This is a genomic window from Paenibacillus sp. TAF43_2 (assembly GCF_052113545.1).
Taxonomy (GTDB): Bacteria; Bacillota; Bacilli; order Paenibacillales; family Paenibacillaceae; genus Pristimantibacillus.
Map to the genome: position 1 here is coordinate 1 of NZ_JBFRDK010000016.1, position 57,671 is coordinate 57,671.

48 protein-coding genes (1 of these 48 running past the window's edge) are annotated in these 57,671 nt (G+C 44.7%); 13 read left to right on the plus strand and 35 right to left on the minus strand.

The features are described from left to right. The 3 genes from AB4Z17_RS05605 to AB4Z17_RS05615 all read right to left on the minus strand — a co-directional run. On the minus strand, window positions 1-285 hold a 285-nt coding region (locus tag AB4Z17_RS05605; RefSeq protein WP_441958648.1), incomplete at its 3' end, for a GDP-mannose 4,6-dehydratase. A gap of 25 nt (window positions 286-310) precedes the next feature. After that, window positions 311-1,387 (minus strand): mannose-1-phosphate guanylyltransferase, encoded by a 1,077-nt coding sequence (locus tag AB4Z17_RS05610; protein ID WP_441908420.1) that lies wholly within the window; start codon window positions 1,385-1,387, stop codon window positions 311-313. A 1-nt stretch (window position 1,388) separates the two neighbouring features. Beyond that, window positions 1,389-2,669 (minus strand): glycosyltransferase, encoded by a 1,281-nt coding sequence (locus tag AB4Z17_RS05615; RefSeq protein WP_441958650.1) that lies wholly within the window; start codon window positions 2,667-2,669, stop codon window positions 1,389-1,391. 372 nt (window positions 2,670-3,041) lie between these two features. Here AB4Z17_RS05615 and AB4Z17_RS05620 point away from each other — a divergent pair, with 372 nt between their 5' ends. The 3 genes from AB4Z17_RS05620 (at window position 3,042) to AB4Z17_RS05630 (ending at window position 6,976) form a co-directional block, all read left to right on the plus strand. After that, window positions 3,042-5,303 carry an O-antigen ligase family protein gene (locus AB4Z17_RS05620; RefSeq protein WP_441958652.1) on the plus strand — a complete coding sequence of 754 codons (2,262 nt, stop codon included), beginning with the start codon at window positions 3,042-3,044 and terminating at the stop codon, window positions 5,301-5,303. A 207-nt stretch (window positions 5,304-5,510) separates the two neighbouring features. Continuing rightward, complete coding sequence (locus AB4Z17_RS05625; protein ID WP_441908423.1) at window positions 5,511-6,524, plus strand: peptidoglycan DD-metalloendopeptidase family protein; 1,014 nt, start codon at window positions 5,511-5,513, stop codon at window positions 6,522-6,524. Window positions 6,525-6,529: 5 nt separating this feature from the next. Further along, window positions 6,530-6,976 carry a bactofilin family protein gene (locus AB4Z17_RS05630; protein ID WP_441908424.1) on the plus strand — a complete coding sequence of 149 codons (447 nt, stop codon included), beginning with the start codon at window positions 6,530-6,532 and terminating at the stop codon, window positions 6,974-6,976. An 83-nt stretch (window positions 6,977-7,059) separates the two neighbouring features. Here the strand turns inward: AB4Z17_RS05630 and AB4Z17_RS05635 are convergent, their stop codons facing one another. The 5 genes from AB4Z17_RS05635 to gltB form a co-directional block, all read right to left on the minus strand. Next, complete coding sequence (locus AB4Z17_RS05635) at window positions 7,060-7,854, minus strand: ABC transporter permease (protein ID WP_441958654.1); 795 nt, start codon at window positions 7,852-7,854, stop codon at window positions 7,060-7,062. Beyond that, window positions 7,847-8,767: an ABC transporter ATP-binding protein gene (locus tag AB4Z17_RS05640; protein WP_441958656.1), complete on the minus strand. Its 921-nt coding sequence runs from the start codon at window positions 8,765-8,767 to the stop codon at window positions 7,847-7,849. The genes AB4Z17_RS05635 and AB4Z17_RS05640 overlap by 8 nt, the downstream gene beginning before the upstream one ends. A gap of 517 nt (window positions 8,768-9,284) precedes the next feature. Next, window positions 9,285-10,667, minus strand: coding sequence for a sugar phosphate nucleotidyltransferase (locus AB4Z17_RS05645; RefSeq protein ID WP_441958658.1), 1,383 nt, complete (start codon window positions 10,665-10,667; stop codon window positions 9,285-9,287). A gap of 50 nt (window positions 10,668-10,717) precedes the next feature. After that, a complete protein-coding gene (locus AB4Z17_RS05650) occupies window positions 10,718-11,158 on the minus strand; it encodes a PilZ domain-containing protein (protein WP_441908428.1) in 441 nt (146 codons plus the stop codon). 385 nt (window positions 11,159-11,543) lie between these two features. Next, window positions 11,544-16,148, minus strand: a complete 4,605-nt coding sequence (gltB, locus tag AB4Z17_RS05655; RefSeq protein WP_441958660.1) for a glutamate synthase large subunit — start codon at window positions 16,146-16,148, stop codon at window positions 11,544-11,546. Between the two features lie 419 nt (window positions 16,149-16,567). Here gltB and AB4Z17_RS05660 point away from each other — a divergent pair, with 419 nt between their 5' ends. After that, a complete protein-coding gene (locus AB4Z17_RS05660) occupies window positions 16,568-17,917 on the plus strand; it encodes a stalk domain-containing protein (RefSeq protein ID WP_441958662.1) in 1,350 nt (449 codons plus the stop codon). A gap of 7 nt (window positions 17,918-17,924) precedes the next feature. Here AB4Z17_RS05660 and kapB read toward each other — a convergent pair whose 3' ends face one another. After that, complete coding sequence (gene kapB / locus AB4Z17_RS05665) at window positions 17,925-18,320, minus strand: sporulation phosphorelay system protein KapB (protein ID WP_441908431.1); 396 nt, start codon at window positions 18,318-18,320, stop codon at window positions 17,925-17,927. A gap of 204 nt (window positions 18,321-18,524) precedes the next feature. Between kapB and AB4Z17_RS05670 the strand changes: the two genes are divergently transcribed. The 3 genes from AB4Z17_RS05670 (at window position 18,525) to AB4Z17_RS05680 (ending at window position 22,182) form a co-directional block, all read left to right on the plus strand. Then, the gene (locus AB4Z17_RS05670) at window positions 18,525-19,640 is read left to right on the plus strand and encodes an MGDG synthase family glycosyltransferase (protein WP_076268925.1); all 1,116 of its coding nucleotides are present in this window, start codon (window positions 18,525-18,527) and stop codon (window positions 19,638-19,640) included. Window positions 19,641-19,723: 83 nt separating this feature from the next. Continuing rightward, window positions 19,724-21,139, plus strand: a complete 1,416-nt coding sequence (locus tag AB4Z17_RS05675; protein WP_441908432.1) for an NAD-dependent malic enzyme — start codon at window positions 19,724-19,726, stop codon at window positions 21,137-21,139. Between the two features lie 398 nt (window positions 21,140-21,537). Then, window positions 21,538-22,182 carry a YqaA family protein gene (locus tag AB4Z17_RS05680; protein ID WP_441908433.1) on the plus strand — a complete coding sequence of 215 codons (645 nt, stop codon included), beginning with the start codon at window positions 21,538-21,540 and terminating at the stop codon, window positions 22,180-22,182. A 61-nt stretch (window positions 22,183-22,243) separates the two neighbouring features. Here AB4Z17_RS05680 and AB4Z17_RS05685 read toward each other — a convergent pair whose 3' ends face one another. The 3 genes from AB4Z17_RS05685 to AB4Z17_RS05695 form a co-directional block, all read right to left on the minus strand. Further along, window positions 22,244-23,260, minus strand: coding sequence for a C40 family peptidase (locus tag AB4Z17_RS05685; protein ID WP_441958664.1), 1,017 nt, complete (start codon window positions 23,258-23,260; stop codon window positions 22,244-22,246). Between the two features lie 349 nt (window positions 23,261-23,609). After that, the gene (locus AB4Z17_RS05690; RefSeq protein WP_441958695.1) at window positions 23,610-24,515 is read right to left on the minus strand and encodes a cation diffusion facilitator family transporter; all 906 of its coding nucleotides are present in this window, start codon (window positions 24,513-24,515) and stop codon (window positions 23,610-23,612) included. A 239-nt stretch (window positions 24,516-24,754) separates the two neighbouring features. Then, on the minus strand, window positions 24,755-25,753 hold the full coding sequence (locus tag AB4Z17_RS05695) for an ABC transporter substrate-binding protein (protein ID WP_441958666.1): 999 nt from the start codon (window positions 25,751-25,753) through the stop codon (window positions 24,755-24,757). A 197-nt stretch (window positions 25,754-25,950) separates the two neighbouring features. Here AB4Z17_RS05695 and AB4Z17_RS05700 point away from each other — a divergent pair, with 197 nt between their 5' ends. Genes AB4Z17_RS05700 through AB4Z17_RS05710 form a run of 3 tightly spaced genes read left to right on the plus strand, consistent with a single transcriptional unit; the run spans window position 25,951 to window position 28,873 of the window. Further along, the gene (locus AB4Z17_RS05700) at window positions 25,951-26,958 is read left to right on the plus strand and encodes a FecCD family ABC transporter permease (RefSeq protein WP_441908436.1); all 1,008 of its coding nucleotides are present in this window, start codon (window positions 25,951-25,953) and stop codon (window positions 26,956-26,958) included. A gap of 1 nt (window position 26,959) precedes the next feature. Continuing rightward, window positions 26,960-28,006 carry a FecCD family ABC transporter permease gene (locus tag AB4Z17_RS05705; protein ID WP_441908437.1) on the plus strand — a complete coding sequence of 349 codons (1,047 nt, stop codon included), beginning with the start codon at window positions 26,960-26,962 and terminating at the stop codon, window positions 28,004-28,006. A 51-nt stretch (window positions 28,007-28,057) separates the two neighbouring features. Then, a complete protein-coding gene (locus tag AB4Z17_RS05710; RefSeq protein WP_441908438.1) occupies window positions 28,058-28,873 on the plus strand; it encodes an ABC transporter ATP-binding protein in 816 nt (271 codons plus the stop codon). Window positions 28,874-28,949: 76 nt separating this feature from the next. On the opposite strand, the gene AB4Z17_RS05715 is transcribed toward AB4Z17_RS05710, so the two are convergent. From AB4Z17_RS05715 to AB4Z17_RS05750, 8 genes are all read right to left on the minus strand, one after another. Continuing rightward, window positions 28,950-30,605 carry a glycoside hydrolase family 13 protein gene (locus tag AB4Z17_RS05715; protein WP_441958697.1) on the minus strand — a complete coding sequence of 552 codons (1,656 nt, stop codon included), beginning with the start codon at window positions 30,603-30,605 and terminating at the stop codon, window positions 28,950-28,952. Between the two features lie 90 nt (window positions 30,606-30,695). Then, window positions 30,696-31,787: a carbohydrate ABC transporter permease gene (locus AB4Z17_RS05720; protein WP_441908439.1), complete on the minus strand. Its 1,092-nt coding sequence runs from the start codon at window positions 31,785-31,787 to the stop codon at window positions 30,696-30,698. 1 nt (window position 31,788) lies between these two features. Next, entirely contained in the window at window positions 31,789-32,871 is a 1,083-nt protein-coding gene (locus AB4Z17_RS05725; RefSeq protein ID WP_441958668.1) for a carbohydrate ABC transporter permease, read from the minus strand. Between the two features lie 203 nt (window positions 32,872-33,074). Continuing rightward, complete coding sequence (locus tag AB4Z17_RS05730; RefSeq protein ID WP_441908441.1) at window positions 33,075-34,466, minus strand: ABC transporter substrate-binding protein; 1,392 nt, start codon at window positions 34,464-34,466, stop codon at window positions 33,075-33,077. A gap of 295 nt (window positions 34,467-34,761) precedes the next feature. After that, window positions 34,762-35,772 (minus strand): LacI family DNA-binding transcriptional regulator, encoded by a 1,011-nt coding sequence (locus AB4Z17_RS05735; protein ID WP_441958670.1) that lies wholly within the window; start codon window positions 35,770-35,772, stop codon window positions 34,762-34,764. 411 nt (window positions 35,773-36,183) lie between these two features. Then, window positions 36,184-37,803 (minus strand): ABC-F family ATP-binding cassette domain-containing protein, encoded by a 1,620-nt coding sequence (locus AB4Z17_RS05740; RefSeq protein ID WP_441908443.1) that lies wholly within the window; start codon window positions 37,801-37,803, stop codon window positions 36,184-36,186. Between the two features lie 250 nt (window positions 37,804-38,053). Beyond that, window positions 38,054-39,121, minus strand: a complete 1,068-nt coding sequence (locus AB4Z17_RS05745; protein WP_441908444.1) for a Gfo/Idh/MocA family protein — start codon at window positions 39,119-39,121, stop codon at window positions 38,054-38,056. A 169-nt stretch (window positions 39,122-39,290) separates the two neighbouring features. Next, entirely contained in the window at window positions 39,291-40,346 is a 1,056-nt protein-coding gene (locus tag AB4Z17_RS05750; RefSeq protein WP_441958699.1) for an MBL fold metallo-hydrolase, read from the minus strand. Window positions 40,347-40,685: 339 nt separating this feature from the next. On the opposite strand from AB4Z17_RS05750, the gene AB4Z17_RS05755 reads away from it, so the two are divergent. Then, complete coding sequence (locus tag AB4Z17_RS05755; RefSeq protein ID WP_441958672.1) at window positions 40,686-41,840, plus strand: virulence factor; 1,155 nt, start codon at window positions 40,686-40,688, stop codon at window positions 41,838-41,840. Window positions 41,841-41,930: 90 nt separating this feature from the next. Here AB4Z17_RS05755 and AB4Z17_RS05760 read toward each other — a convergent pair whose 3' ends face one another. The 5 genes from AB4Z17_RS05760 to AB4Z17_RS05780 all read right to left on the minus strand — a co-directional run bounded on the left by AB4Z17_RS05760 (window position 41,931) and on the right by AB4Z17_RS05780 (window position 47,070). Beyond that, window positions 41,931-43,115, minus strand: a complete 1,185-nt coding sequence (locus AB4Z17_RS05760; protein ID WP_441958674.1) for a transglutaminase domain-containing protein — start codon at window positions 43,113-43,115, stop codon at window positions 41,931-41,933. Window positions 43,116-43,295: 180 nt separating this feature from the next. Continuing rightward, complete coding sequence (locus AB4Z17_RS05765) at window positions 43,296-44,273, minus strand: alpha/beta hydrolase (protein ID WP_441958676.1); 978 nt, start codon at window positions 44,271-44,273, stop codon at window positions 43,296-43,298. A gap of 17 nt (window positions 44,274-44,290) precedes the next feature. Continuing rightward, window positions 44,291-44,923, minus strand: a complete 633-nt coding sequence (locus tag AB4Z17_RS05770; RefSeq protein ID WP_441908448.1) for a bifunctional 4-hydroxy-2-oxoglutarate aldolase/2-dehydro-3-deoxy-phosphogluconate aldolase — start codon at window positions 44,921-44,923, stop codon at window positions 44,291-44,293. 27 nt (window positions 44,924-44,950) lie between these two features. Beyond that, window positions 44,951-46,192: an A/G-specific adenine glycosylase gene (gene mutY / locus AB4Z17_RS05775; protein ID WP_441958678.1), complete on the minus strand. Its 1,242-nt coding sequence runs from the start codon at window positions 46,190-46,192 to the stop codon at window positions 44,951-44,953. Further along, window positions 46,192-47,070, minus strand: coding sequence for an AraC family transcriptional regulator (locus AB4Z17_RS05780; RefSeq protein ID WP_441908450.1), 879 nt, complete (start codon window positions 47,068-47,070; stop codon window positions 46,192-46,194). Before AB4Z17_RS05780 ends, mutY begins: the two co-directional genes overlap by 1 nt. 169 nt (window positions 47,071-47,239) lie before the next feature. Between AB4Z17_RS05780 and AB4Z17_RS05785 the strand changes: the two genes are divergently transcribed. Then, on the plus strand, window positions 47,240-47,587 hold the full coding sequence (locus AB4Z17_RS05785; protein WP_441908451.1) for a c-type cytochrome: 348 nt from the start codon (window positions 47,240-47,242) through the stop codon (window positions 47,585-47,587). Between the two features lie 77 nt (window positions 47,588-47,664). On the opposite strand, the gene AB4Z17_RS05790 is transcribed toward AB4Z17_RS05785, so the two are convergent. The 5 genes from AB4Z17_RS05790 to AB4Z17_RS05810 all read right to left on the minus strand — a co-directional run bounded on the left by AB4Z17_RS05790 (window position 47,665) and on the right by AB4Z17_RS05810 (window position 53,387). Continuing rightward, window positions 47,665-47,892, minus strand: a complete 228-nt coding sequence (locus AB4Z17_RS05790; protein WP_441958680.1) for a hypothetical protein — start codon at window positions 47,890-47,892, stop codon at window positions 47,665-47,667. A 61-nt stretch (window positions 47,893-47,953) separates the two neighbouring features. Beyond that, window positions 47,954-48,352 (minus strand): holo-ACP synthase, encoded by a 399-nt coding sequence (acpS, locus tag AB4Z17_RS05795; protein WP_441908452.1) that lies wholly within the window; start codon window positions 48,350-48,352, stop codon window positions 47,954-47,956. Between the two features lie 95 nt (window positions 48,353-48,447). Then, complete coding sequence (locus tag AB4Z17_RS05800) at window positions 48,448-50,520, minus strand: CopD family protein (RefSeq protein ID WP_441958682.1); 2,073 nt, start codon at window positions 50,518-50,520, stop codon at window positions 48,448-48,450. Between the two features lie 9 nt (window positions 50,521-50,529). Further along, a complete protein-coding gene (locus AB4Z17_RS05805; RefSeq protein ID WP_441958684.1) occupies window positions 50,530-51,591 on the minus strand; it encodes a DUF4198 domain-containing protein in 1,062 nt (353 codons plus the stop codon). A gap of 164 nt (window positions 51,592-51,755) precedes the next feature. Then, window positions 51,756-53,387: a hypothetical protein gene (locus AB4Z17_RS05810; protein ID WP_441958686.1), complete on the minus strand. Its 1,632-nt coding sequence runs from the start codon at window positions 53,385-53,387 to the stop codon at window positions 51,756-51,758. A gap of 218 nt (window positions 53,388-53,605) precedes the next feature. Between AB4Z17_RS05810 and AB4Z17_RS05815 the strand changes: the two genes are divergently transcribed. Next, window positions 53,606-54,514 carry an amidoligase family protein gene (locus AB4Z17_RS05815; RefSeq protein ID WP_441958688.1) on the plus strand — a complete coding sequence of 303 codons (909 nt, stop codon included), beginning with the start codon at window positions 53,606-53,608 and terminating at the stop codon, window positions 54,512-54,514. Between the two features lie 40 nt (window positions 54,515-54,554). Here the strand turns inward: AB4Z17_RS05815 and AB4Z17_RS05820 are convergent, their stop codons facing one another. The 5 genes from AB4Z17_RS05820 to AB4Z17_RS05840 all read right to left on the minus strand — a co-directional run. Beyond that, window positions 54,555-54,935 (minus strand): DUF2809 domain-containing protein, encoded by a 381-nt coding sequence (locus AB4Z17_RS05820; protein ID WP_441908457.1) that lies wholly within the window; start codon window positions 54,933-54,935, stop codon window positions 54,555-54,557. A gap of 7 nt (window positions 54,936-54,942) precedes the next feature. Then, window positions 54,943-55,782: a hypothetical protein gene (locus AB4Z17_RS05825; RefSeq protein ID WP_441958689.1), complete on the minus strand. Its 840-nt coding sequence runs from the start codon at window positions 55,780-55,782 to the stop codon at window positions 54,943-54,945. Window positions 55,783-55,957: 175 nt separating this feature from the next. Next, on the minus strand, window positions 55,958-56,767 hold the full coding sequence (gene nadE, locus AB4Z17_RS05830; protein ID WP_441908459.1) for an ammonia-dependent NAD(+) synthetase: 810 nt from the start codon (window positions 56,765-56,767) through the stop codon (window positions 55,958-55,960). Window positions 56,768-56,781: 14 nt separating this feature from the next. Further along, window positions 56,782-57,216 carry a BrxA/BrxB family bacilliredoxin gene (locus AB4Z17_RS05835; RefSeq protein WP_441958691.1) on the minus strand — a complete coding sequence of 145 codons (435 nt, stop codon included), beginning with the start codon at window positions 57,214-57,216 and terminating at the stop codon, window positions 56,782-56,784. Between the two features lie 102 nt (window positions 57,217-57,318). Next, on the minus strand, window positions 57,319-57,671 hold the 3' portion of the coding sequence (locus AB4Z17_RS05840) for a DUF3905 domain-containing protein (protein ID WP_441876213.1). Its footprint extends 25 nt past the window's final position; the window shows 353 of its 378 coding nt (coding positions 26-378); its start codon lies beyond the right edge, outside the window — the gene reads right to left on this strand; its stop codon occupies window positions 57,319-57,321.

The following is a 57,671-nucleotide window of genomic DNA, read 5'->3' on the forward strand; positions in this document are numbered from 1 at the left end:
TGTTAAAACAGGTTGATCCCAAGACGTGCCAACAAACGATTGTGCTGCTAGGTTATATACCTCATCCGGATTAGAAATTCGAACGGCATTTATAAGTGAACCTTGATCAAGCAAATCCCCATCTATAAACTCAATTTCATTTTTTATATGTTCAATATTCTCTAGAATTGGAACACTCGTTCTTCTACGTAGTCCATATACTTTGTATCCCTTTTCTAGTAATAGCTCTGCCAAATAAGATCCATCTTGTCCAGTAATACCTGTAATTAGTGCATTTTTAGTCATTGTGATTCATTCTCCTTATATATGTTTATAGATATTGTTCCAGCTTTTGCATCCTTAATTCCTTAAGCAGCAGCTTTACTTCCTGCGCTTTATCTTTAGTACAAATTAAGGTTACATCTTCTGTATCAACAATAATTAAATCCTCGATTCCTAAGGTTGCTATTAACTTACCATTGCTTTCTATAATGCAACGTTTAGTATCTATATTTAATATATTTCCTTTAATCACATTTCCATCTTCATCCAAATCATCAATTCTTTCTAGCGCTGTCCAACTGCCAACATCATCCCAACCAAATAAGCATGGAATCACGAATATGTCGTCCGCCTTTTCCATAATGCCGTAATCTATCGATTGATCTGGCATTTTGACGAATTCCATTGCAATTATATCATTTTGATTTGTTTTTCCAAAAGCATACTTCATCGTTTCTAAAATATCGTGCATTTCAGGCATAAGCTCTTTTATGTATTTTCTAATCACTGTTGTTTTCCATACAAAAATACCGCTATTCCAATAGAAATTCCCAGCCTCTAAATATACTTGGGCTGTTTCTAAGTTAGGTTTTTCTACAAATTTATTAACTTTAAAAACACTAACTCCGTTTAATGGATTATCCATACCGGTGCTTTCTATGTAACCATAACCCGTTTCTGGATAGGTTGGTTCAATACCCAAAGTTACTAGGTTCCCATTTTCATTTGCAACTTCTACAGCCGTCTTGAGAATTTCGATAAATCCCTTATCATTCTGAATAATGTGATCAGAAGGCATAACAATCATCGTGCTATCAGGATAACGATCTTCAATAATCAAAGAAGCAAGCCCAATACAAGGAGCTGTATTTCTGCCTACTGGTTCAATAATGATATTTTCGTGAGGTAGATGAGGTATTTGTGCCTTCAATAGCTCTGCATAAAGCTCATTGGTAACAATAAAAATCTTGTCTATAGAAATTAGTAGTTCCAATCTCTCTATTGATTGTTGAATCATAGACTTATTGCCTGATATGTTTAAAAATTGCTTCGGCAGGTTAGTTCGACTCTTTGGCCAAAAACGCTCGCCTTTGCCCCCTGCCATAATTACACAAGTAATTGTCATATTAACCTCCATTATTCCATTTCATTATGTATTCCAAGCGTTTCGTCATGAGTTGTCCTACTTGCTCTGGCGAAAAATCTGTTTTTATCGTATGCTCGCCTTCTTTAGCAATCTCATCACGATAATCTGGTTCATTAACTAGTTTCTTCATATAATAACTCGCATGATCAACGTCTGGCTCTGCCCAATACTGATACGCTTCATATGGCCCAAAAGTGCTGCCAAGCTTTACTAGTTCATATTTCACTGGACATGAGTTACTATCATTCATAAARTCTGTATTAGATGACCAATTCGTTCCAATGACTGGTTTTCTCAGAAACATAGCTTCTGCTAAACCAAGACCAAAACCTTCACTTCGATGAAGGGATATGAAACTATCTGATACATTGATTAATGCATTTATATCATTTCTTGATAGTACCTCTTTTATTAAGTAAATATTTGTATAGTCATCGATTAATTTTTCTAATAACTTCATTTCATTAGATTCAGCATTACTAATGTTCACTTTAACAATTAGTCCCACATTAATATCATCCTTACCAAAAGCTCTTTTAAAAGCTTCGATTGACGCTTGTGGATTTTTACGTTCCTGATAGCTTTTTACATCATACATGGTTAAAAATAAAAATGTATCTTCAGGAAGATTATAATAACTTCTGTTTCTGTATTGTTCTATTTTCACTTCAATACTGTGGGGAATACGAATAACGGGAACTGGACTTTTAATTGAAATCGCTTCTGCAACAAATGTAGAAGGTGCCCAAACTTCATCTACTAGGCTAAAACTTTCTGTCCATTGATCAGGGAAATCAGGTAATTCCCAGTGCCAATAACCAATATTGTATTTATTATTGAATATTCGATTCCCATAGTGAGCATAAATTTCCATCATTTGCTCAGCATTAATATGAAATACGTTTATATCATATTTGGGATCTTCAATTTCCTTATGTACCCAAGATGTATCTGACATCCTGGCGCTATTAGTTCCTTTGAAATTTATAATTCCAAACTCCAAATTACCTGCTGTCAGTGATTTAGCCGCGATTCTGCATGATTCTCCAATTCCCATTTCTGCTCTAGCATATCCAATTAAATTAATTCCCTTTTTTCCAATGTGAATTTTTATAGATTTATTCTTTTGCTCAATTGGAAAAGCTGATTTTAATAATGCTTTCTTTACTTGCCTCATAATATGCGCAGGTACAATTATTCCAGCAACTTTTTTAGTTGGCACTGCCATTTTATATAATATTTTTGAAATTAACCTTTTCATAAAGACACCACCGCAAATTTCATTAACATCTTTGTAATCTCATAATGCATATTTGTATTCCCATCATATAGAACAGTGGTTCTTTCAAAAATGTTGCTTAATATGTAAGATTGCACAAAGAAAATGTCTATATACCCCTGCTATCTTACCAAAATTCCTCCCACATTAACACCTTATTCTACCTTTACACCGAATAAATTGTAGAATTTTTCCGATTTCATCTCTATTTCGACAAAACCTCATATTCTACAAATTTGTAAACTACATACAAATCGCATCTCCTAATATAGTAATCTACTCCCCCATTTGTTAAAATACAAATAAAGCTAAATGTTTCATATCTACATAACGATGGATGAGGAGTACATACGAATGAGTGCACGGAACAAATCAAAAAGGAATACGAACACTTTAAATGCTGATTTTGCGCTTTTGAGGTGGATTGGGGCGATTGGAATCGCTCTATTTCTAGTCATCTTCCCCTATGAGAGAGCATTGTTTAACGGTTACGAATTAAGCTTTGAAGGCCCTATTTATGGAGCACTCATCTTCGGTTATGTGATGCTTGCCTTTACTGCATTTTATGTGTATCGCAACTCACAGATGAACAGTTATCGCGGAATTTTGTCGATTGCCGTCATGCTGCTTCCATTCATTTATTGGTTGTCATCATTGCAGGCGGTTTCAACCTATTACGCGAAGTTTATGACTCTCGTATTTTTCCTACTTGCTGCTTTATTCATAGGCGCTCTGTATTTTGCAGAAAATAAGCTTACGCGCAAAACGATCGAATATGCGGTTATGCTCTCCTCCTATTTAATTGTACTATTTGGTTTACTCAACCTTTTTGGTCAAATCTATTATAAGGATGCGCTATGGCTTGCACATGACGGCTACCGGCTTTCATCGGTATTCCAATACTCAAACTCATACGCCGGCTTCCTAGTCGCTTTATTTCTAGTTAGTTTGTATTATGCCGTTCACTGCGTGCGTCCATCTGCAAGAATCATTCATGCTGCCATGCTTGTACCGATTTGGATTTCATTCATGCTCACCTATTCACGCGGTGCAATTGTTATTATTCCAGTTATGCTGCTTATTGTGCTGCCTTTCTTACGCTTAACGAAGCAAATTACATACATCGTGTTTATGGGCGTATCTGTAGTGGTTTCCATGGCTGTCCTTGGAAAACTAACAACGATTGCTGATAAAATAGCTGCACTAGTTCAACCAACTGAAACGAAAGCGCCAAGTACAATTTCCTTGTTCAGCTCACTGCCTATGCAGGGCTGGGGATTACTTGTGCTCGGCCTACTCATTGTTACTGGCCTTATTATGCTTTACCATGCCAAAGCTGCTAATTTCCTAGAAACAAAGCTTACCAAGCTTTCTTCGTACAAATGGTCATTTGCGGCTGTGCCTGTCATTACAATCGTGCTTACTGCTGTAGCAGCGGTCAGCCTTCTTGGCAGCAGTGCTATTCGCGGCTTGCTTCCTGACAAAATTGCTGCACGCTTTGAAAATATTAACCTCCAACAGCACAGCGTTTTGGAACGTTTAACCTTTTACAAAGACGGTCTTCGTGTAGCTGAGGATTACCCTCTGCTTGGAGGCGGCGGCGGCGCTTGGCAAGCCATGTTTGAGCAATATCAGAATAACCCTTATTGGAGCAGACAAGCACATAGCTTCTTTGTACAAGTTCTTGTGGAGAGCGGTTGGCTTGGTCTACTAGCAATCGTCGGACTGCTCGTGTTTGTATATTTTTTATACATCCGATCCTTTATTCGTTATCCCGAGCTTAGAGGCAGCCATTTTGTCTTTTTCATTTTTTCTTTGGCGCTGCTAGTCCACAGTGTGATCGATTTTGATATGAGCTATATTTATATTATCTCTCTCGTCTTTATTTCTCTCGGTTGTATGCTTGCTCCATATAGCCACAAGCTAATAATCGAACGCATGAATGGCAAGCTTAATAAATCTTGGACAAAAATCGCATATCCAGCGGTTATGGCGTTATTGTCTATATTCCTTCTCGTCATTGCCATTCGTGAAACTAACGCAACTGGCAACTATAATAAAGCTATCGACTTGGCAGTTGGGCAGCAAACTTCTTTAGAACAACTTCTGCCTATTCTTGATCGTGCAATTAAGTCTTCACCAACACAGCCTTATTATAAGCTAACGAAAGCTGACTGGCTGGAGCAGGCTTATAAGCAAACGAACACCGCTACATTCCTTGATCAGGCACTTAGTACAGTTAAGGAAGGCAGAAAATATGATCCTTATAATCGAAGCCTTCTAATGTCGGAATATCGTTTTCTGCAAGAAAAAGGACTTTTTGAAGAGTCGCTCGCAACGATTAATGAAGGTGTCAAAAAATTCCCTTGGGACATCAATCTATATGAAGCTGCGATAACCTCATACGCCAAAGCAAATCAAACTGCACTGACGGGCAAGGATGAAGCTAAAGCAAAAGAATATGCTCAGCAAGTTGTCGATCTCTCTAACGAAGTTAAAAGAAGAATCGGTCAGCTAGCTTCACTTCCAGCCGAGCAGCAGCAAGGACGTACATTTGCAATGACACCAGGTATAGAGGAAGCAGTAGCCCAAATCGAGCTTGCTTTGGCACAATAAAGTGTTGTGATGATCTCGTATTACAAAGACTGCCCGCTTGCACAATTCATGTGCGACGGGCAGTCTTTCTCGTTTCATACAAGTTTCACGCAAGTTTCTTGTATGTTTCACACAAGTTTTATGGCATGTTTTACTTCGTTTAAGAATAAATAGCAATAGAACGTTCTGATCGTTTATAGCCAATCTTAAGTAGGAAGGAGAAGTCTATTGAAACGAGTCCAGAAGCCAAAATGGTCTTTTGTCGTGCTGCGCGGCGCTGACAAAACCGTTAAACAGTTTCACGTTTCAAAGCGATCGGTCTTTGCCGCTCCAACGGCGGTAGTAATAGCGGTTACGGGCTGTATTGCGGGGCTTCAAATAAAGTCGGCCTATGAAATGAACCAATTGGAAGAACAGATGTCACAACAAGACGAACGATTTGCCCAAACCGTTTCCGATAAAAACGAAGCTATTGTCTCGCTGCAGCAAGAGATAATCGGATTGTCCGAGCAAGCAAATGAAATGAAAGAGAAAATCGATGATCTACAGCAGCTCGAATTAAAGCTGAAGCAATTTATCGCAAACTATGGCAGTAAACTTGAAACCTCTACCTATCTGACGCCGATAGACAAAAGTGAGACAACTGTAAAAATTCTTTCCAATACTTCCTCAACAGGAAAACGGAGCATTAACGATTCGAAGCAAAGCAAACAGTTTATTTTGCTCGCGCAGGAAACAGGACTTCATCTCGCCGATTTGCAGCGGATGGTAGAGACGATGGAGGATTCATTAACGTTGACGCTGCAGCTCGCACAAGCGACGCGAGTCTCCGTTGATGCTTATCCTTCCGGCTGGCCGACACGCTCCAAAATGCTGACCTCTGGATTTGGTTATCGAAGAGATCCTTTTACTGGACGAACGGCTTTCCACGCTGGACTAGACATCACTGGCAAGCTAGGAGATCCCATATTTAGCGCAGCAGACGGCACAGTATCGGACACAGGCTTCAATAATTCGCTGGGCAAATATATCGTCATTGATCATCTCGGAGGCCTGCAAAGCGCCTATATGCACTTAAAGGAAATCGAAGCAAAAGAAGGGGACACCGTCGTTCGAGGCGAAAAGATCGGTTTGCTCGGATCGAGCGGCAGAAGCACTGGTCCGCATTTGCATTTTCAAATCATGCAGAAAAACGAACCTGTTAACCCTTTGCCATTTTTGTCATTAATAAAGGAGGATTAATGTTTATGTTCAAGGACCATAAGCGGCTGGCAGCCACTGATACATTAATTGGCCAAGGCACGATAAGCGAGGGCCGGCTAATTTGTGAAGCAAGTCTTCGCATTGAAGGGGAGCACCGAGGCGATATCGAATGCAAAGCTGACGTCATCATTGGAGAATGCGGTCTTGCTCGCTCGAATATTACGGCGCGTGATATTACCATTGCAGGAAAAGTGTTCGGAGATATCGTCACCAAGGGGAGGCTGATCATTACTTCCTCCGGTACTTTAACGGGGGCAATTACAACCCAAACACTTATCATTCAAGATGGCGGCAAGCTGAATGGCAACTGCCACATGGAGCAAACAGCTGACAGCAAAAATCGTGTACCAGCAGAATCCGATCCACCACACATCATCGGTAAAGAAACGGTAATTAAAGAATCCAAAGAGAAATCTCGCCAAGCAGGATAATACAGCAAAAAAGCCGTTCTACACGTGCATGTCTTCCGAAGAAGCAGCATGTATAGAAACGGCTTTTTAAATTCATCTAAAGTCTAAGCTGCAACATCGCGTTTCTTAAAGGTATACCATGTAATGGCGATGAAAAGAGCATAATAAACACCGAGAACCACAAGCGAAAAGCCTAAGGTCATGCCCTCTCTCATCGGATTTCCATCCAAGTATTGCGTTAGATTCAAATGAATAAACAATAGATAATCGATCCATTTGTAATCGAGCATTGCAACTAAACCAATAAAGCTGTTAACGCCAAGAAGGAGGAACAAAGCCATACCAATTGCTAAACCGCTGCTGCGGAATACAGTAGAGAGCATGAACGCAAGCGTTACGGTAACAACAAGCGAAATTAACGTCAAGCCATAATACTTAAGCATATAGGAAACCGGATTCGTACCTTCTGCTCCAACGAAGGTTGGCTTTATATCCGGCGACGCATTAATGCCGAAGCAAATCCAGTTCACAAATATCGTCACAGCAAACAGTACAATAGCAAGCAAAAGAGCGAATATCATAATCGAAATATATTTTGACAACAATATTTTTGAGCGTGACCAAGGTCTGATTAGGAGAAGCTTGATGGTACCGCTCGTAAATTCCTCTGCAACGCCGCCAGCAGCGATTACTACGGTAAAGATCGTAACGAGCAGAAACAGAATGGAGGATTCCATAAAAGCAACATCCCACATCGAAGCATCTCTTCCGCCGAATATTACCCATAAAATAGAAATAGCCAGAACTAACAAAACCAATATACCGGTCATCACCCATGTGCGAGGACGACGGTAAATTTTCATGTTCTCATTTTGAATAAGCGGCAAAAAATTACCCAATTCGTTCCCCTCCTGTCACTTCTAAAAATTGGTCTTCAAGTGTCTTAACCTGTACGCGAATGCCATAAACCTTGATTCCAGCATGAACGAGAGAAGCATTAATGGAAGCTGTGTTTTCCTTATCCGTTTCAACCGCTATGGCATCTTTGCCTTCAAGCACCGCAGTAAAGCCAGATGTGAACAGCACATCCATCGCTGCCTGCTGACTGTCCACTTCAATTACAACACGGTTATGTACTTTAGCTGCATGCTCGCCCTTAATGGTTCGCACGTCTATGAGCTTGCCATTTTGAATGATCGCGACACGATCACACATAAGCTCCATTTCAGATAATAAGTGGCTCGATACAAATACAGCAATACCTTCTTCTTTGGAAAGCATGCGCAAATAGTCACGTAGCTCTCTTATCCCTGCCGGATCCAAGCCATTTGTAGGTTCATCCAAAATAAGCAGCTGAGGTTTATGCAATATAGCCTGTGCTACGCCAAGCCGCTGCCGCATGCCGAGCGAATAGGTTTTCACCTTATCCCGAATTCGCCCTTCAAGACCAACAAGCTTAACAACCTCATGAACACGATGCTCTGTGATGCCTGGAATCATTCGTGCATAATGAATTAAATTATCATAGCCGCTCAAGTATTTGTACATTTCAGGATTCTCAACAATCGCTCCAACATGGCGAATTGCCTTTTCGTATTCCTTTGTAATGCTATGTCCTCCAATAGTGATTTCACCATCTGTGAGCGACATTAAGCCAACCATCATTCGAATCGTAGTGGTTTTACCCGAGCCGTTGGGACCAAGGAAACCAAATACTTCCCCAAGCGGGATATCAAGCGTTAAGCGATCAATAATCGTTCTGCCGCCGATTTTTTTGGTTACATTTTTTAATTTAACAATAGGCTGATCCATATTTGTGCTCCTCCTTCAAAAATCCAAATCCTATTCATTATAAACGATTAAGGAAACAATTGGTAGTTTACAAAAAAATATACCTCCACTCTACAGTTAAACTGTAGGGCAGAGGCTCTCATTATCATTTGTGCGATAGGGCTGTATAACATGTTCGGCAACTTTCGCATCTGCACGAAGGAACATTTTATAGTCATAGTTACTGGTCTTACCCGGCGATCCTACTATAGCATCCAGCCTATCCTGCTCCACGCTGCATGTTAAGCAATAACCCATTGGATGTACCACTCGGAAAAATCCTGTTCGAAACAAAATATCTGCTTCAGGACTTAAAAGCATCTCCCCGCAACTAACACAATAAAAACGGTCCTTTGAACATATCATTCGATAGATCGCTCCCTCTCTCTTTCGTAATGATTGTATCAACCTCAACATTAAAAACGGCATTAAGCGTTAAATGGCAGAAGTTCTATCATAACGTCGATTGCAATCCATCCAAACATGCTTTAACAGCATATTATACACTATTTAATTGACTAGTGATTTCATCCCATGTCGTTCCAAGCCTTATAATGTCATCCTCATTAATCTGTTTGCCTGTCTGAACCTCAATTAGCTCAACGTCCGTAATTGCCCGCAGGCTGTGCCTTGTTCTCTCTGGAATCGATACGGTATCGCCTGGTTCAACATGACGGTACAGATCATCCAGAATCAGCACTCCCTCTCCGGAGATAATGGTCCACGCTTCTCTTCGCTTAAAATGCATTTGATAGCTTATATTTTGGCCAGCTGCAACAAAAACCCGCTTTGTAACACAATGAGTTCCTGATGACAAGACAACGGAATCAACAATTTTGGAATGCCCCCACCTGCGCTCCTCATACTTTGGACGCTCATTCATGAGCTTAAGCTTCGCATCGAGCTCAGTACTCGCATTTTTGCTAGTAACCAAAATGCCGTCGGGACTTGCCGCAACAATCACATTCGTAAGCCCAATAATGGAGATAGGAATGTCCAGCTCATTGATGAGCTGGGATTGCTCGCTGTCATCCGATATTTCGCCCATGCCTAGTCGTTCAAAGGCCAGCTCCTCGGATAATGTTTTCCATGTGCCAAGATCTTTCCATTCACCATCGTAGCAAATAACTGAACGAGAGGTTTCTTTTTGCGATACTTCAATTTCGAAACTTGATTTAGGAATTTTCGTATACTGTTTATATAGTTCATCATAATGGATAGGCAGCCTGCGATTCATGAGCAAAGTAATCATATAATCAAGCTTGAATGCGTAAATACCGCTATTCCATAACGCTCCGCCTTTTATTAATTGATTTGCTTCAGCCTCATACGGTTTCTCTTTGAATGAATGTACTCTACGTTCATAGCTGTCATCATCATTGCTGTGCCGATTGGCTTCTGGAACGATATATCCATATTGCTCTGACGGATAACTTGGCTTAGTCCCAACCATAAGCAGCTCAGATTTGCTTTCTCTGATCAGCTTTGGAAGTCCTCTTATACATGAGAAAAAATCACAGCTTACATAAGCATCAACTGGTATGACAATGACCGTTTCATTTAAAGATACGCCCGCGATTGAATACAAATAAGCAGCGGATAGCGCTATCGCTGGAAACGTGTCGCGCTGCTCAGGCTCAATGATAAGCGGTGCTTTTACACCTACCTGTCTTTGTAAAATCTCCACCTGCTCACGGCAAGTCGAAATGCGAGTATGCTCCTGCAAATCCGACTCTTCCAACTGGCGCCATATACGCTGCAGCATTGATTCCATGCCGCCGTTTGGACTCTCCAGTACAGTTAAATATTGTTTAGCTCGACTACTATTCGACAAAGGCCATAATCTCTTCCCAGATCCGCCTGATAACAAAATAATTTTCAAAGCATGTCCCCCTTCTACGTTGTTATTGAATTCTACTTCCTATCAGATCATTAACTACTGTAATACAGCCGTTTTGTATTTAATAATCTGCTGTATAAATAATGAATTTTTTTCTGCTGTGGTTGACTTTCTAATATTTCTTGGTTCATGACACCAATAATAAGAGAGCGAAGTGTATTCGAGCATTCAAATAACACGCCATGAGCGAATTGATTATCTTGTTTCAAATTCCAAACGATCCGACCGCGAATCATAATCTGTACATTCGAAATCGTCATTCGAAATTCAACAAGATAATTGGATTGAATCGGTAATTGCAAGCCGGATAAGAAGCATAAACCATTTTGGCTTAAATTAAGTAGAAGTACTGTAGTCGTAGATGGCGTCAACAATTGTCCATCTTTACTAATTAGCCGCAGCTCTGCCTTAACGCCCTCTGTGAAGCGTAGCCTAATGTGGTTGCGCGAGGCATCATTTGAATTCGTCGCCATGCTTAATTCCTCCATCATACCTAATAGCAATAACAATCCTTGTTACAGCTCAAATACTGGACTCCATTTCTATTAATGCCTATTCCTCTAGCAAGAAATCTATTTCAAGTACAGTGACGGCTGCGTCCTAAGCCGCCTCTCCGCTATCCATCTCTACTTTATCTCTTAACCTCTGACCAACTACATATAAATTACTAATAATGATAGATATATTAACATCATTATACCCGAGTCCGCGGATGGAATATGTCGGTTAATGGGCGCGGCTTTCTTCTAATTTGGTGGCATTTTGTCGAAAAACAAAAGGGACTGTCGTCTGAAGTATTGAAGCTACTTCAGGGACAGTCCCTTGACTCGTAAATACGATTTATAAAATAAGTCTGAATTACTTGCCGCCTGCGCGTGCAAGCTCTTTCTTGTTCGCTTCGAACGCTGCAAGAAGTGCTGCTTCGCCCACTAAGCCTGTATCTTCAACCTTGCGGATCTGTTCAAGCATACGCTTGTAGTCCTTAGGAATAACTTTAACGAATTTCGAAAGCGATGCTTCCCAATCATTCAATAGACGGGTACCAATCGCACTCTCTGTATACTTAACATGTGATTCAATCAAACCACGAAGTTCAGCAACATCTACAGAGTCTTCTAGGCGCTCCAGCAATACCATCTCCAGATTGCAATGATTGTAGAAATCGCCTTTCTCATCGTAGATATAAGCGACTCCGCCCGACATACCTGCCGCAAAGTTACGACCTGTGAGGCCAAGAATAACGACGCGTCCGCCTGTCATATACTCACAGCCATGATCGCCGACACCTTCTACAACTACATTTGCGCCGCTGTTCCGAACAGCGAAGCGTTCGCCAGCTGCACCGCGGATATAAGCTTGACCGCTAGTAGCACCATACAACGCTGTGTTACCGATGATAACATTGTCCTCAGCCACAAAAGTTGCCTTTGGTGACGGTGCTACAATGATTTTACCGCCGGATAGCCCTTTTCCTACATAGTCATTCGAATCGCCTTCGATTGACAACGTGATTCCTTTTGGCACGAATGCACCAAAGCTTTGGCCAGCCGTTCCGACAAAATGGTAAGAAATCGTATCTTCTGGCAAACCTGCAGCACCGTATTTACGGGTAACTTCGCTGCCAAGAATCGTACCAACAACACGGTTCGTGTTCAAAATAGGGAATGTGCCGCGCACGCGCTCGCCATTCTCAATCGCAGCCTTTGCAAGTGGAACGAGCTGCTGCATATCAAGCGACAATTCAAGACCATGGTTTTGCTCTTGAACATTGTAGCGAACTGCATCCTGTGGTAGATCAGCTTCGTACAGCAAGCCAGAGAGATCAATACCTTTTGCTTTGTAATGCTCAAGCAGCTGCTTCGTTTCCAAAATATCGACGCGTCCAACCATTTCTTGAATGGTACGGAAACCGAGCTCTGCCATAATCTCACGCAGCTCTTCAGCAATGAAGCGCAGGTAGTTAACAACATGGCTAGGATCGCCCATAAATTTTTTGCGAAGCTCAGGATTTTGAGTTGCAACGCCTACTGGACAAGTATCCAATTGGCACACACGCATCATGATGCAGCCTAGCACGATAAGCGGAGCCGTCGAGAAGCCATATTCTTCTGCTCCAAGCAGTACAGCAATCGCAACGTCACGGCCATTCATCATTTTGCCATCTGTCTCAAGAACGACACGGTCACGCAATTTGTTAAGCATTAGCGTTTGATGTGTTTCTGCAAGACCAAGCTCCCACGGCAAACCTGCGTGACGAATCGAGCCCATTGGAGAAGCTCCAGTTCCGCCATCATAACCGCTGACCATAATAACATCTGCGCGGCCTTTAGCAACGCCAGTCGCAATCGTACCAACGCCAACACCAGATACCAGCTTTACATTGATTCTTGCGCGTGGATTAGCATTTTTCAAGTCATGAACAAGCTCTGCCAAATCCTCAATAGAATAAATATCGTGATGCGGCGGCGGCGAAATCAGTCCTACGCCAGGCGTGGAACCACGAACCTCAGCTACCCAAGGATATACTTTAAGGCCAGGCAGTTGACCGCCCTCACCAGGCTTAGCGCCTTGAGCCATTTTGATTTGAATCTCATCTGCATTAACCAAGTAGTTGCTCGTTACGCCAAAACGTCCCGATGCTACTTGTTTAATTGCGCTGCGTCTAGAGTCGCCATTCGCATCTGGTATAAAGCGTGCTGGATCTTCTCCGCCTTCGCCCGTATTGGATTTGCCGCCTAGGCGGTTCATCGCAATAGCCAGACTCTCATGGGCTTCTTTACTGATTGAACCAAATGACATCGCACCTGTTTTGAAGCGTTTTACGATGGATTCAAGCGATTCAACTTCCTCAAGCGGAACGGCTTGACGGCCTTCCTTAAACTTGAGCAAAGAACGAAGCGTAAGATGTTTTTTGTCCTCTCCCTGTACAAGCGCAGAGAACTTTTTGTATAGCTTGTAGTCATTCGCACGAGAAGCCATTTGCAGCGTATGAATCGTTTGCGGCGTGAACAAATGGTCTTCGCCATCTTTACGCCACTGGTAATCGCCGCCGGAGTCAAGCTCTTTCTCTCCGCCTTCTTGCTCAGCGAAAGCGCGGTTATGGTGCTTCAACGTCTCTTCGGCAATAACATCTAGACCGATGCCGCCGATGCGGGACGGTGTCCATGTGAAGTACTCGTTGATCACATCTTCTTTCAAGCCGAGCGCTTCAAAAATTTGAGCGCCACGGTAAGATTGAATAGTCGAGATTCCCATTTTGGACAATATTTTAATAACGCCTTTAGTGGCTGCTTTAATATAATTTTTCACTGCTTTATCATGCGATACGCCGCGAAGCAAACCTTGCTTAATCATGTCGTCAAGCGATTCAAATGCAAGATAAGGGTTAACTGCGCTTACGCCGTAACCAAGCAGCAATGCATAGTGATGCACTTCACGAGGTTCGCCGGATTCCAGCAAAATAGCAACCTTTGTCCGTGTACCTTGGCGAATAAGATGATGATGCAGTGCCGCTACTGCCAGCAAAGCTGGAATTGCAGCATTTTCCTTGTCGACACCACGATCGGATAGAATAAGCAGATTATGTCCCTTCGCAATAACACGATCAGCCGCTTCACACATTTGTGTAAGCGCAGCGCGCAAGCCCGTCTCACCCTCATTTGCAGGGAAGAAGATCGGGAGTGTAATGGAACGGAAGCCAGGACGGCGCACATGGCGCAGCTTGGCGAATTGCTCATTAGACAAAATAGGCGTATCCAATTTGATGTGTCGGCAGCTCTCTGGCTCTGGATTAAGCAGATTGCGTTCTGGACCAATCGTTGTACCTGTCGCAGTAATAATCTCCTCACGAATCGCATCAATAGGCGGATTCGTAACTTGTGCAAACAACTGCTTGAAGTAATTGTACAAACGCTGCGGACGCTCTGACAACACCGCCAGCGGTGCATCATAACCCATTGAAGCGATAGGCTCCATGCCGCTGCCAGCCATCGGCTCAAGCACTTTGCGAATGTCCTCAAAAGTATATCCGAACGCTTGCTGTCTCATTTGAACAGTAGCATGGTTTGGTTCAGGCAGCTCAGGAGCTTCCGGCAAATCTTCCAAATCAACAAGATGCTCATTCAGCCATTCGCGATATGGATGCTCGGTCTCGATTTCCGCTTTCACTTCTTCATCAGAAATGATGCGGCCTTGCTCTGTATCTACAAGCAGCATGCGTCCTGGACGCAAGCGGTCTTTGTACAAAATATCCTCTGGCGGAATCTCAACGGTTCCAGCCYCGGAGCCGAGAATAATATGATCGTCCTTCGTTACGTAATAACGAGCTGGACGAAGACCATTGCGGTCAAGCACTGCACCGATTTTTACGCCGTCAGTAAAACCAAGCGCAGCTGGGCCATCCCATGGCTCCATCAATGTGCTGTGGTATTCATAAAATGCTTTGCGCTCGTCGCTCATGCTCTCATGATTGGACCAAGGCTCTGGCACCATCATCATTGCGGCATGTGCCATTGAACGGCCGGACAAGAATAAGAACTCCAGCGTGTTGTCGAACATTGCTGTATCCGATCCATCCGGGTTAATAACAGGTTTGATTTTCTCGATATCATCACCGAACAATTCAGAGGCAAACAAGGTTTGACGGGCATGCATCCAGTTCACATTGCCGCGAAGGGTATTAATTTCTCCGTTATGAATCATATAATGGAAAGGATGAGCGCGTTCCCAGCTTGGGAATGTATTCGTACTAAAACGAGAATGTACAAGCGCCATTGCCGAAACAACGGATTCATCGTTCAGCTCGGTATAGAACGAACGCACCTGCTCTGTCGTAAGCATTCCTTTATATACGATTTTTCTGGAGGATAGGCTAGAGAAGTAAAACATATTGCCGCCTTCTTTGCCGGCATAACGAATCGCAAGCTCAGCGCGCTTACGAATAACATATAATTTGCGTTCAAATGCCATATTGTCCTTCAGGCTGTCGTTCATGCCGATAAACAATTGACGAACATAAGGCTTAACAGCTAATGCGGATTCACCCAGTTTCTTATCATCCGTTGGAACCGTACGCCAACCGATAACCGATTGGTTCTCCTCTTGAACGATCGTTTCCACTTCACGCTCAATTGCACGGCGAGCTTCTTCATCCTGCGGCATAAAAATCATACCTACGGCATAGTGTCCTTCGGCGGGAAGTACAATTTCTTGCTTCTTTAGTTCAGCCGCAAAAAATGTATGAGGAATTTGAAGTAAAATACCTGCTCCATCTCCCGTATTCGGTTCGCTGCCTTGACCGCCGCGATGCTCCATATTCTCGAGCAGCATCAGCGCTTGGCGAATGACCTTGTGTGACTTGATTCCCTTGATGTTGGCCACAAAGCCCATGCCGCATGCGTCTTTCTCAAACTGCGGATCATAGAGCCCCTGCTTCGGCGGCAATCCCAAAATATGTTCTTTCATTGTGAGCAACCTTTCTATGAGAAGATTTTTGGGCAAGCGTGAACGTGTTGAAATTAAGCACCGATGAATACGCATTACGCTTCATTTTTGGCTTGTTTTATCATAGAATGGTAGTCAGCGAGGCACACCGGCCTGCTCCTTGACATTCCTAAGCTAAACAGAAACGTCTCTTATAGAGCGTTAACGTTTAATTGACCACACCCGGCCTTTACCGCGTCATAGCGATTATCCTGTTATTTTATCATTAGGCCCAAGCGGAATCAATTTAATATTTTCATAATAGTTTGCACTATTTTACTACTAATTCAATTATCGAACACTGTTTAGTTACCCGTTAGCTTCGATTCTCTGCGGAGTATCATCATAGCATACCCTGCAGTTTTTATTTCCTTTTATTTTAACAGAGGAGTGTGTACTTATTGTATAGCAAGTTTAGGAAAGCAGCGTTTCGCGCTGCATCGTCAGTATTGATAACTATCGTGCTTACAACCGGTATTTTCTCTCCACTAAGTATAAGCACTGCCGGGAATAACGCTCCTACTGCTCATGCTGCCTCTGTAGTTGACAAAAAGAAAGATGATCACACTTACCGCATCGTCGCGGTTGGTGATTCATTAACTGCCGGCTACGAATATGGCTTTACCGAACAATCCATTCCATATGGCTTCGTAGAGCATGTATACGAACAAGCTCTATTCCATGGACTTCGTGCAGAGTACATCAATTATGGGGTGCTAGGGCTCCGAACATCAGGATTAAAGCGATGGATTCAAGCTGTTGTGAGCGGTGCCAGCGTAAAAAGCTCTGATATTCAGAGCGGACTGCCCGATCCACGCGCAGAGCGAATATTTGCTGAAACATCGCTGCTCCGCTCTGCCTTAAGTGAAGCTGATCTAATCGTAATGACAATAGGCGGCAACGACTTGTATGCTGTTCTCGACAAGCTAAATAAGGGTGCCGATCATGCCGAGACGATAGCTGTGCTGGACAAGGCTTTGGACACTTACGAGACGGAGCTTGAGCCAGCTCTAAGATTGCTGCTTTCTCAGCAGCCAAATGCCCAAATCATTATCGCAGATCAATATCTGCCAATACCTCCTCCATTAAAGGTTGGATCGCTCATCTTTCCTCTTTACCCTGAGGCTGACCGGTTGTTTCTGAAGGATAGCATCAAGCAGCTCCGGGAACGTTTAAATCAGATAATCGAACGGCTTGTGAAAGTAGGATTTAATGTTAAAATCGCAAATGTCTCATCTTCCTTCATAGATAATGAGCTAAGCTTTACTTCAATTGCAAAAGGGGACATACATCCTAGCAGGGCGGGTTATGCTGCAATGGGGAAATCCTTTTCGAAGGCCATTTGGGGAGATTATCGTATCGTTAAGCCAAGAGCAAAGGATAGCGAGGCTGCTCTTGCTATTGTCGTTAATGGAAAAGAAATGATTAGCGCAAATAAACCAATGGTTGTTCAAAATCGCACCTTCGTACCTCTACGGAGCATTGCAGACGCATTTGGCGCTGCCACCAAATGGAACGCCGCTGCGCAGACGGCAACTATAAAAGTTGCCGATAGAGCGGTGGATATAACGGTAGGACAATCCTCTTTCCGTGAAAACGGTACAGTTAAAGCACTAAATGCACCGCCTGCTTTCATCCATACCGTTGGCAAAGCAAGCACGTTATATGTTCCGCTTGCCGCTTTATCAGAAGGATTGCAATTCCAAGTGATTTATCGCGATACTCTAAAAACCGTCTTCATTAATAAATAATATAAGGCTATTTATATTCCTTTAAGAGCTGCTGCATTTGCTCCAAGCCTTTAGCCGCCCAGCGCTGCAGTCGATCCAGTGAAGCAATTTCGGCTTCTGCGGCAGCTCTTAAAGAATCGTTATACTCTGGAATAAGGCCTGTATGCCGCTTTACGTCACGCAGCAAAACATTTGTTTTTTCTGTAAAGCTTAGTGCACGACGCTCATGAAACATCGGCACGTCTGGATTATAAGGATTATGCAGGTCACCTTGCTCAGGATGCTTTAACACAGCTAATACCTTGACGAGAGCACGAGGCCCGTTAATTTCAACAAGCTCGCCTAGATAATGACCGGACCGGATTTCAGCTCTAACGTTATCCCCTATTTTCAAACTATCGTCAACCTGGTTATTACGTTCCATATTGAACCATCCTCACTTTATTATGTTATATTTGCTTGTAAAATATATGTAAATATAGTTGTCTACTTATTTACATATAATAATAATGTGTACATCTTCATTCTAGGATAATTTATCCACCACATTATTCGCAACCCTAGCGGATAAAACTTGTGYTAGTCGCACTTGCATCGTAATATGGAATTAGAAAAGTAGGTGGAATGAATGCGTAAGAAAAGAGTGCTTCTGCTCTCTGAAGGCTTTGGCTCTGGTCATACCCAAGCTGCCTATGCGCTCGCTGTCGGACTCAAGCAATTAAGTCCGGGGATTCAGACCCGCGTCATCGAGTTAGGAAATTTCCTTAATCCGGTGCTTGGTCCGTGGATTATATCTGCATATCGCAAAACGGTAAGCAAACAACCAAAGATGGTCGGTCTTATGTACCGCAGCAACTATAAGAAGTCGCTTAACCGCTTTACACAGCTTGCGCTTCATCGTGTGTTTTATACCCAAACGTCACAGGTTATATCCCAGCTGAAGCCAGAACTAATCGTATGCACCCATCCTGTACCGAATGCTGTCGTTGCTCGGCTCAAACGTCTAGGACTAGACATACGGTTATATACGCTTATTACAGACTATGATGCACATGGGTCATGGGTAAACCAAGAAGTCAATAAATACCTCGTTTCAAGCGAGCTTGTGAAAGAGCGGCTCATGGAAAAAGGGGTTACAACAGACCGAATTGAAGTAACAGGAATCCCTGTTCACCCCAACTTCTGGCATACATACGAGAAAGAAGAGATTAGAGAGCAATTTGATTTAAAAAACATGCCGACCGTACTCATAATGGGCGGCGGTTGGGGAATTTTATACGAGGACAATGCCCTTGAATATATGACCAAATGGCGCGAAAGCACACAGCTCATTTACTGCGTTGGCTCAAACGAGAAGATGAAGGAAAAAATGCTTGCCGATCCCCTTTTTCAGCATCCGAACATTCGTATACTTGGCTTCACTCGCGAGGTGAACAAGCTGATGGATGTCTCCGATCTTCTAATTACGAAGCCTGGCGGCATGACCTGCACAGAAGGAATGAGCAAAGGAATTCCAATGCTGTTTTATGAGCCGATTCCTGGACAAGAAGAAGAGAACTGCGAATATTTCATCAATAACGGATTTGGTGAAATGCTCGATTCGAACGATACTGTCGATAAGTGGTTCAAGCTTATCCATGAGCCCTACGCTTCAGGCCAGTTTAGAGACAGCCTGCTTACCAAACGCAATCAACAATACGACCCCACGAGTTGTCCGAACGCCGTCCTGCGACTGATGCAGTGACGGTTTTCTTTTTAAAATAAGAATGAAGCATAAATTGTATGCCCTTATCCAAATAGTATAACTGATGAAGGGAGCTGTTTATTATGAGTTCGAAGATGACAGACGGAAAAACGATTATTTTGAGGTTGGAAATTGATACGAATCTTGCGCAGTTTGGCCGAGCAGCTACAGCAATCGAACAAGCCAAAGGCGATATTATCGCCATAGATGTCATACATACGGACAAAAACAAAAGCTTGCGCGATTTAACTGTGAAAATATCGGAGCACGGCGCAGCAGAACGGCTTACGACAGCGCTGAAATCTTTAGAAGGCATTCGGCTCGTTCATATATCCGACCGTACCTTCTTGCTTCATCTTGGAGGGAAAATTTCAATTCAGCCGAAAACGCCGATCCAAAACCGCGATGACTTGTCCCGTGTCTATACGCCGGATGTGGCTAGAGTATGCCAAGCGATCGCTGAAGAACCATCCAAAGCTTATACGCTTACCATAAAAAGAAATATGGTTGCCGTCGTTTCCGACGGGAGCGCGGTGCTTGGTCTCGGCAATATCGGTCCGTATGCAGCTATGCCAGTCATGGAAGGCAAAGCGATGCTGTTCAAGCAATTTGCCGATGTCGATGCGTTCCCGATCTGCCTCGATACGCAGGATACCGAAACCATCATTGCAACGATCAAAAACATTGCGCCTGCCTTTGGCGGCATCAACTTGGAGGATATTTCCTCCCCTCGCTGCTTTGAAATTGAACAAAGGTTAAAGCAGGAGCTTGATATCCCAGTCTTTCATGATGATCAGCATGGTACTGCGGTCGTATTATACGCAGGGCTGCTAAATGCGCTGAAGCTGACAAATCGCAGCCTCCAAGAGGCTCGCATCGTTATTTGCGGAATCGGGGCAGCAGGAACCGCTTGTACAAAAATGCTGATCGCCGGAGGAGCAAAACATATTATCGGTGTGGATCGGGCTGGGATATTGTCCGCTGACTGTGTTTATGACAACCCGATGTGGCAGTGGTATGCTAATCATACGAATCAAGAGCGAATCACAGGCGGTTTAGCTGAAGCGCTAAACGGCGCTGATGTTTTTATAGGCGTTTCGGCCGGCGGCATATTGACGCGAGAGCATATTACGACGATGGCAAAAGATCCAATCGTTTTCGCAATGGCGAATCCAGAGCCCGAAATACGCCCTGAACTAGCTGAGGATATCGTCGCTGTTTTTGCTACGGGGAGATCGGATTATCCTAATCAGATTAACAATGTCCTCTGCTTTCCGGGAATTTTCCGTGGAGCGCTCGATAGCCGCGCTGCTACGATTAATGAAGAAATGAAGCTTGCGGCAGCGGAAGCCATTGCCTCCGTTATAAGCGATGAAGAACTGAGCCCTATGTATATCGTTCCTAGCGTATTCAACACGAGAGTCGTTGAGGAAGTACGGCGACGCGTCATACAGGCTGCACAGCAAAGCGGTGTCTCTCGCCGTCAAATTCGGGAGTAGCTGCAGCTCTATTTTTTGTAGTAATCTTCGCTCGTTTACGGCTCCCGTAACGGGCTTTTTTTTATTTCTAACAACGTAAATGTCTCTAAATCATCAATAATCATAAGAATTGTAAATGCTTGGGGGAATATTCTGAAAAAGACGTTGAAACCTGTAAGCAGGTTATCACGTATTCGTTCTTAAGCACTTGGTCTAGAGGAACTAGAGAAGCGGAGATGAAACACATGACAAGTATCATCTTCTTAAGCGAAAAAATTATGCTATAATTAAAATATCAAGCGCTAAAGCGCTTTTTCAACAAGCTGCAGCATATGTTAGCATAAGTGGAATTTACACACGGTATATTTCGTAAAAGCAGGCTTTATGTGCAGGTTAGTTGATGGAAAGGGAGCCTGGTAATGTTTCAAGCCGTAGTCGATTTTTTAAAGGATTTCGGTCCACTCGGATTGTTTATTCATTCGTTTCTAGACGCAGTTATATTTCCCATTCCTGCTTTTTTTCTTCAAGTCTCATTAAGCATACTCAATCCATCTACAGCATTATGGCTGGCCACTGTGGGCTATATCGCCTGCCTCCTAGGTACACCTGTCGGGTATTATTTGGGAAAGATTATGGGCAAATCCGTTCTATATAAATTTCTAAAAAAAGAATGGATCGATGCCGCTACGGATAAGTTTCAGAAAAATGGCGAAGCAGCCATTCTTATCGGCTCTTTCACACCTATTCCATTCAAAGTATTTACAATATTGTCTGGTTGCTTAAATTTCCCTCTTTGGAGATTAATCGGTTACGCAGCAATTGGCCGGGGCTTAAAGTTCTATATTGTTGGATCATTATTTTATTTCTACGGACGCGCTGCGGAAAGCATGGTTAAGGATGTTTCCTTGTATATTTTTTTAGGAGCCGTGCCTATTCTCATTGTTTATCTTTTACTTCGCAAGAGACGTAACAAGAAGAAAGCGCTCAAGGACAAAGAAGCTGAAGCAGTCCAGAACGAACAAATTAAACATAACGATAATGCGAAAATTCAAATAGATTCATAAGCAATTTCATACAGATGTAAAAAAGCCAGTTAGGATTAAATCCTAACTGGCTTTTTTGAGGTTACAACGCGCTTCCACCAAACAGAATACGATACTCCCAATGGGTACCTTCAATACTGCTGACGGTAACGCCGCCCCCCTCTTTCGAATACGTATGCAATACTTTGCCGTCTCCCAAATAAATACCGTCATGAGTAATCGTAGCTTTAGATTTATCAATGCCATTATAGGCTGATGCCTTCGTTCCTTTATAGGACATAAAGAATACGATATCACCGCGTTTCAACTGCTTCCAGTTGGTCGTAATAGAACCTTTATCCTTTACGTACTGACCTTGCTGACGAGAGTCAGCAGGGAGCTTCAGAGAGACGCCATCAAGAAAGGCTTGTCTCACAAAATCGGAGCAATCAAAAGTTGTCGTCGTGTTGCGATCAGAGCTGTATTCATAAGGGGTGCCTAAATACTTCATCCCTGCAGCTATGATTTTCTCAACCTGCTTATCTTTTGATACATCAGGATTCGTAACTGTTCCGCCCCCGTTGCCGCCCGTGTTCCCCCCAGTATTCCCACCAGGAATAGTCCCAGTTACTTTCAAGTAGGAAGAATCTGTGCTTACATAGCCGCGAACACCGTTGCCATCCTTCACTTCATACCAATAGCTGTTTGTCTTTTCTACGATAGTTACCTGCTCGCCTTTCTTCAAATAACGAATGCGTTCACCCGATGTCGATGCCGCCTTTCGGAAAGAAACAGACGATAGAGCGACTGCATTGCCGTCTTGTGCAGGAACCGAGGTTTGAAGCTCAATATACTGCGATGAGGTTGATATGTAACCTTGCTTACCTGAAGAATCTGCTACTTTATACCAATATGAATTAACTTTCTCCATCACAGTAATTTGTTCGCCTTTCTTTAAACTGCGAATAATGGATGCTGATGTGGAAGGTGATGTGCGCATATTTACGCTCGATTGTACCTCTGCTGCTTGTGTTGTCTGAGCTGCCAGCGCTGCTGGAACTGAAAGTGAACTAAACAATAAAGCTGCCGTTAACGTTGCTGTTGCCATCCTTTTTTTCATGCTGTGTTGCAATCCTTACGCCTCCTTGGTGTGTAAACAGTTTAAGTTTCACGGTTCTGCTTCATTGTAAATTCGATTAGATTAGACAAGTATCGACCAAAAAGCCTATTTAACCCCTCTTTGTAATAGGTTTTAAGAACCATAAAATCGTCGTATGTACACAAAAAAAAGACATCCTAATTAAAAGGATGCCTTAGTACCTAGTTAGGCTTGAAATTCACTCCATCACTGCAACTAAATTGTATGATTTTCATGTAAAGAGTAGGTCTTTTGGCAGAATCAGCCTTTCATGCCATTTGAACCATAAATTTTGGTTTTGAACTCATTTGGCAACAATTACCGATTGGATTTAATGATTTTCCGGCTTGTTTGACCCTGTATTCTCGATTAGCTCATCGGGCTCAACGTGAACATGTATGCTCATTATGTTATGCTTCCTGCTCATTCGACGCTCGATTTCGTCACTTATTTGATGGCTTTCGATCAATGTAAGCTCGGGATCAACCTGAACGATTACATCGACAAGTACATGACTGCCATGTACTCTAGCTTTAATATCCTTAATCGATTTAACACCTTTCGTTTTGGCAATTGTTGAACGTAGAGAGGACAGCTCATTCTCATCAAAGCCGTCCGTAAGCGTATGCGTAGAGCTATAAAAGATTTCCCAAGCCGTTTTACATATGATAATACCTACAGCTATTGCCGCTACAGGATCAAGCCATGGCAAGCCAAATTGTGATCCTATAATACCGATAGCTGCACCTATGCTCACAAGAGCATCTGACAAGTTATCCTTAGCCGCCGCTAATAAAGCCTGATTGTTAATTCGGAGGGCCAGCCTTCGATTATAAATATAAACCCCGCCCATACATGCCGCTGCAAAGAGCGCAATCCATGCTGTCATTAGATTAGGTATATGATGATTAGCAGCAAACAAGGATTTTACCGCACTGATTAATACTTGGATGCCCACCGTCGCCATAATGAACGAAGCGATAAGTGCTGCAATGGTCTCCGCTCGAAAATGTCCGTATGGATGATCCTTATCCGGCGGCTTCTGTGAAATTCGTAATCCAATCAGTACGGCTACTGACGCAACAATATCCGTAAGGTTATTATAGCCGTCTGCAACGAGTGCTCCAGATACGAACCAGTAGCCTGCTACGAGCTTGATGGCGGATAATCCCAAATAAGCGCCTATACTGACCCAAGCACCCTTCTCGCCCTGTTTAATCTCATCATACTGATTCAGCTTAAATACCCCCAAGCAATAAAAGTATGTATTTTAAAACCATCCAAATAACCTATCGGTATCATAACGGAACGCACCCGAGTGGGTCTAGAGAAACAGTGTTTACCGGCTGCGCACTTTTATGCACCCATGCAACAATCCAGTGTATCGATTCGAACGGTCATATCCTAATTAACTTACCCGTTATTATAAGAAAAAAACAGCCGGTATAAGAACCGGCTGCTTTAAAATTCGACTATTTAGTTAATTTCATAAATCTTATAAAGTTCATCAAGCATTAGATTAGCTGCAATGACGCCGCCGGCTGTATTCCAGATCGCATCGCTCACTCTAATCGCTTTATTATTTTTTACAACTTGAAGGCTTTGCCACAATGGATCCTTCAACATCTCTTCTTCCATCTTCGTTCCTTTGCCATCACCCGTTTCATAAGTGAAGTAGAACAACATGTCAGCATCTACTTCCGGCAAACGTTCTTTCGTAATTTCCTCAACGAATGTATCTTTATATTTTTGATTGTCTGGACGTGTAATTCCAAGCTTCGAGAATGCAATCCCTGTAAAAGTATCCTCTAAGTAAATACGCGTTTTGCCTGCCATAAACCGAACGACTGACACCTTCTGGTTGAGCTTGTCGCCAGCTTTACTTTTAAAGTCTGCTGCACGGTTGTCATATTCGGCAATGATTTTTTCGCCATCAGCTTTTTTGCCGATCGTATCAGCATATAGCATGAAATTAGACTGCCAAGCACCACGAAGCGTTTCAGAAAACACAGTAGGTGCAATAGCCTTAAGTTGATCATAAACTTTCTCTTGGCGCAGTTTATTGCCAATAATAAGATCCGGTTTTAGGCTTGCAATCAGCTCGATGTTAGGCTGACTCTCTTCACCTACAACGGTAACACCTTCCATATCCGCTTTTATGTGGTCATACCATGGGTCGCCTGTCCAAGATTTCACTGCGCCTACCGGTTTAATGCCAAGTGCCAGCAACGCTTCTGTTCCTTCGTTAGATAATACGACGATACGAGTTGGATTACCTTCTATTTTTGTCTCGCCCATTGCATGCGTAATTACTCTCGTGTTTTCTGTCTTCGACGCGTTCGTTCCTTCTGTCGCCGATGATTTGCCTTCGTTATTTTTTGAACCGGATTGGCCGCATCCCGAAACAATAACGGCTAGTGCAAGCAATAGGGCGGATGCTGTCCAAGTAAATTTCTTCGTTAATACATAAGACATTTTTTTCTCCCCTTCATGTTGAAAATCATTCTCAGTTTTATTACAAACGAAACTATACCAGCCATATAAAACAAAGTCAATAACCGTTGATAATGATTTTCAACTTCATTGACACTATGTACATGATCCCCTAAAATGTTTTAGTAGTCCTAAATCATGAATACCCTTCACAATTGACATCAAGGAAAGAGGAAATTATGAGTACATTATTACATACACGAGCCCAGAAAATAATAGGGCTGATCGCCGGCTTGCTCCTCTTTGCTGCTGGTATCGTTTGCAGCATCGCTTTTGGAGTAACGAATATTAGCTGGCGCACGATTTTAGCTTCATTTACCGCATTTGATGGCTCTCAGGAGCAGCTCATCATTCAAACGGCAAGAGTGCCGCGCGCGTTTATCGCAGCCGCAGTCGGAGCGAGTCTAGCTGTAGCAGGCTCACTCATGCAGGGAATTACCCGCAATCAGCTTGCTTCTCCGAGCATATTCGGCGTGAATTCAGGAGCCGCTTTCTTCATCGTCATCGGCTCTGCCTTTTTCGGAGCTAGCGGCATGACGACTTTTGCAACTCTGGCGTTTGTAGGAGCAGCCTTTACAGTGACTCTCGTTTACTCGCTTGGCTCGATTGGCAACGATGGTCTGACACCGCTCAAGGTTACGCTTGCCGGCGCTGCTATGACTGCTTTTTTCTCTTCACTCACGCTGGGTGTATTGCTTACAAGCGGTCAGACGTTTGATCAGGTGCTTTATTGGTTTGTCGGCTCCGTCTCAGGACGCGACATGAACATCTTTACAGCCGCTGCTCCATATATGGGTATTGCCTTGATAGCGGCCATCGTGCTTGCAAGACATATGAACGTGCTGGCGCTTGGAGAAGATGTTGCTGTTGGATTAGGTCAAAAAACCGTCTATATCAAATTAGCAGCTGGAATCATTATTGTCCTTCTAGCAGGCGGCTCGGTCTCTATGGCTGGTCCTATAGCTTTCGTTGGCATTATTATTCCTCATCTAATGCGTTATTTAGTTGGCATTGACTATCGTTGGGTTATTCCATACTGCGCGGTGTTTGGCGGCATATTGTTGATTGCTGCTGATATCGGATCAAGATATATTTCATTTCCGAAGGAAGTTCCCGTGGGAATCATGACAGCGATTATTGGTGTTCCTTTCTTCGTGTTTATCGCTAGAAGAGGAGGCCAATCCTAATATGAATAAATGGATCACACTCAGGGGCCGCAAGCACTCCTTTCAACTTGACCGCCGAACGTTAATGGTGATCGTTATGTTGCTAATTGCCAATTTAGCAGCAGTCGTCATTTGTGTTGGGCTTGGCAGCAAAACCATTAATCCTATCGATGTCTTACTTACTTTTGTGGGAGAAGGTGATTCGTCAGATGTGATGATTATTTTTTCACTTCGTCTGCCACGCGTGTTGATTGCTGTAATGGTAGGCTCAGCACTCGCTGTTTCAGGGGCGCTGCTGCAAGGTATTGTGCGCAATCCTTTGACATCTCCCGACATTATCGGCATCACGGGCGGAGCCTCTCTTGGAACCGTTATATTCATTTTATATTTTTCGCATATTAGCATCCGGTTCATGCCGATCAGTGCTGTTATTGGAGCTTTTGCCGCTGCGTTCCTTATTTATTTATTTGCTTACCGAAAAGGAATCACGCCGCTCAGGCTCGTCCTAATTGGGATCGGAATGGCTACCGCATTAACTGCGGTTACCTACATGCTTATCCTTACGTCATCCTTCACGCCTACTGCGGTAGCCGTCAAAGCCTTTACTTTTATGACTGGCAGCATCTACGGTGTTTCATGGGACAGAGACTTTTGGACTTTGCTTCCTTGGCTTGTCGTTTTGTTTCCAATTGCGCTTATCTACGCTCGGCATCTTAATGTCCAGGAGCTTGGCGATGAGGTTGCTATAAGCGTAGGCAGCTCCGTCCAAATCAAAAGAACGATACTGCTCATCATCAGCGTTGCGCTCGCAGGTGTTGCGGTTGCTATAGGTGGTGCCATTAATTTCATCGGGCTTATGGCGCCTCATATTGCTCGGAAGCTTGTTGGCCCGTCTTATGGAGGTGTAATACCTGTGTCCGCTTTAATAGGGTCGCTTGTATTGCTGCTCTCTGACCTTATCGCAAGAACTGCATTCCTTCCGCTAGATATTCCAGCCGGTGTCTTTACTGCAGCGATAGGTGCACCGTTCTTTATCTATTTATTGTATCGCCATCGCAACCGATCATAACGCACTGTGCGTTTTTAATTAAACAATAATAAGCAAAGGGGAGAGATTATCGTGTCCTCCATTCAAGCGAAAAATCTTACGTTATCCTACGGACAAAAAGCGATTTTCAATAATCTTGATTTGCTGATCCCTCCCGGCAAGATCACAGTATTCATTGGCAGCAACGGCTGCGGCAAGTCAACGCTGCTCCGTTCCCTTGCCCGCCTTTTAAAGCCGCAAGAAGGCTCTATTCTTATTGATGGCCATGAGATTGCCAAACTCTCGAGCAAGGAAATCGCAAGGCGCCTAGCGATCTTGCCTCAAGGTCCAATCGCACCGGAAGGCTTAACCGTCCATCAGCTCGTCAAGCAAGGCCGTTATCCTTATCAAAGCTGGCTGCAGCAATGGTCGCATGAAGACGAGAAGATGGTCAAAAAAGCGCTTGAAGTGACGCATATGGACGAGCTGTCCTCGCGCTCACTGGACTCGCTATCCGGCGGTCAACGTCAACGTGCTTGGATTGCAATGACGCTAGCCCAAAACACGCCGACTATATTGCTAGATGAGCCGACAACCTATTTGGATATGGCCCATCAGATCGAAATTCTTGATTTGCTTTTTGATTTAAACGAGCAGGAGAATCGTACGATTGTGATGGTGCTGCATGACATTAACCTAGCTTGCCGTTATGCTGACCATATTGTAGCTGTGAAAGACGGCCAAATACATGCGCAGGGCAAACCGGAAGCCATTATGAACGAACAGCTAATACGCACCGTGTTTGATATGGAATGCCAAATCACAGCAGATCCCATATTCGGCACACCCCTTTGCATCCCTTACGGGAAAGGCCGCAAGCTGCCATTAAAGCAAGAAAGCGTTCTTTAAGCGCATAACAAAAAAAATGGTGGGGCAGGGTTTCTTCTGCTCCACCATTTCTTTATAATCGCACGCTCACGCTGAGTTAGGTGATTACTTCATAGATTCGCGCTTCAAATGGCCTCAGCTCAATGCTTCGCCCTTCGTCATCCCAAGTGCTTAATGTATTCTCATACGTACCAAGCACCAGCTTCAGCTTCAAAGCTTCCTCTCCAAAAAAAGAATCCGAAAATGTAAAGGTTCGGGCTTCTTCTCCGTGATTCAAAAGCACAACCCATTCGGTTCCCTCCAGCTCTCGAACATAAACATATAGATTCGGATCATCTTCACTTATATCTGTAAAGTCGCCATAAACCATGACTGGATTGCTCTTTCTAAGCGCAATGAGCTTCCGATAAAAAGCTAATACCGAATTTGGATCTTTTTCCGCTTGCTCTACATTAATCTCTTCATAATTTGGATTAACCTTTATCCATGGCTCGGCGCTGCCAAAACCTCCATTCAGCTCCGTATTCCATTGCATTGGCGTTCTTGAGTTATCACGGCTAAGCGCCTGCAATGAACGAAACACTGCGGCAGGATCTTTGCCTTTGCCGACTTCCTCCACATATCTGTTAATCATCGCAATATCTTTATAATCGCCGATCGTTTCATACCTTACGCCTGTCATACCGATTTCTTCGCCTTGATAAATGTATGGAATGCCTGGAAGCGTATGGACCATCGTAGCAAGCAGCTTAGCTGATTCCTCGCGGAATTCCTTGTCATTCCCATAACGAGATACTTGCCGCGTATGATCATGGTTATTTAGAAACTGCGAGCCAAACCCTCGGCCAGCCAAAGCCTCCGCCCACTGCTTCTGGATGCGCTTGTAACGAACCATATCCCATTCCGGCATTTCATCCGCAACTTCAAAATGGAACAGCGTATTCAGCTCCATACGCTCCTCTTCAACGAACAAAGGACCTGTCTCCGGTGTTGCGAACGCAATTTCGCCAACGGTCATCATATCGTAATGCCGGAAAACCTCACGGTTCATTTCCTGCAAATAATCATGAAGTCCCGGATTATGTGTTAAATACCTGATGTCATGTGGATCTTCTACATCGCTGAAGCTGTTTGGTTTAGCCAGCAATGCCAGAGCGTCGAGCCGCAGCCCGTCTACTCCTTTATCCAGCCAGAAACGCAGCATGTTGTAGATTTCCATTCTCATTTCTTTGTTTGCCCAGTTTAAATCCGGCTGCTCGATCGCAAAGGAATGCATATAATATTGCCCTGTCGTCTCATCGAGTTCCCAGCTGGAAGGGTTAAAATAAGAACGCCAATTCGTAGGCGGCTCGCCCTCTCTACCATCCTGCCAAATATACCAATCTCGCTTCGGATTGTTGATTGAAGAGCGAGATTCAATGAACCAAGGATGATGATTAGATGTATGATTAACGACGACGTCCATCATCAGCTTCATGCCCCTTGCATGCGTCTCCGCTACGAGCTGATCAAAGTCCTCCATCGTTCCTGCCTTTTTCATTACCGTATAATAGTCGGACACATCGTAACCATTGTCCTTGTCTGGGGATTCATTAAATGGATTAATCCAGACCATTGTCACACCTAACGATTGAATATAATCCAGCTTTTCAATAACACCTCGAAGATCACCAATACCATCACCGTTTGTATCTTTAAAGCTGCGCCAATAAACCTGATAAACAACGGATTCCTTCCACCAAGCCGGTTTTATCTGCATTCTAATCTCTCCTTCTCTCTATACAAAACAAATGGCGCGCGAGGGGACACCGTGTCCAGACGCTGCGCCATTCTTTTGCTGCTGTTACCCTTTGATGGAGCCGCCAAGCATCCCGCGTACAAAGTATTTTTGAAGTGCAAAAAATACGGTGAGCGGCATGAGCATCGAAACAAATGCTGCTGCCGTAAGCAAGTGCCAGTCATTGCCTCTGGAGCCAACCATGTTTGCAATATTCATTGACAATACTTGCACTTCAGGCTGGCTTCCGAGAAATATAAGGGATATCAAATAATCATTCCATACCCATAAAAATTGGAATATGCTGATCGATGCTAGTGCAGGGACGGATAGCGGCAGGATGAGCCTGCTGAAAATCGTAAAGTTGGTAGCCCCGTCCATAAATGCCGATTCGAACAAATCCTTGGGCAGCTGACTAATTGATGTGTACATGAAATATGTGATCAATGGCAAACCAAACGCCGTATGCGCAAGCCAAATTCCAAAGTATGTGCCGTTCAGTCCAAGCGACGTATAATCGCGCAAAATCGGAATGAGCGCTACCTGCAAAGGCACGACAAGCAAAGCGATAACAATGACAAACAATGTCTTTCTCCCTGGAAACTTAAGCCAAGCAAAAGCATAAGCTGCAAAGGATGCGATGAAAATCGGAATTACGGTAGCTGGTACTGTAACCGCAATCGTATTCCAAAAGGAACGCGACATACCGCTGCCCTTCTCTGTCTTGGTCGTACCATCTGGCATCGTGATGGAATAAGTTTTTCCACCCAGCACCGTCTCATAGTTCTGTGTTGTAAAATTTGAAATAATCGTCCACTGCTTATCCTGTACATTCAGAAGTCTAGCTCTCCGGTTTTCCCAAATCAATCGTTCACCGTTAAGCTCCACACCCGCACGCAGCTGATCATCGGTAAACGTAGCTCCATTCACCTTAATTGGCTCACGAAGATCGGTGTCCTTGGGCAGCTGAATTTGCTCTGTTGTGCTCCAATCCCGATGAGGCAGTATATTCCACCAGCCTGTAGATAATATATCTGCTGCAGGCCGGAAAGAGGAAACGAGCAGACCGAGCGTCGGGATGGTCCAAATGAGACATATGACAGCTAGCACTGTATTCACGAGCCACTTGGACTTACGGGATTTTTTGTTCCTGCTCATATTAGAACCCTCCTTCTCTACGGAACTGCCGCAGATTGATTATGATGACTGGAATGACAGCAACGAGAAGCACAATGGCTAAGGTTGAACCATAACCAGCATTTTGGTACATAAACAGCTGGCGATAGAACTGTGTTGCCACAACGTCCGTCTCATATTGTCCGCCTGTCATAATCATTACAACGTCGAAGATTTTGAGTGTAAACACAATAATCGTTGTTGTAACGGATAACAAAGTTCCCGCAATGTAAGGAATCATGATTTTGAAAAAAATACGAACCTCGCCTGCGCCATCCATCCGAGCGGCCTCCAGCATATCCTCTGGGATGCTCTTAATCGCAGCTGAGAAAATAACCATCGCAAAACCTGTTTGCATCCAAATGAGAATAACGATAAGGAACAGGTTATTCCACGGCTGAATCATACTGAGCCACGCCTGCGGTTCCCCGCCAAATTTCACGACGATCGCATTCAGCAGACCAATTTGCTCATTGCCTGGCTGATAGTAATAAATAAATTTCCAGATAACGCCTGCCGCTACGAACGAAATCGCCATCGGCATAAATATGAGACCCTTAGCCAGCTTCTCGAAGCTGCTTCGATCGGCAAGTATCGCAATAAGAAGACCTAAGCCAACACAAGCCAGTGTGCCAAAGAACACCCAAAGCAAGTTGTTGCGCAGCGCCATGATGAGAAGGCGGTCTGTAAATACAGCTACATAGTTGGCGAAACCGACAAAATTGACCGAGCCGGCATCAAAAAAGCTTAAGTATAGCGTCCGCAATGTCGGAAAGACAAGCAGCCAACCAAGCAGCAGCACCGCTGGGCCAACAAATACAAAAGGCAATATTCTCCGCTTCCATTGATCCGGATACTTCTCAACTACCCAGTTAAACGAATAGTAAATCGAATAAATACCAACTGCTCCCCATATGACTGCAAACACCGCATTGAGGATAGGCGGAAGGTTGGAGTCGCGAAAAAGTATAAATATGCCCCCGTGAATGACAATATTGATAACTGGCACGAGTATGGATAACAACAGTAGCCGCAGAGCATTGCCTTTCCTAGCCTGTAATTCCATATGAATCCTCCTCCAAGGTTTGTAAAACAAACCTTTCTTCGTAAGCATAAACTTAGGTTTGCGTAGCAAACCTATCTTCGTAAGCGTAAACTTAGGTTTGCGTAGCAAACCTTTCTTCGTAAAAGCCACCATTTACTGTACTGATTATAGAGGGGCTTTCACCTTGCGGCGAGAAGCCCCCGAATCACTCAAGCAGCAGTCAATTATTTTTTCCAGCCTGCTTGAATTTCTTTTAGTGCTGTATCCAAATCTACTGTCCCACTTACCCAGTCCGTCATGCCTTTCCAGAATGTACCTGCGCCAACTGCGCCTGGCATAAGGTCAGAACCATCAAAACGAATCGTTTCTGCTGTTTTCACGAATTCTGCCATTCTGCGTTCTTGATCGTTCGGGTACCATGATGGATCAGCATCATTCATAGGAGCTGTTACGCCGCCTGTTTGAATCCAAGCTTTGAGCGACTCGCCCGTTGTGAAGAATTCCATTACAGCGCGAACCTCTGGACGATCATTGAACATAGCATAAATATCTCCTGAGATTAGAGCTGGTTGACCATATTTCTCATCAATGGCTGGAAGTGGGAACCAATCGTAATCATCAGCTGTCAAGCCTTCTGGGAAGAAGCTTGTAATAAAGCCAGCTTGACGGTGAAGCCATGCTTTTGGCGGATTATCGAACAACGGCTTAACTGCATCACCAAACGATGTTGTAGCGATCGATTTTTTTCCACCGTATACATAGTCCTCGTTGAACCAGATTTCAGCCATTTTTTCTGCTGCATTTTTGACTACAGGATCTGTGAATGGAAGCTCACCCGATACCCATTTGTCATAATTTTCAGGCGTAGTTGTACGGAGCATAATATCCTCCATCCAGTCTGTAGCCGGCCAGCCAGTCGCTGTACCGCTCTCGATGCCGATGCTCCAAGCTGGATCGCCGTCTTTCGCGATTTGATCAGTCAGCGCCATAAGCTCTGTCCATGTTTTTGGAACGGTATAACCTGCTTCAGCAAAAGCTTTTTTGTTGTACCATACTAAGCTCTTTACGCTGCTGCGTGCCCAGACGCCAGACATTACGTCTCCGCTAGTACCTTTCATCGTAGCCATGTCGAGCCAGCTTTGGTTGTATTGTTTTTTCAAATACTCATCGCTAAGGAATGATTTTACGTCAATTACCTTACCAGAGTTCACAAAGCCCTTCAGCAAACCCGGTTGCGGGAAATCCGCAATATCAGGAGCGTTACCCCCGTTTACACGTACCGAAATGGTTGCTTCAAACTCTTTTGAGCCTTCATACGCGATGTCGATTCCAGTCTTATCTTCGAACGCTTTAATGCTTTCGTTAAATTTCACTTCATCCGCATCCGTAAACGGACCGAACATCGTAACCTTTTTACCTTTAAAATCGCCGTTTAATGCTTTAGCCAACGCGCTGTCGCCCGCCCCAGCTCCTGCATTCGTTCCGCCCTCTGCTGGCTTCTCTGTTGGCTGGTTCGTTGTATTATTATTTTTTCCTCCGCAAGCCGTAATCGTCATCACAAGCGCTAGCGTTAGAATAAAGACAGTCGATGCTTTTTTTGTTTTTCTCGTGTACATAGACCTCATCCTTTCATGTTTAAGTAATCAGTAATTAAATTACACTTACTCGGCCCTTTTGAAACGTTAAATTAACAGTCAGATAACAAGTTGTTGCCTCACCTCCTTTAAAGTGCCAATGTAGGTTGTTTTTATGCTCAATAGTTATCGAAAACAAAATCTTTTAAATAGATAACGCTTCCATTGATATGAAAAGCTTTTCAGAGATGAGTCAAAGCGAACGACAAAAGCCGAAATTTAAAGGCACAGCCGTTTCGCTATTCATATTTGCAAGCTAAGTATTGTCATATCCCGATTATGATAAATAGGACTTGGTTGACTCCCGCACAATTAAATGATGTGGAAGCTTCTCTCTGAGCACTTCAACTTTCCCAGTTGTAATCAGCTCATGCAGCTTCTCAACGGATCGATACCCAATATCATAGGTTGGCTGGTCTATCGTCGTTAGCTTAGGAATAAACATCTGAGCCATTCGGATATTGTCAAAACCTACGACGGACATTTGCTCAGGTACGGGTTTGCCATTGTCGCGCAAATATGAAATCGCACCCATCGCGAATTCATCCGAAGCTGCAAAAACAGCCGTTAAATCGGGACAACGAGTGAACAGTCGTTCAGCTGCATCATAAGCATGCTCAAATCGATGTATAGCAAATTCAATGCAATTCTCGTTCTCTGAGAGGTCATATTCCTGAAGCGCCTTCTTAAAGCCCGTATATCGCGGCTCACCGGAGATTGTGATTCCTAAAGGAAAACCAATCATACCTATGCGGCGATGCCCTGCTTCAATTAAATGTTTGACCGCATCATACGCACCCTGCTCATCATCAATATCAACAGACGGAATATCATACTCCGGAGCATTGGTAGAAGCTAGAACGAATGGCAGACGATAGCGCTGCATCTCCTCGTAATATTCTTCATGCAATGAATCACTCGTAAATATGATGCCATCTACCTGCTTCTCAAAAAAGCTTTGCACATAAGAGATCGTCCGCTGCTTGTCGCGGTCTGTATTACAGATCATCAGACTATGGTTGAGCATAACAGCCGCATCCTGCATTCCGCGTATTAAGCCGGCATAATACGGATTTTCTATATCCGGAATCATAACGCCAAGCGTGTCTGATTTTTTGTATATCAACCCTCTGGCAAATCCATTCGGCTGGTATTGAAGCGCCTCAATAGCTTCAAGCACCTTGATACGTTTCTCTTCCACTACGGTTTCCGGCGCATTCATGACCCGGGATACGGTGCTTATGGACACATTAGCGTATTTTGCTACATCGCGTATAGTCGATTTCATAATGGCACGCCTTTCTTGATGAGTAAGAATGATGTAACATGCGCTAGTTTGAATTTTATTATAATGAGTCATGTTTCACATTTATGAAAGTGCTTACTGAAAAGCTTTTCTGAAAACCTTTTCAAACGTAGTATAACTCCCTTTTACGCATAAATCAACCAAAAAATTTTCAAGTTTGTCCATCTTATTTTATGCCAATAGTTGCACAACTTTAGATAAGGCTGCTGCTCCCGAGCTTAACGGTATTTTCAACTAATGAAAATAATAACGTAGCCATTGAGGCTTCATATCTGTATATTGTGAGCAAATGAAATGACATTTAGAACTCTAGAATTTTATTTGGTTCTCCATATAGACAAAAAAAGCGTCAATCAGCGAGACTATCCTCACTGATTGACGCTCTATAGAAAATTAAACAGCGTACATACGTTCACGAAGCGCTTTAACCTCAGCACTTTCAAGGTATTCGTCATAAGTCATCATCCGGTCGATTACACCGTTCGGCGTAATTTCAACGATGCGGTTAGCGATCGTTTGTACGAACTGATGGTCATGCGAAGTGAACAAAATCGTACAATCCGTATCTGTCAGACCATTATTCAGAGCCGTAATGGATTCAAGATCCAAGTGATTCGTTGGCTCATCCAAAATAAATACGTTCGCGCCCTCAAGCATCATCTTGGAGAGCATGCAGCGAACTTTCTCGCCTCCAGACAACACGCTTGCTTTCTTCATTGCATCATCGCCCGAGAAGAGCATACGGCCAAGGAAGCCGCGAATAAAGGTTTCATCCGGGTCTTTCGAATATTGACGAAGCCATTCCACAAGGTTCAAATCAACGCCATCAAAATATGGCGAGTTGTCTTTCGGGAAATAAGCCTGCGATGTTGTTACACCCCACGAGTAGCTGCCAGCATCCGCTTCAACTTCACCAACAAGCATTTGGAAAAGCAAAGTCTTAGGCAAGCTGTTCGGTCCAACAAATGCAACTTTATCGCCTTTATTAAGAGCGATCGTCAGATTGTCGATCACTTTCTCGCCGTCGATCGTTTTGGTCAAGCCATCAACAAGCAAGAGCTGCTTGCCCGCTTCACGCTCACCTTTGAAGAGGATAAACGGATATTTACGGTTTGATGGACGAATATCATCAAGCGAAATTTTCTCAAGAAGCTTCTGTCTCGAAGTTGCTTGTTTCGCTTTCGATTTGTTCGCACTAAAGCGTTGAATAAACGCCTGCAATTCCTTGATCTTGTCTTCCTTCTTCTTGTTCTCACCGCGCATCAACTGCAATGCAAGTTGGCTGGATTCGTACCAGAAGTCATAGTTGCCGACATACATTTGGATTTTGCCAAAGTCGATATCCGCAATATGTGTACATACCGTATTCAGGAAGTGCCTGTCATGGCTGACTACGACAACAGTTCCTTGGTAATCGGCAAGGAAATCTTCCAACCAGCGAATGGACTCAATGTCCAAGTGGTTGGTAGGCTCATCGAGCAATAGAATGTTCGGTGTGCCAAACAATGCTTGAGCCAGCAATACGCGGACTTTCTCATTGCCGCTTAGCTCAGCCATTTTCTTATCATGCAGGTCAGGAGTAATGCCGAGTCCATTTAGCATCTCTGCTGCTTCAGACTCAGCTTCCCAGCCGTTCATGTCTGCGAAGTCAGCTTCAAGCTCACCTGCACGCATGCCGTCTTCATCAGTGAAGTCTGCTTTTGCATACAAAGCGTCCTTCTCCTTCATTACCTCATAAAGACGCTTGTGACCCATCATTACCGTCTCAAGTACAACGGACTCGTCGTATTCATAATGGTTCTGCTTTAGAACGGCTAGCCGTTCACCCGGCGTTATATGCACTTCTCCGTGCGATTGCTCAACTTCACCGGATAATATTTTCAAAAAGGTCGATTTGCCCGCGCCGTTAGCGCCGATCAAGCCATAACAGTTGCCTGGCGTGAACTTAATGCTAACATCTTCAAAAAGCGCCCGCTTCCCGTAACGGAGCGTTATGCCACTTGTACTAATCATTCGTTTAATCCCGTCCTTCACTACAAAATCACTTTATCTTGATCTATTATACCACAGTATGCAAGGAAACCGAACCTTCTTTTGCCTTTGCCTTAGCATTTGGATAGACAATCCAGCAACGAGGATTACTTTTAATTCATAGATCTCACGATAAAAAAACCTTCCTCCATGCGACTTTGATACAGTTGTCGCATTAGGGAAGGTTTTTAGCAATAAGCTATGAAGCAGTGATGTCTTTTTTTTTAAAAGATTAATCCCACTTCAGCTTAACTTCATTGCCCGTGCGGGAAGATTCATATATTGCGTCAAGAATACGGTTATTTGTGTAACCCGAAAGTGCAGACGTAATCGGCTGCCTGCCTTCGCGAATGCAATCGACAAAATGGCGGCTCATTAGAATCCGATCCTCTTCCCCCTCTAGCGGAGTGATGTCGCTTTCAACGACTTCATTGTTCTCATGCGTAACATACTTGCCGTTATTGCCAATAATCGCTACGCCACCTTCTGTTCCCATCAAATGAATAAATGGATCTTCCGGCAGGAAGGCTGAATGTGCAGCCCAGCTAACCTCAAGCGACAAGGTCGCTCCATTATCAAGTTTAATAAGCGCCGAGGCTAGATCCTCAACGTCATAGTACCCGTCCCAATTTGGCGTACCCCATGTACCTGTACCAAGACGGTTAGGACCAAATTCTGCATAAGTCGAGCCGTATACGGAAACAGGCTTCGGATTGCCCATGAGATAAAGCGAAAGATCTAGCATATGAACTCCGATGTCAATTAGCGGGCCGCCGCCTGCTTGGTCTTTGCGAGTGAACCATGAGCCCCAGCCGGGAATGCCCTTTTTGCGGAACCAGCCTGCCTTTGCGTTATAGATGTGGCCTACATCGCCGTTATCAATTCGCTGCTTAAGTGCGCGGCTCAGTCCAGTCCAGCGCATTTGATGCGACATCATTAGTATTTTACCTGATTTCTCAGCTTCCTCTACGATTAGCCGCGCTGCTTCGGAATCAATGGCCATCGGTTTCTCCAGCAGAACATGCTTGCCTTGCTTCAGTGCTTCAATAGCAAGCTCGGCATGAAATTGGTTAGGCACACCAATAACAACTGCATCGATCGATGAGTCTTCAAGCAGCGATTGCGGACTTGGATGAACCGTTTCAATACCGTACTCAGCAGCACGCTGCTCAGCAAGCGGAAGGTAAGCGTCCGTTACAGCAACAACATCGATGCCTTCGACTTTATTGAATGTCTGCATATGTATACTACCGATTGCACCTGCACCGATAACGCCTAGACGAATGTTTGCATGAATCATTCCTTGCTCCTCCTTATAGGTACCTTGCTTCGTAAGATGAGCTTAGATTTACGCATGCAAACCTAAGCTCCCTAAAATTATTCCACTATGCATACTTATACTTAGCAAGTATAACGGTTTCGTTTACCGTCGTCATTGCTCGAATTTGGCAAACCTTTGTCCTCGTTTGTTATTTCCCGGACATACGCCATGTCTCGCCATGCGGCAGAACTAGAATTCGCTCGTCAGAAATACATCGTTTTCTGCGTTCAGCCTCCAAGCGATCGAGCGCTTCACGAGGCGTATCATCCGCAAGCTTAAACGCACCATAGTGCATAGGAATAAACCACTTGGCATCCAAATCCTCGAAGGCTTGGAGCGCTTGCTCCGGCGTAATATGCTGCGGCGCCATGAACCATTCCGGCTCATAAGCTCCAATCGGCAATAGCGCTACATCAACCGGGAAGCGGCGGCCGATCTCCTTGAAGCCTTGAAAATAACCGCTGTCCCCAGCGAAATAAATAGTCGGAAAATCAGATATGACTGGCCGCTCAACGGAAGCTGCACCGCTAAAAAACGGACAACTCCGAGCAGCTGCCGGCTCGGACGCGCTTGCGATTTGCGCTCGCGACTCTGCAGCTGATTCCATTCCGTCACCGGCCTCAAAAGTATCACGAACATGGCTTACAAGCTTCTCGCTGCGTGATGCTGGACGCTCAATGACAAAGCCTCCCCAATGCGAGCTATTCGTATCCCATGGATTGCGGCGAGTCGAATGCTGTGAAGGCACAAATGTGAATTTCACGCCATTATACATAACGGATTCCCACCAGTGCAGCTCCTTAATTCTAAGAAAGCCCTTCTTGCGAAGCTTGGCACCAAGTCCTGCAGGCACAAGCAATTGTCTAGCGCCAACCAGCCTGCGCAGCGAATTTATATTTAAATGATCATAATGGGAATGCGATATAAGCACGATATCAATAGGCGGAACGTCCGCTACCTTGATACCTGGCGCTGAAAGTCTTTTTTGAAATGCCATTTGAGTCGACCACACAGGGTCTGTAATAATGTTCAATCCGCCGAACTGAATAAAAAAAGTAGAATGCCCTACCCAAGTAATAGAAGGCCATTTTCGGTTATTCTCCAAGTATGCGATGTCAGGTTCAACAGTCGGAACGGTGAATGAATAATCTTTCATTCTCAGCTTGCGAATGCGTTCCTGACGCCATCTTTTGAACTGCTTCATTGAAGTGTGCTGCTCGATAGGATCTATATTAGCAAATCGTTTTAACTTCAACCGTCCATCCCTCCTTCGCATTCATTTCTTGTTTTATTAAGATACCAAGCCAGCGGTACTCAATGCAAATATGTTATTTATGCGAAATCATCCACGCACTCGTATGACAGTCTATCCAGAAATGTGAATTAGAGACAATCTCTCGTTTCATCGTTCGCATCCTAACATAAAATCAGTTACACTTGGTTATAAAGCATTTACACATAAGATTACGCTTTCGACGCAGCATTTGTTACATAAATGAAGCAGATGAGCGTCTAAATATCAATTAGCCCAGGAGGTTTCCTTATGAAACTAATTTCAATAGAACCAACGCCGAGTCCCAATTCCATGAAGCTGAACGTCGATGAGATGCTCCCTCGCGGACGCAGACTCACCTACAAAGCGAGTGAAGCAAGCGACGCTCCTGAGCTGCTTCAGCAGCTTTTGCAAATAAACGGAGTGAAAAGCTTATTCCGTACAGCTGACTTTATTGCGCTTGACCGCAAGCCTGGAGCAGATTGGGCAGCTATACTCGCTGAAGCAGGACAATTGCTGCAGAAGGTTGCTGATGGCGACAACGGCGAGGGCAGCGGGAGTGGGCCTTCAACTAGCTTTGGCGAAGCGCAGGTGCTCGTTCAAATGTATCGCGGCATTCCGATGCAGGTGCGCGTAAGAATGGGAGACATCGAGGCACGTTCAGCGCTTCCGCCACAGTTTGGCGAGGCGGTTAACCTTGCCGCTGGCTCAGGCATGATTCGCGAGCGCAAGCTGGAAGAGTTTGGCGTTCGATACGGAGAACCCGAGGAGATTGCAGCTGAAATTGTACGCGAGCTGGAAGCTTCCTATTCGAGTGAGAGATTGGATACTCTTGTGCAAGCAGCTATTGAGCAAGGGAATGCTGGTGCTGAAGGCGAAGCTCCAGCTGTCGTAAGGCCAGCTCCGCTAACTTTTGAACAAGCGCAAGAGCAGTTCGCCTCATCGGATTGGCAGGTTCGTTACGCAGCATTGGAGCGATATGTTTCCGCTATAGAAGGTTTGCCTTTGCTTGCACAAGCGATACAGGATGAGAACACATCGATTCGTCGTCTTGCCGTTATCTATCTTGGCGATCTGCGAGCGCCTGAAGCGCTGCCGTATTTGTTTATGGCGCTGCGTGATTCCTCAACTTCCGTTAGAAGGATGGCTGGCGACACGCTGTCTGATCTTGGTGATCCCGCTGCGGTTGGACCGATGATTGAATCACTCCGTGACAAAAACAAGCTTGTCCGCTGGCGCGCGGCACGCTTCCTCTATGAAGCAGGCGATGAATCTGCGATCGATGCGCTGCGTCAAGCTGCTAATGATAATGAATTTGAAATTCAGCTTCAAGCCAAAATGGCGCTTGAACGGATTGAACGCGGTGAAGAAGCAGCCGGCTCTGTATGGCAGCAAATGACCGCTGCGAGAAAAAATGAGCAATAATTGATTTACTCAAATAGGAAAGGGGGTGCAGAGATGCACCCCCTTTCCTATTTGAACAAAATGAGGTGCAGCCCTCTGCACCTCATCCTATTATTTCGCATATTCCAGCTGAAGATTAACAAGAAGTGATTGATCGCCAGCATAAGGCTCATAGCTTGCCCGATAACCAACTGCAACGTTTATACGTTTGAAGGCAGCCTTTAAAGCTGCTGCGAATTGATCGCCTTGCTCATATCGGAATGATAAGCTCCCTGCCTTGGAATCAAGCGCCGATTGTATAACTTGATTCAGCTGCGCTGAGCTTGATACCGTATATTCCGGTTCAAGCCAGTGCAAGCCAAGTGCGATCTTCAGCCTGCTGAAGCGGCTGCGCTCCGCCTGTCCCCCTTGCTTCTCCAGCTCACGAATCGTATCCGCATAGGAGACGTTTGCAGCAGGATAAGTTCTAGTCCACTGGTGATCAACGCGCAGTTCCTCATCCGTTCTCAAATAATAGTTATAACGAATCGTACTCTCGCTTGGCGAAACTTTTTGTGCCGTGATTTGGCTTCCTGCTGATGCTGCTGCGACCGGATCATCCCAGGTTAGATCCAAATGGTACCAAACACCGTCTACCTGCACCATATTCCATGCATGCTCGCCCGTATTCACAGTACCCTCTGCGATTAAAACCGTCAGTCCTGCTTGCTTAAGCATTTTATAGCCTAGCAATGAGTATCCTTGACACACGGTTTCTCCGAGTGTCACCGCATCATAAGCAGTGTAATGCTTCAATGTTTTATCATACTCCACATGGCTAACGACCCAGTCGTGAATAGCTTTTATTTTCTCATGCTCATTCATTCCCGGCTCTATTATAGATTGGAGCGCCTTTGCAACGGTGCGATCTACAACTGCCGTTTGTTCCAGTGTCTCGCGGTATCTGGCTTCCAGAGCAATCGTCGATTTATTTCCCCAGCTGCGAATGGTGTAGATGTAGGATTCAAGAATGTAGGCTGAATAATCATCATGCTTTAAAGCAGCACGAATGACCTCTGTCATTTTCTTCGATAGTTCCTGCTTGTCCCCCGTGTATGTCACTGAAAACCGCTCGGACCTGGCTTTGAAATGTTTAGCAAGCTCGAGCTCCATGCGCTCCATCTTATTCGTTTCATCCAAGGCGGCCACCTCCTCCGACTCTGCTGCCGCCGGAAATAAATCCAGCTTGAGGTCAAGACAAAATGCAGCTACTACGATAACGACAACCACCAACAATTTAGAAGCTACTCTACGCATTCGAACCTCCTTAACAATAAGTGAAAGAAAGCAACCATTTATCGGAAACTTCTTCACATTTATATTTTCAACTAGAAGGGATGCCCGTTTATAAGCTAGCAGCCTTGTAATCAAACTGTAATATTTCTCTCATCTTGGTTTCATCTTATGCTTATATAATAAATTCATGACCCCCCTTTATTATATATTCTCTCTTGAAGCCTGCCGCCTCGTGCCGCGGGCTTCCTTTTTGATAGAAGCATACTCCATGGATTCCAGCAAAAAAGGGATAACCTTCTCCCAGAAGCTAGAATCTTGCTCGGAAGTGCTATGTCCTTTGGTCGATACGAACAATGTTTGAATCAGATGATCTGGCAATTGCTCTTTCAGCTGCTTCAGATCCTCCGCACTAATAAACTCATCACCATTCGAATGAATCATCATAATCGGTGTTCGGCCAATGTCGGAGCTGCCGGCATGTTTTGCTATTACAGCAGGAATGCTGGCCTCTTTAAACTGCGACCACGATATGCGTGAACGAATAAGCCATATCATCGGAATCAGATAGGCTAGCGGGAATAGCGGCAGTTTTTTGCGTCGCAATTCCGATTTCATCATCGTATCGAAATGGACGGGCATTGAATCCGTTACGACCGCTCTCACCTTCATGCCTTGATCAAGGGCAAGCAGCGCTCCAAATCCGCCAAGGGAATGACCTAGTATGGCAATTCGATCTGGATCAATACCTGGCAAACTTTTGGCTGTTTCAAGAGCAGCGAGCACATCATCCCGAAACATGAGCGCGGAAGGCGCAGAAATCGAATCGCTGTTGCCGTGGCTGCGTGCATCATACATCAATATAGCGAACCCTGCTTCATAAATCGGACGCGTATACCTAAGCACTCTCGTCCGATTCGATCCCCAGCCATGCGCTAAAATAATAAGAGGCGCAAGTCCGTCCTTTAACAAGTCGTTGGAAGCAGGCTGAAGCAGCCAGCCTTCCAGCTTAGAGCCATGATTAGTGAACGTTAAGGATTGCCACTGCGTGTCGACAAGAGGAGTCTCCGCATTCATAATCTTTCGAGGCTTCTGGCTGCGCGCGCCCATTTGCCAGATTAGCGCAGCAAGCAGCAAAACAATAATAAAGAAGATGATAACGATCCATAAGACAACGTCCATGAGATAACCTCCTTGCTCTATAGCTTGCTTACGATATCTACGAATTGCCGTGCTCGCTCCGTTACTTGAGCGAATTTCTCTTCGCGAACCCATTCCAAATTAACGAGCTTGCTGCCCATTCCGACAGCATTTGCTCCTGCTTTAAAATAATCTGCAATATTATGTAAATCAACTCCGCCAGTAGCAATCATTGGAATATCGTTTAATGGTCCGCGAATTTCCTGCAAGTAACCTATGCCGAGCGTGCCCATTGGAAAAATTTTCACAGCATCCGCTCCTGCCTTCCAAGCTTTCACAATTTCAGTCGGTGTCATAACACCGGGCCATACGGAGAGGCCGCGCTCGCGGCCATATGCTATAACTTCCTCATCTAGATTAGGCGATATGAGATATTGGGCGCCTGCCGCCACAGCCTCCTTAGCAAGGTCTACATCCGTTACTGTGCCGGCACCTACTGCAGCTTTTCCATCAAACTTCGAACGCCAACGCTCTATCATAGCCGCTGCTCCGTCCGTGTTCATCGTAATTTCCATCATATGAATGCCGCCATCTATTAAAGCCTGCGCTGTGTCATCTGCATGCCGATCTTCAATTCCTCTTAAAATGGCTACGATTTTGTGCTGCAAGAGCAGCTCCAGCATATTGCTCATTTGCTTCTCCTCCGACTCTATAATCATTTATTCCCAAAATTGCTTTAAAATGCGCAAAAATAAATTCGGAAACGGAAGCGTGTCCATATCTTCCTTTGAAATCCATCGGTAAGTGCCCGGCTGCTCATTATGTTCCTCAGTAGAAACATCTATAGCTGCTGCCTTTTTATTCACTTCATAAGAGGACGCTGCCTCCGCAGCAATAGCTGCGCTGCCCGATGCAGCTGCGATGTGTGCGTCTATAGCTGAATAAGACGTTTCACCCAAATCGGCTAAATAAAAACGCATTTTCCAATGAATATGACTAAAAATATGATCAGCATCTGTAAACCAGCTGCGCGGACGAATAAGAAGTCCTGTGTCCTCATCAAGCATACGGCTGATCATCTCGGCGAGCTCGCCCTGCTCCTTCGGCGCTGCTTCATCCAGCCAGTTCACCTTATCCGGCGGCAGCAGCAAATGGGGAAGCTCCCACATTTGGGCTAGAAGGCCTGTAGCTGGACGCTGCCTTACGAGCACTTTGCCGGCATTTTCCCCGCTGCCAACAACGATTGCTGCCGCCCTAAACTCTGGACGAGGAGGCTTCGCCTTCGTCTTGATCGGCAATTCCATCTCTCTGCCTGCTAGTCTCGCCTCGCAATGCTCCATTACAGGGCAAGGCAAACAGCTTGGCGATTTCGGCGTACACACGAGAGCACCCAGCTCCATCAGCGCTTGATTGAAGTCACCAGCGGCGCCTTCTGGAATAAGCGAAGCAGCCAGCTTCTCAATGCCTACTCGCGTCGAAGCTTTTGCGATATCATCCTCCAAGCAAAAATATCGCGAGAGCACACGCATCACATTACCATCAACTGCCGGCTCTGGACGATTAAATGCGATGCTCATAATAGCTCCGCTAGTATAAGGGCCAACGCCCTTCAATCCAGCAACGGACGCTTTATCATCTGGGACGATTCCCCCATAACGCTGAGCGACCTCTTTGGCACCGGCTTGCAAATTGCGGGCACGCGAGTAGTAGCCCAGCCCCTCCCAGCTTTTGAGCACTTCCTCCTCAGGAGCTTCAGCAAGCGCTCGCACTGTGGGGAATTTACTCATAAATTGGTTGTAATATGGAATGACAGTGTCTACCCTCGTCTGCTGCAGCATAATTTCAGATACCCATACCCGGTAAGGATCTTTATTAATCCTCCATGGCAAATCGCGTTTGATAAGCCGATACCAATTTAGCAGCTCTGTGCTAAAATACGTCTTTACATCTATTTCTCCCATTAGCTTTTCTCCTCGTTCATTCTTGTTGTAAGCGTCTTTCGATTGTTTCCGGTATTTTTTCCAATCCGTCTATACTGAACCGGCGTGATGCCTGTATATCTTTTGAACAGCCGAGATAAATAATGATTTTGCATGCCAACCTGCTTCGCAACAACGGCTACAGGAAGCTCCGTTTCCATAAGCAGCTGCTTCGCGATCGCGATGCGGCGATTTGTCACATATTGGATCGGCGAACAGCCCATGATGTTTTTAAAGGAAGTAATGAAATAGTTTGGATGAAGAAAAGCAAACTTAGCTAGCTCCTCAATTTGTATATTCTGATGCAAATTCGCTTCAATATAGGCGAGCACTTCATTCCATTTTACCTCAAAATCCGATTGCTGGAATGTTGTTCTCTGCACATGGCTTTCTTCTAAATAATAAGCAAGCAGCTCCAGCAGCACCGACTTTAACCGCAGCTCACGTGTAATCGATTTACAATGCTGATAATCATTCATTTTTGTAAAAAGGCTACTCATCATTTCTTTGTCCTTCACATAAACAAATGGCGGAAGCTGCAGCGCATTAATAACTTGAAAATCGCTAAGCTCCAAACGGAAATGGCACCAATAAAGCCCCAGCTTCTCATTTCCCTCTGTACCAAAAGATTGCTTTGTACCCGCTGGCAAAAAATAAAGCGTACCCGGCTGTACGAAATAAGTGTCATTTTGTATGTTAAGCCGGGCTTCTCCCTTGACTGTATAACCGAAACGGAAAAAATCCGGCTCGGTTTTTTTCTCGAACCAGCCCGGTTCAAATTCGTTATAGGCAGTCATAATAACCTCGGCTTGAATGTTGTTCAACTGATTTTGCAAAATACTTTCTATTGTCGGTTTCATGAATTCTCCTATAAGTAAAACTGAGATATAATAGTTATATCTTCTCTCTAATGGTTAACATCTTCTCTATTATACGAACTAACGATTCAAATTCATATGGAAGTCTTATGAATATCCTAAACAAGACCGAATCTTCCATAATAAAGAATAAAAGAAAGGATTGCTATATATGAATCGGAACCGAGGTTTTTCTATTGCAATAACATTCTTTATAGCTGTGATACTGCTGGCAGGCTGTGGAAGCAAAGAGAACAGCCCGCCTGAGAAAACCAACGCGCTTATTGGGCCGGAGGAAGTTATTTCGGTTTATAAGGCCAATTGCGTCAGCTGTCACGGAACCGGACTTCAAGGCAGAGTAGGCCCGGCAACAAATCTCCAAAAAGTTGGAGAGCGCATGAGTGCTGCTGATATTACGAAACAGATTGAAGAGGGCGAAGGCTCGATGCCTGCTTTTAAAGAGCGTCTGACTGCTGAAGAAATTGCAGGGCTCTCTAATTGGTTGGCAAGCAAAAAATAACAAAGGCTTAGCGAAAAAAAAGGATGCCTGAGCAGATTATGCTGCTCAAGCATCCTTTTTTTCTTGTTCATGATCGCTTAATAGCCGATATGATGGCCGTTTATTTTTGGAGAACTCATGAAATGAAGTGCCGCTTGGCCAGCGTAGGTCCAATGCGTTTCACCCATTTGGGGATGCATCGGAAATAGATCACCCTGCACAAGCACTAGATCTCCGCCCCAATCGTCTGAATACACCCCGTCGAATTCAACCCATTGCCCGGTTTTAAACCGACGCTTCGTTTTTTGCAGCCGCTGCTCCTTCATTGTCGGCATCCCCTCTCGACTAGCTAACTTGGTATATTACATTCCAAGTATAGGCAAAAGGTTACTCCGATATCCGTTCCGCAACAGCAAAAGCTGATGCAAGCTTTCGTTCATGCGTAATCGTAACATGAATTCGAACAGCCTCTCTGCTTAAGCCTAGGCGATTCCAAGCTGCCACCGTTAAGTTGCACTCGGGTTTGCCGCAGCTTCCTCGCAAAATTTCGATGTCTGTGAATCCTAGTATATTCCCTATTCCACAGCCAAAAGCTTTCACAACCGCTTCCTTCGCAGCGAAACGTCCAGCCGTAAACTGATAAAGCCGCTCGCCTGTGTACTCCGTAGCCAGCTCTCGCTCGCCCGCAGACAGCACCCGCTCCAAAAACCTTCTGCCTGTGCGGCCATCCACTATTTTCGCGATTCTTGCAATATCTGATAAATCATGTCCGATGCCGATGATCATGCTAACACCCGCCTTTTCCCTGATGGTGAGATTAGCAGAAGCATGAAGCGAAGTCAAGCATGGACATGTCTTTCCCTCTTATTTTGCCGTAACAACTATTCCGTTAGCGAGTCGCCTATCGCTCGCTCATAATGGAAGTTGTTTCCTTTCTCGTCTTTTACATCAACCGTAATTAACCCTTTTTTCTGATCATCGATAAACTCACCTGATGAACGATACGTATATTTCGTAAAGCCTGGAAATTCAAACATCTCTTCCCCCATCGGCTGCAATTCCAGCGGAATCACAATTTTGTTTCCTTGCTCGGTYTCCTTTTCCGCTTCCGCTTGATTCGAGTCTATCTTAACAGCTACTTCCGCGGATAAAGGCGTTCCCTGATCTTCAGGAAGCCACAAATCAAGGCGTACAGCCTGATCCCCAGTCTGATCATTCTCCGAAATACGCAAACTCATATGCGCCTGCTCACCCATCACATGCCAATAAATCGGTTCAGCCAGCTTTGACTCCACGCGTGCTTCCGGCGGAGAAGTTGTCGACAACCAGCCTGCCAGCACGAATAGGGCAACAGCAAGCAGCATCTCAATTCGGATGCCATACAGCAACCCTCTTGCGGCGCTCGCTTTCGCGATTTGCGGCATGAATACGAGCTTATGAAGTGCTGCAATGACGACGACAAGCAGCATGAGAATGGTTTTGGCGAGGATTAGATTGCCATACGCTGTAGTGAACAATTGTCCCCATTCTGAGAGCCTAGCAGCCGAAAGCCATATTCCGCTAATCAAAATAACGATCATGCTTGGCAGCGCCCACTTTGCGAAACGCACAGCCGCTTGGTTCAAGCGCTCCACGGCATTTCTATGGAAAGTTATTGACAGCAAACCCGCAAGGCCACCAAACCATATTGCGGCAGCAGACATATGAACTGTATGGGTCACTATTCCAAATACGACATCGGTTAAAGCAGCATTCGCATGGCCTGTGAGCGGGAAGCTCACTATCAATGCCGCTGCAGTTATCCATTTAATCATATTCGCCCATCGTCTCTCCCGAATAGGGGCAAATGCAAGAAGAAGTGCGATTAAAGCAAGCCCAACTCTTAATGTCGCTATCTTTCCAATCATTGTTCCATTAGCTAGTGCATAGATGGATACACCGCCGAATTGGTCTGCAAGCATCGACAAGCGAAGCAATCCGGAAACCAGCCAAATAAGCGCAGCGGCTCCCATCACTAGTCTCTCGGCTCGGACGGAGAAACCAAAGGGTGCCTTTGATTCATCATCTCTCCAGATGACATATCGGAAAAACAGTATTCCAGCGAGAATAACAGCCGTCAAAATATCGAGTATGCGCATCAGCACCATGAAGCCTTGGCCACCCGCATGATCGTGCTCGGCCTCTCCAGCGCCACTGTCGCCGCTGTGATTGCTATGGCTGCTGTGATCATTAGCGGTATCTTGTTCGATCTGCGGAGCAGCATTATCGTCTTCCACAGCATCCGCATCAACATCTTTTGTATTTGTATTTGTATCCGGCTCTGCTGCCTCCACCTCTTCACTGCTTGAAATCGTGGGAGACGGGGTAGCGGCCGTCCCTTCACTGGCTTCTATAGACTCAGCAGTCGGAGTGGGTGATGCAGATGGCGTAGGCGTTATATCCGGCTTTTTTGTAGGCTTAGGTTTAATTGTGGGCTCTGGACTCTTTGTAATTACGGGTTTGTCAGTCACTTTTGCTTCATTTCCAGAGCTGCTCCCTGTATTACCAGCAGAAGCACCGTCCAGTGAAACCGTATCATCCGGTTTCACAGCCTCAAGCTTCACGCCTACCGCAAATTTAAAGGAACCGTCTGTTATATGAGAATCAAGCGACAACACCTGCCAGCTTACTTCATAAATGCCCTTATCCAGCTTAGGAATGGTATAAACTAGCGTAAGCTCATCATCACTGCTTAACTTGCCAGTAATGTCAGTGCCGCTACTACTTTTTAGTGAAATATTACTTAGCTTCGTATCGATTTTCTCTGTAAATTTTATTCGAATGGCGGGCGGAGCTTCCGCCAGCTCCGCATCCCCATAAGGTGTCGATTGCGCAATATAGGCATGCGCCGAGACGAAGCTCGGCAGGCATGCCCATATTATTGCTATTGCAAATATCAATCTTATTTTTTTCATCTGCAATCCTTATTTTGTGTAAATGGCGACAGCTGCTTGATTACCGCCTACGGCAGGGAAGTATTCAACAAAAGCACCAGCTGCCTCAGCTGCGGAACGAAGGGTTACTGCACCTGTGCCTTTATATGCTGCGTCTACGTATTGCTTAATGAACGCTGCATCTACTTTCGTCGTACCATTTGAAACAGTCAAGCTGCTTACAGCTACTACGTTTCCGTTTACGTAAATATGTGGTTTAGCAGACACGGCGCTGCCTGGGAGCTTCACTGATTTATTTTGAACCGTGAAAGTCATTGTAGCTTCGTAATTTGTTGCGCTGTATTCGCCTTCCTTAGCTTCCGTAGTGCTTGGCTTCGCACGTACTAAGTAATAATCGGCAGCACCCGTCGTAAATGAAACCACGCCCTTATCATCGGTCTTCAGCTCCACTGCTTCAGAATTGCTGCGACGAATAATATCAACGGCTGTATTAGTAAGCGGTTTGCCCTTTAGAAGCAGCTCAATCGACACTTTTTCACCCGGTGTAACTGCAGCAGGATTGAACAAAGGGATGAGCTCCGCTCTATCCGGGCTTACTTCCTTAGAGAAACCTGTAAGTGCCTTGACCCGATCAATGACAGGAATATCGCTAATCGCTACAAATGATTTGGCACTGCGCAGCGTGCGAGTTGCAGCCTCTGCACCCTTGTACACGCTGTCTGCTTCGGTTGATATAATATACGCGCCTGGAACATTTGATTTAAATGACGCAACAAAGTAATTATTTAGCGCTGGCGTTGTTTCAGTAGCCGGCTCTCCAGTGTAGAAACGAGTGCCTGTAATATCTGACTTCTGCCCTGCCGGCGTAGTCACATATACTTTTGAAGTGCTGCCCCACTGCCCTTCCAACCGATAGCTCTTGTGCTCGTTGGAGTGGTTTCCATACATAAGCTCAACATAGGAAACTTGACCCGGCGCTACGATTGGTGCACTCGTCTGAGACCAACCGTCATGCGCGAATACTGGAGACGCCGCTCCTAGTGTCAACATAGCTGCCAGTGCGACACCTGCGATTTTTTTCTTAAGCTTCATAAAAATACCCCCATCGATTTGGATTCACTGTCCAAATTGTATCAATGGGGGAGCTGCATCACATGACTCGTTAGAGCTATATAGTGGTGAACGATATGTGAATCATGACTATGCAATTATGGAAAGTGTAGCTTTCATTCCGTCTGGAACGATACGCATCTCGTTTAAATTCTATATTCACTAAAATCAACTGAAAGGCCATTGATTAATTTCTCACTGCTGCCTTCTCCATCTACATTTAGCTCAAGTACGCTCTTATCATGGCTCACATACTTCACACTAAGCCTTTCCTCAGCAGACCAAGCTGGCCTATTGTTTTTTGCCTGTTCCACAAATTCTTCATAGCTGCTTATGCCATTCTTCAACGCATCGTTATGGCTGATTACTTCGACAATTACGCCGTTTTCTGAGCCTTTGCTTGTAACGATAGAGCGATCCGAACGAAGTTCCAGATCATAAGGCTGCATGACATAAACCGCCAAAAACACATTCTCAGTCTGACCAACAAGCATGCCCGGCTCTTGCAGCCAATCCATACATGGCAATAACCCGATAATCGTATTGTCTTTGTCAGAAGGAATCGGATATAGAGCCATTATTGTGTTTTTGTAATAGAGAACTTCCGTAAACTCGGTTTGATGCCGTAAATCTTCAACCGCATTCGCCTCTGCCGGATGGAAGAAGTAAAGTTGATTCACGCCGTTTTGCAGTCCCAATGGCAAAGAAATATCCCAGCGATGCTGCTCATTGTCAAACTCCGAGAAGCGCTCCCACATTCCGCCCGCTGCAAAATCCGATGTAATGTAGGCATAGCTGTGAAGCATGCTTGTTCCTTCATCCGTTAGCTTCGTAATCGCCTTTTTCACCTCAGTTGGCTTACTGCGATTAAGCGCCGTACGACGAGCTGTTTCAGGAGCCTCGTAAAATAAAAATCCTGCATACTCCGTCCGCGGCATTTGCTCTGGAAGCTCGAAATCACCGAATTGCACATAATCATGCAGAACGTTGCTATCAAGCGGAATGTCATGCTTCTGACCGCGGCAATGAGCGCCGACAAAGGCGCCTTTCAAATAGAATGCAGCTCGCTCATTCCAGAGAAAATCAAGCATATCGGCGAGCTCTTGTTTAATGGCTGAGTCCTCTATTTCGTACCAAGCACAAGTGAATGCCTGCACCCAATGCCAGAACCAAGGCAAGCTGTTGTATTCGGACATGCCATACTTGCGAATATGGGCTAATGTAAGCTGAAGATTGCTGCGACCATCCTCCAGCAAATCAGCATCGGCAAACATTTGTCCAAAAATCAGCTTTGCAGCTGTATACTTTGCATCGTGATGACCAAATACATTTTTATGATGGAAGAAGCCGCTTCGATAAATATGGATAAGGGCTGTATCAAATTCTTGGATTAGCTGTTCGTCAAAAAACGTCCTATAGCGTCTCGCAAAAAATGCCATCAAGCTCCCCATCAGCTCCACGGGCAACGTATTTGGCTTGGAGTCCTTCGGTACATCCTCTAGTCTAAGCGGCCAATGCCCATAAGTATCGCTTTCTACATCCTGATCTTGCAGCGCGAGCACCTCTAGGAGCACAGATCCCGCAGTTCGTTTAGCAGCCTCTCTCTCAAACGGCAGCTGCTTTGATTCATCAACTGCAGCTGCAAACAAATAGGACGCATAATAAAAGTTATCGCGTAAATCGTGGTGGAACCATAAACCGCTGCTTAATAACGGCTGGTTATGGGCTGCAATTGCTATTTTATGAATAATTTCTTTTTGCTTAGCTGTAAAGCTCATTATACGAATCTCCTCAATTTACCTTTTTTCTTCTAATCATATATAATTTGAATAATAAGAGATACCTCTTCATTATTTTTTAGTTCAAAACTACAATCATTATTTCGAATAAGGAGGACATTTTATGTTCAGAAAAAAAATCCCTCGTTAATCTCGTGGTCCGCCTCGACTCCTCTCTTTACATGATGAAGCTTATATAAATGGAGAGGATGATGGTAATGTGGCCAAAAATCGTTGATTGGAAAGAGCTGCGCTTCGGCGTGGAAATTGAGTTTGTAGGCGGAAATCCAGAAAGCTTGGAGCTGCTGCCTGGTTGGGTTATTTCTTTGGATGAGCGGCAAATTGATGCAGAAGGTAAGGAATCAGGCAGTGAGCTTAAGCCGCCCCCGATTGCGTGGGAAGACCGTGAGCAAATTCAGGTCATGTTACGCAGGCTGAGGGAACAAGGAGCAACAGCCAATTGGAGCTGCGGACTCCATGTTCATATCGGTCTCGAACCGTGGGGAGAAGATGCTGTCCTCCCGCTTATAGACGCCGCACTGGAATATCAACAAACGATTCAAGCGTTATTGAATACGAGCAAGCACCGACTGCTGTTCTGCCCGCCCGTTACTACGGACATGCGAGAGAGCTATATTGCTAATCCAAGCGATGAAGCCGTTCTCCATAAAGGACGTCCGCAATCTCATCGATGTGGAATAAACACCGCGGCTTGGTTTGATATAGGCACGGTGGAAATTCGTTATGCAAATGGCTCAGTGAATGATGAAGAGATTCTCCGTACCATTGAGCTGTGCTTGCGATTCGTAGCAGCGATAGGTGCCGGCTGTAAGCTTTCAACCGATCCCTTAAAAATGGCTCTTGAGCTTGAAGCACCAATTGATGGTTATCCTTCTGATTTACCACCGCCACAATGGTATCAAGAAAGGTGCTGGCTGGAGGAAGCTCTCATTCCCATCTTGACGCCGCTGGCAGCCGAACTTGTACCGGGTGGAGAAATTCATCATATCGTACCTGTTCTAGATGGTATTATGGTTGCTATTGAGAAATCTGGAGAACATCTATTTAAATTTGTGCTAAAGCCTGCTGCCCAGAGCTGGACAGTTGTACGTCAAGTTGAATCATAAATCAAAAACCCTTCCGCCGCGTTTCGGTGGAAGGGTCTTCTTATTTTTTAAAAATAATATACCTATCAACAAGTATGGCAAATATAATCCCTACGCTGTACCTGATCAAATCCACGGTCAAAAAACCGCTCCCGAGCACTAAAGAGCCAATAAACGTCCTGCGAATCTCATTGATCCAATCTGCCTGGTAGAGCTGACTAAACTCGATGCCAAAACAAAAGATGAGGCTAGCGCCAGCAGCCCAAAACAAGTTTTTGTGCACCCCTATAGTGCGGAAGCCATAATAAATCATGCATGCCCAAAGCGCATCGCCAAAATGCTCTGCAACAAACCCAGGCAGCGAATCTGCAAAGCTCCTTGAGCTGTAGCCAAGCACCATCGTTATAACAACCGCAATCGCGTATCGTATTCTCGGTTTCATTTGATCATCACCTGCTTAAACGATTTTGCAGATTGATTTGGATTTGGCTGTGGATCTTGTCCCAGTCCAATCTGCTTTTATTAAACAGCATTTTATCGATCGGCAATTCGTTTAATATCGCTAATTCATAAGTCTTTCGCAGCTCAAGCACCTCGAGAAGACCTTGAGTTCCCTTGAGCTCTTTACTTTTGCCGTAGCCCTGCTCCGTGTAATACCAAGTAATAAAGTTTAGCCATTCTGTTGGCCGTTCAGCAATTATAGCAGGGAATGCATGTCTAAAGTCATCCTGATACAAATAGAGCAACACCGGATTTAGCTGCTTAATCAAGCGGTTCAGTTCATGAATGAAGGTCGTTATTTCAACCTCGGAACAATTGTCTCGTACAAGCATGACGGTTAACGGATTTTGCAAAAAACAGCATTCCAATATGTACACTTCATCCCCGTTAATAGCCTGTCTCGAAAAATCGCTCCACTTTTCAAAAATGAGCTGCTGATGCTTCTCCAAAGGGAGGTTATATACATCATAATCCCCGAAATATTCACTATTAATCGAATCTGTTTCCTTTAGCAGCTTCCCGTAATATACGATATATCCGTCCGCCTTAGCTTCGGAATGCTTAATGATTAACTGCTGTTGCTCCGTATATTTTTGCAGTATTTGCTTATATTGTTCTTCTGTAAAATAAGCCGCGGAATCATAATCGGCTGGGTGCTCCAAATCCCCCTCCAAAAACAAGCGATTGGCAATATTCTGTTCATCTAATAGCTGTTTCACAAAACGTGCCGTACTCGTTTTCCCAGATCCGGGCAATCCTTCAACAAGGATTAACTTCGTATTATTCATGGCATTCAGCTCCTTTCACAACTACTATATTCTATCTCCCATCCGTTTCTCCTCCATCATTGGCGTCCGCTTAGCTATTCAAATGCTAGTCCACTGCAATAAAAAAAGACTGTCCCCTGCCGATTTCTCGGTTCAAGGGACAGTCTTTGTATTGCTCGAAGCTTAAGGCAGCTCATTAAATACCCGGAATCGGGGAGCGCTTATGCTCGGTTTTCAAATATTGCTTTTCAAGCTTCTCGCGAGCCTCGTCGCTAATGGACTTGCCTTCGAGATAGTCGCTGTTATCACCGTAAGTGATGCCTAGCTCGCCCTCGTCGGTTTGTCCGTCCCATAGGCCTGCCGTTGGAGCTTTGTCGAGCACGCTTTGCGGTACGCCGATATGGGAGGCCAGCTCACGAACCTGCCGTTTGTTAAGCGTACTAAGCGGAGTAACATCAACCGCTCCGTCGCCCCATTTCGTGTAAAAGCCTGTAATCGCTTCAGATGCATGATCTGTACCAACGACTAACAGATTAAGGTCGAATGCAAGCGCGTATTGCATAACCATCCGCGTTCTTGCTTTCACGTTGCCTTTGCCGCCGCGGCTCAAATGACGCGGAATGCCTAATGACTTAAAGCTATGCTCCACTTCAATCGCGATTTCATCCACAGCTTCTTCAATATTCGTCTCAACGCGGTGCTTAAGCTGGAACGCTTCCGCTACTGCATAACTATCCGCAATATCGGATTGCTCGCCATAAGGCTGAAATACGCCAAGCGTCATATACTCGCGTCCTGTTTCAGCGCTAAGCTCATCTGTTGCCCGCTTGCAAAGACCCGCTGCGACCGCGCTGTCAATTCCTCCGCTAATCGCAATAAGCAAACCTGTTGTTCCCGAGTTCGTTACGTATTCCTTCAAGAAATCAACCCGTTTGCGAATTTCCTGCTCCGGATCGATTTGCGGCTTAACGCCAAGTCTTTGAATAATTGATTGTTGTAAGCTCATAGTTACCTTCCTAATTAGCGGCAAAACCGATCGAATGCGTCTGTCAGATCGGCTGCAATATCCGCTGCGGAACGATTTTCGATCTGGTGGCGCTCGATAAAGTGTACTAGCTCTCCATCCTTCAACAAAGCGATTGAAGGGGAAGATGGCGGATATGGAKCGAAAAACTCACGAGCTTTTGCTGTTGCTTCTTTATCTTGTCCTGCAAATACGGTATATAAATGATCAGGAGTAATATCGTGTTGAAGCGCATCAGCCACCCCTGGACGACATTGGCCTGCTGCACATCCGCAAACGGAATTGACAACAACAAGCGCCGTTCCTTTTGCATTTGGCAATTTTTCTTCTACTTCTTCAGGTGTGCGAAGCTCCTGAATACCAATGCGAGTAAGATCGTCTCTCATAGGCTGCACCATATCTAACATGTATCGTTCGAATGACATCGACATCGAAACACACTCCTTTAATTACTTTATTTTAGCTACTATTATACCTTCCGTAGTCAAAATAAAGCAACCGGAGCGCTCGCACTCCGGCTGTTCTTTTTTTGCTTAAACTGGAGCGTCTTTCGGCTTGTCCAAACCAAATGCCGCATTTTTGTCAGGATGAGTAAATATGCCTCCTTGCGGCTGAAGGCCCTCCTCAAAAATATCCCGATTTTCAGCGGTTAAAAAACCTACATCCTTAAACGGATGCACCCATTCATCGCCAGCCATCACAGCTGGATCTGTTTCCTCGCTCCACTGCGACAATGGTGAATCCGGAGACTCATATTCATGATCGCCTATAACGATGCCGTGTGAGTTCACAAACGGCGCACGGCTTCCTCGCCCTTCGCGAAACTGAGGTAGAAATTCGATTTCAAAAGGATCTAAAGCGGGATCATCTTTAAGCATTTCATCTT

What these genes read in the sequence shown, in the direction of transcription:
- AB4Z17_RS05745 (WP_441908444.1), bottom strand. Translation starts at nt 39,121, where the DNA reads ATGATTCATGCAAACATTCGTCTAGGCGTTATCGGTGCAGGTGCAATC.
- AB4Z17_RS05760 (WP_441958674.1), bottom strand. Translation starts at nt 43,115, where the DNA reads ATGCGTAGAGTAGCTTCTAAATTGTTGGTGGTTGTCGTTATCGTAGTA.
- AB4Z17_RS05730 (WP_441908441.1), bottom strand. Translation starts at nt 34,466, where the DNA reads ATGTACACGAGAAAAACAAAAAAAGCATCGACTGTCTTTATTCTAACG.
- AB4Z17_RS05810 (WP_441958686.1), bottom strand. Translation starts at nt 53,387, where the DNA reads ATGAGCTTTACAGCTAAGCAAAAAGAAATTATTCATAAAATAGCAATT.
- kapB (WP_441908431.1), bottom strand. Translation starts at nt 18,320, where the DNA reads ATGGAACGTAATAACCAGGTTGACGATAGTTTGAAAATAGGGGATAAC.
- AB4Z17_RS05705 (WP_441908437.1), top strand. Translation starts at nt 26,960, where the DNA reads ATGAATAAATGGATCACACTCAGGGGCCGCAAGCACTCCTTTCAACTT.
- AB4Z17_RS05685 (WP_441958664.1), bottom strand. Translation starts at nt 23,260, where the DNA reads ATGAAAAAAAGGATGGCAACAGCAACGTTAACGGCAGCTTTATTGTTT.
- AB4Z17_RS05670 (WP_076268925.1), top strand. Translation starts at nt 18,525, where the DNA reads ATGCGTAAGAAAAGAGTGCTTCTGCTCTCTGAAGGCTTTGGCTCTGGT.
- AB4Z17_RS05805 (WP_441958684.1), bottom strand. Translation starts at nt 51,591, where the DNA reads ATGAAGCTTAAGAAAAAAATCGCAGGTGTCGCACTGGCAGCTATGTTG.
- AB4Z17_RS05620 (WP_441958652.1), top strand. Translation starts at nt 3,042, where the DNA reads ATGAGTGCACGGAACAAATCAAAAAGGAATACGAACACTTTAAATGCT.
- AB4Z17_RS05640 (WP_441958656.1), bottom strand. Translation starts at nt 8,767, where the DNA reads ATGGATCAGCCTATTGTTAAATTAAAAAATGTAACCAAAAAAATCGGC.
- AB4Z17_RS05630 (WP_441908424.1), top strand. Translation starts at nt 6,530, where the DNA reads ATGTTCAAGGACCATAAGCGGCTGGCAGCCACTGATACATTAATTGGC.
- AB4Z17_RS05750 (WP_441958699.1), bottom strand. Translation starts at nt 40,346, where the DNA reads ATGAAGCAGTTCAAAAGATGGCGTCAGGAACGCATTCGCAAGCTGAGA.
- AB4Z17_RS05815 (WP_441958688.1), top strand. Translation starts at nt 53,606, where the DNA reads ATGTGGCCAAAAATCGTTGATTGGAAAGAGCTGCGCTTCGGCGTGGAA.
- acpS (WP_441908452.1), bottom strand. Translation starts at nt 48,352, where the DNA reads ATGATCATCGGCATCGGACATGATTTATCAGATATTGCAAGAATCGCG.
- AB4Z17_RS05680 (WP_441908433.1), top strand. Translation starts at nt 21,538, where the DNA reads ATGTTTCAAGCCGTAGTCGATTTTTTAAAGGATTTCGGTCCACTCGGA.
- AB4Z17_RS05720 (WP_441908439.1), bottom strand. Translation starts at nt 31,787, where the DNA reads ATGAGCAGGAACAAAAAATCCCGTAAGTCCAAGTGGCTCGTGAATACA.
- mutY (WP_441958678.1), bottom strand. Translation starts at nt 46,192, where the DNA reads ATGGGAGAAATAGATGTAAAGACGTATTTTAGCACAGAGCTGCTAAAT.
- AB4Z17_RS05740 (WP_441908443.1), bottom strand. Translation starts at nt 37,803, where the DNA reads ATGATTAGTACAAGTGGCATAACGCTCCGTTACGGGAAGCGGGCGCTT.
- AB4Z17_RS05725 (WP_441958668.1), bottom strand. Translation starts at nt 32,871, where the DNA reads ATGGAATTACAGGCTAGGAAAGGCAATGCTCTGCGGCTACTGTTGTTA.
- nadE (WP_441908459.1), bottom strand. Translation starts at nt 56,767, where the DNA reads ATGAGCTTACAACAATCAATTATTCAAAGACTTGGCGTTAAGCCGCAA.
- AB4Z17_RS05755 (WP_441958672.1), top strand. Translation starts at nt 40,686, where the DNA reads ATGAAACTAATTTCAATAGAACCAACGCCGAGTCCCAATTCCATGAAG.
- AB4Z17_RS05780 (WP_441908450.1), bottom strand. Translation starts at nt 47,070, where the DNA reads ATGAAACCGACAATAGAAAGTATTTTGCAAAATCAGTTGAACAACATT.
- AB4Z17_RS05675 (WP_441908432.1), top strand. Translation starts at nt 19,724, where the DNA reads ATGAGTTCGAAGATGACAGACGGAAAAACGATTATTTTGAGGTTGGAA.
- AB4Z17_RS05695 (WP_441958666.1), bottom strand. Translation starts at nt 25,753, where the DNA reads ATGTCTTATGTATTAACGAAGAAATTTACTTGGACAGCATCCGCCCTA.
- AB4Z17_RS05700 (WP_441908436.1), top strand. Translation starts at nt 25,951, where the DNA reads ATGAGTACATTATTACATACACGAGCCCAGAAAATAATAGGGCTGATC.
- AB4Z17_RS05790 (WP_441958680.1), bottom strand. Translation starts at nt 47,892, where the DNA reads ATGAAGGAGCAGCGGCTGCAAAAAACGAAGCGTCGGTTTAAAACCGGG.
- AB4Z17_RS05610 (WP_441908420.1), bottom strand. Translation starts at nt 1,387, where the DNA reads ATGACAATTACTTGTGTAATTATGGCAGGGGGCAAAGGCGAGCGTTTT.
- AB4Z17_RS05765 (WP_441958676.1), bottom strand. Translation starts at nt 44,273, where the DNA reads ATGGACGTTGTCTTATGGATCGTTATCATCTTCTTTATTATTGTTTTG.
- AB4Z17_RS05785 (WP_441908451.1), top strand. Translation starts at nt 47,240, where the DNA reads ATGAATCGGAACCGAGGTTTTTCTATTGCAATAACATTCTTTATAGCT.
- AB4Z17_RS05650 (WP_441908428.1), bottom strand. Translation starts at nt 11,158, where the DNA reads ATGGCGACGAATTCAAATGATGCCTCGCGCAACCACATTAGGCTACGC.
- AB4Z17_RS05820 (WP_441908457.1), bottom strand. Translation starts at nt 54,935, where the DNA reads ATGAAACCGAGAATACGATACGCGATTGCGGTTGTTATAACGATGGTG.
- AB4Z17_RS05825 (WP_441958689.1), bottom strand. Translation starts at nt 55,782, where the DNA reads ATGAATAATACGAAGTTAATCCTTGTTGAAGGATTGCCCGGATCTGGG.
- AB4Z17_RS05735 (WP_441958670.1), bottom strand. Translation starts at nt 35,772, where the DNA reads ATGAAATCGACTATACGCGATGTAGCAAAATACGCTAATGTGTCCATA.
- AB4Z17_RS05770 (WP_441908448.1), bottom strand. Translation starts at nt 44,923, where the DNA reads ATGAGCAATATGCTGGAGCTGCTCTTGCAGCACAAAATCGTAGCCATT.